The 54,136-nt window shown below is 72.0% G+C and carries 61 protein-coding genes, 1 tRNA gene and 1 pseudogene (2 of these 63 running past the window's edge); 27 read left to right on the top strand and 36 right to left on the bottom strand.

Annotation, left to right across the window (positions count from 1 at the left end; translation table 11 throughout):
• On the top strand, nt 1-336 hold the final stretch of the coding sequence (locus ACEN8D_RS08330) for a M23 family metallopeptidase (RefSeq protein WP_495601226.1). Its footprint begins 936 nt before the window's first position; the window shows 336 of its 1,272 coding nt (coding positions 937-1,272); its start codon lies off the left edge, out of view; the stop codon is at nt 334-336.
• 66 nt (nt 337-402) lie between these two features.
• Nucleotides 403-1,245 carry an NAD(P)-dependent oxidoreductase gene (locus ACEN8D_RS08325; RefSeq protein ID WP_413461349.1) on the top strand — a complete coding sequence of 281 codons (843 nt, stop codon included), beginning with the start codon at nt 403-405 and terminating at the stop codon, nt 1,243-1,245.
• Here ACEN8D_RS08325 and ACEN8D_RS08320 read toward each other — a convergent pair.
• A complete protein-coding gene (locus ACEN8D_RS08320) occupies nt 1,242-1,502 on the bottom strand; it encodes a hypothetical protein (protein ID WP_413400083.1) in 261 nt (86 codons plus the stop codon). The genes ACEN8D_RS08325 and ACEN8D_RS08320 overlap by 4 nt on opposite strands.
• Nucleotides 1,503-1,511: 9 nt before the next feature.
• A complete protein-coding gene (locus ACEN8D_RS08315) occupies nt 1,512-2,042 on the bottom strand; it encodes a MarR family winged helix-turn-helix transcriptional regulator (protein ID WP_413400084.1) in 531 nt (176 codons plus the stop codon).
• A 198-nt stretch (nt 2,043-2,240) separates the two neighbouring features.
• On the opposite strand from ACEN8D_RS08315, the gene ACEN8D_RS08310 reads away from it, so the two are divergent.
• Nucleotides 2,241-3,158, top strand: a complete 918-nt coding sequence (locus ACEN8D_RS08310; protein ID WP_413461350.1) for an alpha-E domain-containing protein — start codon at nt 2,241-2,243, stop codon at nt 3,156-3,158.
• An 82-nt stretch (nt 3,159-3,240) separates the two neighbouring features.
• On the opposite strand, the gene ACEN8D_RS08305 is transcribed toward ACEN8D_RS08310, so the two are convergent.
• A complete protein-coding gene (locus ACEN8D_RS08305; protein ID WP_396127752.1) occupies nt 3,241-4,578 on the bottom strand; it encodes an MFS transporter in 1,338 nt (445 codons plus the stop codon).
• 5 nt (nt 4,579-4,583) lie between these two features.
• Nucleotides 4,584-4,994, bottom strand: coding sequence for a MarR family winged helix-turn-helix transcriptional regulator (locus tag ACEN8D_RS08300; RefSeq protein ID WP_413399954.1), 411 nt, complete (start codon nt 4,992-4,994; stop codon nt 4,584-4,586).
• Nucleotides 4,995-5,088: 94 nt separating this feature from the next.
• Here ACEN8D_RS08300 and ACEN8D_RS08295 point away from each other — a divergent pair, with 94 nt between their 5' ends.
• The gene (locus ACEN8D_RS08295) at nt 5,089-5,841 is read left to right on the top strand and encodes an SDR family NAD(P)-dependent oxidoreductase (protein ID WP_413399953.1); all 753 of its coding nucleotides are present in this window, start codon (nt 5,089-5,091) and stop codon (nt 5,839-5,841) included.
• A 70-nt stretch (nt 5,842-5,911) separates the two neighbouring features.
• On the opposite strand, the gene ACEN8D_RS08290 is transcribed toward ACEN8D_RS08295, so the two are convergent.
• Genes ACEN8D_RS08290 through ACEN8D_RS08280 form a run of 3 tightly spaced genes read right to left on the bottom strand, consistent with a single transcriptional unit; the run spans nt 5,912 to nt 8,331 of the window.
• Entirely contained in the window at nt 5,912-6,865 is a 954-nt protein-coding gene (locus ACEN8D_RS08290; RefSeq protein WP_413399816.1) for an acetamidase/formamidase family protein, read from the bottom strand.
• Between the two features lie 42 nt (nt 6,866-6,907).
• On the bottom strand, nt 6,908-7,177 hold the full coding sequence (locus ACEN8D_RS08285) for a hypothetical protein (RefSeq protein ID WP_071303526.1): 270 nt from the start codon (nt 7,175-7,177) through the stop codon (nt 6,908-6,910).
• Nucleotides 7,178-7,188: 11 nt separating this feature from the next.
• Nucleotides 7,189-8,331, bottom strand: coding sequence for an inorganic phosphate transporter (locus ACEN8D_RS08280; protein ID WP_413399815.1), 1,143 nt, complete (start codon nt 8,329-8,331; stop codon nt 7,189-7,191).
• A 98-nt stretch (nt 8,332-8,429) separates the two neighbouring features.
• Here ACEN8D_RS08280 and ACEN8D_RS08275 point away from each other — a divergent pair, with 98 nt between their 5' ends.
• Together ACEN8D_RS08275 and lplAB are read left to right on the top strand one after the other, a co-directional pair.
• On the top strand, nt 8,430-9,305 hold the full coding sequence (locus tag ACEN8D_RS08275) for an alpha/beta hydrolase (protein WP_413399814.1): 876 nt from the start codon (nt 8,430-8,432) through the stop codon (nt 9,303-9,305).
• Nucleotides 9,306-9,384: 79 nt separating this feature from the next.
• Nucleotides 9,385-10,434, top strand: a complete 1,050-nt coding sequence (gene lplAB, locus ACEN8D_RS08270; RefSeq protein WP_495601225.1) for a lipoate-protein ligase LplAB — start codon at nt 9,385-9,387, stop codon at nt 10,432-10,434.
• Here lplAB and ACEN8D_RS08265 read toward each other — a convergent pair whose 3' ends face one another.
• Complete coding sequence (locus ACEN8D_RS08265; protein ID WP_413398531.1) at nt 10,435-11,991, bottom strand: AAA family ATPase; 1,557 nt, start codon at nt 11,989-11,991, stop codon at nt 10,435-10,437.
• Between the two features lie 233 nt (nt 11,992-12,224).
• Here ACEN8D_RS08265 and ACEN8D_RS08260 point away from each other — a divergent pair, with 233 nt between their 5' ends.
• Complete coding sequence (locus tag ACEN8D_RS08260; protein ID WP_139199469.1) at nt 12,225-12,554, top strand: hypothetical protein; 330 nt, start codon at nt 12,225-12,227, stop codon at nt 12,552-12,554.
• A gap of 39 nt (nt 12,555-12,593) precedes the next feature.
• On the opposite strand, the gene ACEN8D_RS08255 is transcribed toward ACEN8D_RS08260, so the two are convergent.
• On the bottom strand, nt 12,594-12,881 hold the full coding sequence (locus ACEN8D_RS08255; RefSeq protein WP_413398530.1) for a GNAT family N-acetyltransferase: 288 nt from the start codon (nt 12,879-12,881) through the stop codon (nt 12,594-12,596).
• 69 nt (nt 12,882-12,950) lie between these two features.
• Between ACEN8D_RS08255 and ACEN8D_RS08250 the strand changes: the two genes are divergently transcribed.
• Nucleotides 12,951-14,333, top strand: a complete 1,383-nt coding sequence (locus ACEN8D_RS08250; protein ID WP_413398529.1) for a hypothetical protein — start codon at nt 12,951-12,953, stop codon at nt 14,331-14,333.
• 45 nt (nt 14,334-14,378) lie between these two features.
• Nucleotides 14,379-15,296, top strand: coding sequence for a DNA-methyltransferase (locus ACEN8D_RS08245; RefSeq protein WP_413398527.1), 918 nt, complete (start codon nt 14,379-14,381; stop codon nt 15,294-15,296).
• A gap of 8 nt (nt 15,297-15,304) precedes the next feature.
• Here the strand turns inward: ACEN8D_RS08245 and ACEN8D_RS08240 are convergent, their stop codons facing one another.
• From ACEN8D_RS08240 to ACEN8D_RS08200, 9 genes are all read right to left on the bottom strand, one after another.
• The gene (locus tag ACEN8D_RS08240; protein WP_413398526.1) at nt 15,305-17,785 is read right to left on the bottom strand and encodes an MDR family MFS transporter; all 2,481 of its coding nucleotides are present in this window, start codon (nt 17,783-17,785) and stop codon (nt 15,305-15,307) included.
• Between the two features lie 187 nt (nt 17,786-17,972).
• Nucleotides 17,973-18,908 (bottom strand): hypothetical protein, encoded by a 936-nt coding sequence (locus tag ACEN8D_RS08235; RefSeq protein WP_413398525.1) that lies wholly within the window; start codon nt 18,906-18,908, stop codon nt 17,973-17,975.
• A 12-nt stretch (nt 18,909-18,920) separates the two neighbouring features.
• A complete protein-coding gene (gene pgm, locus ACEN8D_RS08230) occupies nt 18,921-20,540 on the bottom strand; it encodes a phosphoglucomutase (alpha-D-glucose-1,6-bisphosphate-dependent) (RefSeq protein ID WP_413398523.1) in 1,620 nt (539 codons plus the stop codon).
• Nucleotides 20,541-20,693: 153 nt separating this feature from the next.
• A complete protein-coding gene (locus ACEN8D_RS08225; RefSeq protein ID WP_413398522.1) occupies nt 20,694-20,939 on the bottom strand; it encodes a hypothetical protein in 246 nt (81 codons plus the stop codon).
• 118 nt (nt 20,940-21,057) lie between these two features.
• On the bottom strand, nt 21,058-21,720 hold the full coding sequence (locus tag ACEN8D_RS08220) for a methyltransferase domain-containing protein (RefSeq protein WP_309778497.1): 663 nt from the start codon (nt 21,718-21,720) through the stop codon (nt 21,058-21,060).
• Nucleotides 21,717-22,349, bottom strand: a complete 633-nt coding sequence (locus ACEN8D_RS08215; protein WP_413398519.1) for a TIGR04282 family arsenosugar biosynthesis glycosyltransferase — start codon at nt 22,347-22,349, stop codon at nt 21,717-21,719. The genes ACEN8D_RS08220 and ACEN8D_RS08215 overlap by 4 nt, the downstream gene beginning before the upstream one ends.
• Complete coding sequence (locus ACEN8D_RS08210) at nt 22,346-23,092, bottom strand: glycosyltransferase family 2 protein (protein WP_413398518.1); 747 nt, start codon at nt 23,090-23,092, stop codon at nt 22,346-22,348. The genes ACEN8D_RS08215 and ACEN8D_RS08210 overlap by 4 nt, the downstream gene beginning before the upstream one ends.
• Nucleotides 23,093-23,438: 346 nt before the next feature.
• Complete coding sequence (locus ACEN8D_RS08205; protein ID WP_495601224.1) at nt 23,439-24,509, bottom strand: NAD-dependent epimerase/dehydratase family protein; 1,071 nt, start codon at nt 24,507-24,509, stop codon at nt 23,439-23,441.
• On the bottom strand, nt 24,506-25,405 hold the full coding sequence (locus ACEN8D_RS08200; protein WP_413399213.1) for an MTAP family purine nucleoside phosphorylase: 900 nt from the start codon (nt 25,403-25,405) through the stop codon (nt 24,506-24,508). The genes ACEN8D_RS08205 and ACEN8D_RS08200 overlap by 4 nt, the downstream gene beginning before the upstream one ends.
• 119 nt (nt 25,406-25,524) lie before the next feature.
• On the opposite strand from ACEN8D_RS08200, the gene ACEN8D_RS08195 reads away from it, so the two are divergent.
• The 8 genes and pseudogenes from ACEN8D_RS08195 to ACEN8D_RS08160 all read left to right on the top strand — a co-directional run bounded on the left by ACEN8D_RS08195 (nt 25,525) and on the right by ACEN8D_RS08160 (nt 31,317).
• Nucleotides 25,525-26,754 carry a molybdopterin molybdotransferase MoeA gene (locus ACEN8D_RS08195; protein ID WP_413399212.1) on the top strand — a complete coding sequence of 410 codons (1,230 nt, stop codon included), beginning with the start codon at nt 25,525-25,527 and terminating at the stop codon, nt 26,752-26,754.
• Nucleotides 26,751-27,242 carry a cyclic pyranopterin monophosphate synthase MoaC gene (gene moaC / locus ACEN8D_RS08190; protein WP_413399210.1) on the top strand — a complete coding sequence of 164 codons (492 nt, stop codon included), beginning with the start codon at nt 26,751-26,753 and terminating at the stop codon, nt 27,240-27,242. Before ACEN8D_RS08195 ends, moaC begins: the two co-directional genes overlap by 4 nt.
• Nucleotides 27,239-27,748 (top strand): MogA/MoaB family molybdenum cofactor biosynthesis protein, encoded by a 510-nt coding sequence (locus ACEN8D_RS08185; protein ID WP_413399209.1) that lies wholly within the window; start codon nt 27,239-27,241, stop codon nt 27,746-27,748. The genes moaC and ACEN8D_RS08185 overlap by 4 nt, the downstream gene beginning before the upstream one ends.
• On the top strand, nt 27,745-28,188 hold the full coding sequence (locus tag ACEN8D_RS08180) for a molybdenum cofactor biosynthesis protein MoaE (protein ID WP_413399208.1): 444 nt from the start codon (nt 27,745-27,747) through the stop codon (nt 28,186-28,188). The genes ACEN8D_RS08185 and ACEN8D_RS08180 overlap by 4 nt, the downstream gene beginning before the upstream one ends.
• 34 nt (nt 28,189-28,222) lie before the next feature.
• Nucleotides 28,223-28,867 (top strand): hypothetical protein, encoded by a 645-nt coding sequence (locus tag ACEN8D_RS08175; protein WP_413399207.1) that lies wholly within the window; start codon nt 28,223-28,225, stop codon nt 28,865-28,867.
• A gap of 22 nt (nt 28,868-28,889) precedes the next feature.
• Entirely contained in the window at nt 28,890-29,288 is a 399-nt protein-coding gene (locus ACEN8D_RS08170) for a PLDc N-terminal domain-containing protein (RefSeq protein WP_070416948.1), read from the top strand.
• Between the two features lie 157 nt (nt 29,289-29,445).
• Nucleotides 29,446-29,914: pseudogene (locus ACEN8D_RS08165) on the top strand (ATP-binding cassette domain-containing protein); the annotation flags it as partial.
• Nucleotides 29,915-29,970: 56 nt separating this feature from the next.
• Nucleotides 29,971-31,317: an ABC-F family ATP-binding cassette domain-containing protein gene (locus ACEN8D_RS08160; protein ID WP_413461488.1), complete on the top strand. Its 1,347-nt coding sequence runs from the start codon at nt 29,971-29,973 to the stop codon at nt 31,315-31,317.
• Nucleotides 31,318-31,333: 16 nt separating this feature from the next.
• Here ACEN8D_RS08160 and ACEN8D_RS08155 read toward each other — a convergent pair whose 3' ends face one another.
• From ACEN8D_RS08155 to ACEN8D_RS08140, 4 genes are all read right to left on the bottom strand, one after another.
• Complete coding sequence (locus ACEN8D_RS08155) at nt 31,334-31,912, bottom strand: hypothetical protein (RefSeq protein WP_413398651.1); 579 nt, start codon at nt 31,910-31,912, stop codon at nt 31,334-31,336.
• Between the two features lie 109 nt (nt 31,913-32,021).
• Nucleotides 32,022-32,459: a VOC family protein gene (locus tag ACEN8D_RS08150; RefSeq protein WP_413398650.1), complete on the bottom strand. Its 438-nt coding sequence runs from the start codon at nt 32,457-32,459 to the stop codon at nt 32,022-32,024.
• Nucleotides 32,460-32,469: 10 nt separating this feature from the next.
• On the bottom strand, nt 32,470-33,795 hold the full coding sequence (gene dacB, locus ACEN8D_RS08145; RefSeq protein WP_413398649.1) for a D-alanyl-D-alanine carboxypeptidase/D-alanyl-D-alanine endopeptidase: 1,326 nt from the start codon (nt 33,793-33,795) through the stop codon (nt 32,470-32,472).
• Between the two features lie 102 nt (nt 33,796-33,897).
• Entirely contained in the window at nt 33,898-34,392 is a 495-nt protein-coding gene (locus ACEN8D_RS08140) for a MarR family winged helix-turn-helix transcriptional regulator (protein WP_070416944.1), read from the bottom strand.
• 80 nt (nt 34,393-34,472) lie between these two features.
• Between ACEN8D_RS08140 and ACEN8D_RS08135 the strand changes: the two genes are divergently transcribed.
• A tRNA-Gln gene (locus ACEN8D_RS08135) sits at nt 34,473-34,544 on the top strand.
• A 31-nt stretch (nt 34,545-34,575) separates the two neighbouring features.
• On the opposite strand, the gene ACEN8D_RS08130 is transcribed toward ACEN8D_RS08135, so the two are convergent.
• Nucleotides 34,576-36,807: a helix-turn-helix domain-containing protein gene (locus ACEN8D_RS08130; RefSeq protein ID WP_413398647.1), complete on the bottom strand. Its 2,232-nt coding sequence runs from the start codon at nt 36,805-36,807 to the stop codon at nt 34,576-34,578.
• A 146-nt stretch (nt 36,808-36,953) separates the two neighbouring features.
• On the opposite strand from ACEN8D_RS08130, the gene ACEN8D_RS08125 reads away from it, so the two are divergent.
• The 3 genes from ACEN8D_RS08125 to ACEN8D_RS08115 all read left to right on the top strand — a co-directional run bounded on the left by ACEN8D_RS08125 (nt 36,954) and on the right by ACEN8D_RS08115 (nt 39,111).
• Nucleotides 36,954-37,679: an alpha/beta hydrolase gene (locus ACEN8D_RS08125; RefSeq protein WP_309778712.1), complete on the top strand. Its 726-nt coding sequence runs from the start codon at nt 36,954-36,956 to the stop codon at nt 37,677-37,679.
• Nucleotides 37,680-37,729: 50 nt separating this feature from the next.
• Nucleotides 37,730-38,566, top strand: a complete 837-nt coding sequence (locus ACEN8D_RS08120; RefSeq protein ID WP_309778714.1) for an alpha/beta fold hydrolase — start codon at nt 37,730-37,732, stop codon at nt 38,564-38,566.
• Nucleotides 38,567-38,763: 197 nt separating this feature from the next.
• Entirely contained in the window at nt 38,764-39,111 is a 348-nt protein-coding gene (locus ACEN8D_RS08115) for a DUF4234 domain-containing protein (protein WP_413398646.1), read from the top strand.
• Between the two features lie 120 nt (nt 39,112-39,231).
• On the opposite strand, the gene ACEN8D_RS08110 is transcribed toward ACEN8D_RS08115, so the two are convergent.
• From ACEN8D_RS08110 to ppk2, 5 genes are all read right to left on the bottom strand, one after another.
• The gene (locus ACEN8D_RS08110; RefSeq protein ID WP_413398645.1) at nt 39,232-39,996 is read right to left on the bottom strand and encodes a carboxymuconolactone decarboxylase family protein; all 765 of its coding nucleotides are present in this window, start codon (nt 39,994-39,996) and stop codon (nt 39,232-39,234) included.
• Nucleotides 39,997-40,094: 98 nt separating this feature from the next.
• On the bottom strand, nt 40,095-40,718 hold the full coding sequence (locus tag ACEN8D_RS08105) for a DUF2238 domain-containing protein (RefSeq protein WP_413398644.1): 624 nt from the start codon (nt 40,716-40,718) through the stop codon (nt 40,095-40,097).
• Nucleotides 40,715-41,551, bottom strand: coding sequence for an endonuclease/exonuclease/phosphatase family protein (locus ACEN8D_RS08100; RefSeq protein WP_413398643.1), 837 nt, complete (start codon nt 41,549-41,551; stop codon nt 40,715-40,717). The genes ACEN8D_RS08105 and ACEN8D_RS08100 overlap by 4 nt, the downstream gene beginning before the upstream one ends.
• Nucleotides 41,548-42,363: a glycosyltransferase family 2 protein gene (locus ACEN8D_RS08095; protein WP_413398642.1), complete on the bottom strand. Its 816-nt coding sequence runs from the start codon at nt 42,361-42,363 to the stop codon at nt 41,548-41,550. Before ACEN8D_RS08095 ends, ACEN8D_RS08100 begins: the two co-directional genes overlap by 4 nt.
• 72 nt (nt 42,364-42,435) lie before the next feature.
• Nucleotides 42,436-43,344, bottom strand: coding sequence for a polyphosphate kinase 2 (ppk2, locus tag ACEN8D_RS08090; RefSeq protein WP_070416884.1), 909 nt, complete (start codon nt 43,342-43,344; stop codon nt 42,436-42,438).
• A gap of 141 nt (nt 43,345-43,485) precedes the next feature.
• Here ppk2 and ACEN8D_RS08085 point away from each other — a divergent pair, with 141 nt between their 5' ends.
• The 3 genes from ACEN8D_RS08085 to ACEN8D_RS08075 all read left to right on the top strand — a co-directional run bounded on the left by ACEN8D_RS08085 (nt 43,486) and on the right by ACEN8D_RS08075 (nt 47,264).
• On the top strand, nt 43,486-43,887 hold the full coding sequence (locus tag ACEN8D_RS08085) for a hypothetical protein (RefSeq protein ID WP_071295331.1): 402 nt from the start codon (nt 43,486-43,488) through the stop codon (nt 43,885-43,887).
• A 125-nt stretch (nt 43,888-44,012) separates the two neighbouring features.
• Nucleotides 44,013-44,900: a serine hydrolase domain-containing protein gene (locus ACEN8D_RS08080; protein ID WP_413398715.1), complete on the top strand. Its 888-nt coding sequence runs from the start codon at nt 44,013-44,015 to the stop codon at nt 44,898-44,900.
• 402 nt (nt 44,901-45,302) lie between these two features.
• Complete coding sequence (locus tag ACEN8D_RS08075) at nt 45,303-47,264, top strand: potassium transporter Kup (protein ID WP_413398716.1); 1,962 nt, start codon at nt 45,303-45,305, stop codon at nt 47,262-47,264.
• A 15-nt stretch (nt 47,265-47,279) separates the two neighbouring features.
• On the opposite strand, the gene ACEN8D_RS08070 is transcribed toward ACEN8D_RS08075, so the two are convergent.
• Nucleotides 47,280-47,963 (bottom strand): cation diffusion facilitator family transporter, encoded by a 684-nt coding sequence (locus tag ACEN8D_RS08070; RefSeq protein ID WP_413398717.1) that lies wholly within the window; start codon nt 47,961-47,963, stop codon nt 47,280-47,282.
• Nucleotides 47,960-48,313 (bottom strand): Cd(II)/Pb(II)-sensing metalloregulatory transcriptional regulator CmtR, encoded by a 354-nt coding sequence (gene cmtR, locus ACEN8D_RS08065; RefSeq protein WP_071295328.1) that lies wholly within the window; start codon nt 48,311-48,313, stop codon nt 47,960-47,962. The genes ACEN8D_RS08070 and cmtR overlap by 4 nt, the downstream gene beginning before the upstream one ends.
• 187 nt (nt 48,314-48,500) lie before the next feature.
• Here cmtR and ACEN8D_RS08060 point away from each other — a divergent pair, with 187 nt between their 5' ends.
• Nucleotides 48,501-49,340 (top strand): glycoside hydrolase family 16 protein, encoded by an 840-nt coding sequence (locus tag ACEN8D_RS08060; RefSeq protein WP_413398718.1) that lies wholly within the window; start codon nt 48,501-48,503, stop codon nt 49,338-49,340.
• A gap of 51 nt (nt 49,341-49,391) precedes the next feature.
• On the opposite strand, the gene ACEN8D_RS08055 is transcribed toward ACEN8D_RS08060, so the two are convergent.
• On the bottom strand, nt 49,392-50,267 hold the full coding sequence (locus ACEN8D_RS08055) for a DUF808 family protein (protein ID WP_071295327.1): 876 nt from the start codon (nt 50,265-50,267) through the stop codon (nt 49,392-49,394).
• Nucleotides 50,268-50,276: 9 nt separating this feature from the next.
• Entirely contained in the window at nt 50,277-51,245 is a 969-nt protein-coding gene (locus tag ACEN8D_RS08050; protein ID WP_413398719.1) for a helix-turn-helix transcriptional regulator, read from the bottom strand.
• A 166-nt stretch (nt 51,246-51,411) separates the two neighbouring features.
• On the opposite strand from ACEN8D_RS08050, the gene ACEN8D_RS08045 reads away from it, so the two are divergent.
• A complete protein-coding gene (locus tag ACEN8D_RS08045) occupies nt 51,412-52,365 on the top strand; it encodes a manganese catalase family protein (RefSeq protein ID WP_402717240.1) in 954 nt (317 codons plus the stop codon).
• 6 nt (nt 52,366-52,371) lie between these two features.
• Here ACEN8D_RS08045 and ACEN8D_RS08040 read toward each other — a convergent pair whose 3' ends face one another.
• Nucleotides 52,372-52,809: a VOC family protein gene (locus tag ACEN8D_RS08040; RefSeq protein WP_413398720.1), complete on the bottom strand. Its 438-nt coding sequence runs from the start codon at nt 52,807-52,809 to the stop codon at nt 52,372-52,374.
• A gap of 51 nt (nt 52,810-52,860) precedes the next feature.
• On the opposite strand from ACEN8D_RS08040, the gene ACEN8D_RS08035 reads away from it, so the two are divergent.
• Nucleotides 52,861-53,130 (top strand): hypothetical protein, encoded by a 270-nt coding sequence (locus ACEN8D_RS08035; RefSeq protein WP_413398721.1) that lies wholly within the window; start codon nt 52,861-52,863, stop codon nt 53,128-53,130.
• A 15-nt stretch (nt 53,131-53,145) separates the two neighbouring features.
• On the opposite strand, the gene ACEN8D_RS08030 is transcribed toward ACEN8D_RS08035, so the two are convergent.
• The 3 genes in view from ACEN8D_RS08030 to ACEN8D_RS08020 are tightly spaced (at most 17 nt apart) and all read right to left on the bottom strand, a layout consistent with a single transcriptional unit that may run on beyond the window.
• A complete protein-coding gene (locus ACEN8D_RS08030; RefSeq protein ID WP_413398722.1) occupies nt 53,146-53,541 on the bottom strand; it encodes an arsenate reductase ArsC in 396 nt (131 codons plus the stop codon).
• On the bottom strand, nt 53,538-53,954 hold the full coding sequence (locus ACEN8D_RS08025; protein ID WP_175495971.1) for a VOC family protein: 417 nt from the start codon (nt 53,952-53,954) through the stop codon (nt 53,538-53,540). Before ACEN8D_RS08025 ends, ACEN8D_RS08030 begins: the two co-directional genes overlap by 4 nt.
• A gap of 17 nt (nt 53,955-53,971) precedes the next feature.
• Nucleotides 53,972-54,136 carry the 3' end of an acyl-CoA-like ligand-binding transcription factor gene (locus ACEN8D_RS08020; RefSeq protein WP_229087305.1) on the bottom strand. It continues 435 nt past the right edge of the window, so 165 of the gene's 600 nt are visible here — the last part of the coding sequence; its start codon lies off the right edge, out of view; its stop codon occupies nt 53,972-53,974.

Below are 54,136 nucleotides of genomic sequence, written 5' to 3'. Positions count from 1 at the left end.
TGCGGCGCCTGTTCGACGAACCACCAGGGGCTCGACTTCGCCGCGCGCGAGGGGACGGCCGTCGTCGCGGCGATGTCCGGACGCGTGGTGTCCGCCGGGGTCGTCGGCGGGTACGGCAACCAGGTCCTGCTGCAGCACGCCGACGGCTCTCAGACCCGGTACGGGCACCTCTCCCAGATCGGTGTTCGGGTGGGGCAGACCGTGACGGCGGGGCAGCGCATCGGTGCCGTGGGGAACACCGGCGTCTCGACCGGGTCGCACCTGCACTTCGAGGTCCTCCACGGTGGGGTGGCGGTCGATCCGGCGGTGTGGCTCCGGGACCGCGGACTGCTCTGACCGACGGCGCGTACCGTCGAACGGGCGACCGCACGGTGCGGCGCAGGGACGGAGACGCGCGTGCGGGTGACGGTACTGGGGACCGGGGCGATGGGTGCCGGGGTGGCTGGGTCGCTGCTCCGCGAGGGCCACATGGTGACCGTGTGGAACCGGAGCGCCGACAAGGCCGCTCCGCTGGGTGAGCAGGGTGCGACCGTGGCGGACGACCCCGGTGCAGCGGTGGCCGATGCCGAGGTCGTGCTGCTCACGCTCTTCGACACGGACGCGGTGGTGGACGTCCTCGAGGCTTCCGCGGGCGACGCCCCGACCGACGCCGTGTGGGTGCAGTGCTCCACGATCGGCGTCGCCGGCACCGAGACCGTCGTGCAGCTCGCCGCGAAGTACGGGATCACCCTCGTCGAGGCGATGATGCTCGGCACCAAGGCACCCGCTGAACAGGGCACCCTGACGATGCTCGCCGCCGGACCCGCGGACGTGCTCGACCGCATCGACCCGGTGCTCGACGCGATCGGCGCGAAGACCGTGCGTGCGGGGGACCAGGTCGGTGCCGGGACCGCGCTCAAGCTGGCGGCGAACGCCTGGATCGCGTCGATCACGGCCGCGACCGGGCAGTCGCTCGCGGTCGCGAAGTCGCTCGGGCTGGACCCGGCGCTCTTCCTCGAGGCGATCGACGGCAGCGCCAGCGACTCGGCCTACGCGCACACCAAGGGCGGGTCGATCATCGAGGGGTCGTTCCCGGCGCAGTTCGCGCTCGACGGTCTCCGGAAGGACATCGGCCTCATCACCGACGCCGCGCGCAGCACGGGGGTGTCGACGGTCCTGCTCGACGCACTGGGCCGGGTCTACGCCGACGCCAGCGCTGCTGGACACGGCGGCGACGACATCGCTGCCGTCGGCACGGCGTTCTAGCGCAGGTCGTCACGCCGGGCCGTGCGGCGCCCGTCCCGTCCGAGGAACCGTCGGAGCGCGTTCGTCAGGCGCCCCACGGTCTCGTCGTTCATCGTGTTGGCGAGGTCGAACGCCTCGCGCGCGGGATCGGCACCGGCCTGGATCCGACGGAGTGCGGCGTCCGCACGGGCCCGGGCGTCGAGTTCCGCCAGGGGCATGTCGTCCTCGGGGTCGTGCGGCGCGGGCGTCGCGGTGCCTTCGGAGCCCGTGTCTGCCATGCCAGCAGGCTACGCGGACCGGCTGACGCGGTGCCCACGACCGGCGACGTCGACGCCGTCCACGACGCGGGCCATCTCGTCGAGGAACGACACGATGACGGCCATGTCGTCGGTCGACAGGTGCTCGGTCGCCTCGACCGCGCGGGAGTCGAGCTGGTCGATCACCTGGAGCACCTGGCGCATCGAGCCACCGGACGCGGTGAGGATGACGCCGCGACGGTCGTTCGGGTCCGTGTGGCGTTCGACGTGCCCGCTCCGGACGAGCCGGTCGACGAGTGCCGACGTCGACGCCGGGGTGATGTCGAGGTGCTCGGCGAGGTCCTTCGCGTTGACCGTGCGGCCGGCCTCTTCCGCGTCGAGGAGTGCGCGGAGCGCGAGCAGGGCGTTCTCGCCGATGCCCAGTGCCTCACGCGCGCGTCGCTGTGCCGCGCTCTCGGCGCTCCGGTACCTGCGGAGTGCGTTCAGCACGTCCACCGCGTCGACCCGGGAATCCTCGCCGTACCAGAACCCCGCGGCGCTCGTCGTCACCTCGGTACTCATGGTCACAATGCTAGACGCTCTAGTTAGATTGTCTAGCGAGCGCGGGGAGTGGACCGGGGACGCACGCCGCACGTCCAGGATCGGACCCGGCACACGGGCGCACCAGCGGGGTCCGCGCCGAGCCGCAACACCCGTGACGCGGCGACGAAACACCCTCGCAATCCCCGGTCAGTAGGTTCACGGCATGCAGGAGCCGACGTGCTGAGCCGACTCGCGGGGAGCGTGTTCCACGTCGGGAGCGCCGTGGAACGGGCCGAGGTCGTCGCGCGCATGCTCGACGTGTACGTCGCCCGCGGTGAGCCCGCAGGGGTCGAGCACGACCGGGCGGTCGCCGCCGAGCTCCGGGCGGTCGCCGCCGAGCTCCGGGCGGTCGTGGGGGCCGCGGGACCGGCGAACGACCCGGACCGGGCCTCGACGATCGACTCCCTCGCCCTCGACCGGCACGAACCGGCGTCCATCGCATCGGCCGTCGCGGTCGCGCGGGACAACGCCCGGCGTGCCCGCGAGGTCGTCTCCACCGAACTGTGGGACTGCCTCAACGTCACCCGGTCGCGGATGCCCCGCAAGGTCGCACCCGATCGTGCTCACGAGTTCCTGGCGTGGGTGCGGGAGCGCAGCGCCCTGGCGATCGGGGTCGTCGAGGCCGATGCGAGCCACGACGAGGTCTGGGAGTTCTTCACGCTCGGCCGTGCGCTGCAGCGGTGTTCCGTCACGGCGCGACTGCTCGCGTCGGGGCTGCTCGACCCGGAGTCGGGTGCATCGTGGACGACGGCGCTCCGGGCGTGCGGCGCCGGCGAGGCGTTCCAGCGCGGCCGCGACCACCACACGCCCGGGCCGGAGGACGCCGCGGCGTTCCTGCTCCTGGACGAGCACAGTCCGCGGTCGCTGCGGTTCCTCGCGCGGCGGGCGGAGGAGTGCCTCGCCGACGTGGCGCCGTCGTGCATCGCCGACGAGGTGCGTGCGTTCGCGGACACCCGGGCGGGCCTCGAGTCGGTGTCCGACGACGGCGCGGTGCTGGCAGCCCGCGCCGCGGGGGAGCGGCTCGCGGCGGCGGCGGACCTGGTGGTGCAGGCCCTCGACGAACGCGTCTTCGCCGCGCCCGAACCCGCGCGCTGAGCCGCGCCCTGGACCGACGTGACGACGGACGGGAGGCGCGGTGCGGGGCCGACCCGAGCCTCCCGTCCGTCAGGCGGTCACGTCAGACCGCGCTGGACCGGTCCGCGACCGCCTCGTCCCGCTCCAGGTCCTGCCGCAGCGCCGCGCGCGACGCGCGGGTCCCCACGACCGGCACCGCGTGCGTGATCGCCAGGTGCAGCCGGGTGTCCGCGTCGTACCGCACCCGGAAGCGCTCGTACCGGATGAGCCACACGAGCGCGATCGCCAGGGCCACGAACCCCGATGCCGCGCCGACCGCGATGGCCCAACGCGGACCCCACGCGTCGGCGACGGCGCCGACGATCGGGGCGCCGATGGGGGTGCCGCCCGCGAAGATCGCCATGTAGAGGGCCATCACCCGTCCGCGCATCGCGGGCTTCGTGGTGGTCTGGACGAGGGCGTTCGCGGTCGTCATGAACGTCAGCGACGCGAGCCCGACGAACACCAGGACGATCGCGAACGACCAGTACGTCGGGGCGACGGCGGCCGCGACGCAGGCCAGGCCGAACCCGGCGGAGGCGATCACGAGCGTGCGCATCCGCGGGCGGTCGCGGCGTGCGGAGAGCAGGGCGCCGGCGACCGAGCCGATCGCCATGACCGAGTTGAGCAGGCCGAACTCGCCTGCGCCCTTGTGGAACTCGACGCGGGCCATGGTCGAGGTGAAGATCGGGAAGTTCACGCCGAAGGTCCCGACGACGAAGATCATGCAGAGCACGACGATGATGTCCGGTCGGGTCCGCACGTACTGGAAGCCCGCGAGGATCTGCCCCTTGCCGCGCTTCGGCCGGATCCGTTCGGCGAGCTGCGCCGGATCGACGAAGCGGAGCGCGACGAGCACGGCCAGGAACGAGGCGGCGTTGATGACGAACACCCAGCCGGAGCCGATCGCCGCGATGAGCACGCCGGCGACCGCGGGGCCGATCAGCCGGGCGGCGTTGAAGGAGGCCGAGTTGAGCGCCACGGCGTTGGCGACGTTCTCGCCCTGCACGACGTCGGAGACGAAGGCCTGGCGGATCGGGGTGTCGAACGCGGCGACGATGCCGAGCGCGAGGGCGAACCCGTAGAGCGACCAGATCGTGGCGGTGTCGGTCAGCACCATGATGCCGAGCCCCAGGCCGAGGGCACCCATCAGCCCCTGCGTCAGCATGAGCATCTTGCGCCGGTCGAACCGGTCGGCGGCGAGCCCGGTCAGGGGCAGGAGGAGCAGCTGCGGACCGAACTGCAGGGCCATCGTGATGCCGACCGCGATGGCGTCGTTGTCGGACAGCTTCGTCAGGACGATCCAGTCCTGGGCGGTGCGCTGCATCCAGGTGCCGACGTTGGACACCAGGGCGCCAGCGAACCAGATGCGGTAGTTGCGGCCGGACAGGGAGCGGAACATGGCGGTCACTGCTGGGCCAGCCTCCTCATGATCTCGGTGGCGTCCGCGAGGGTCCGCCGTTCTGCGTCGCTGAGCTCCGCCAGACGCGGGGTGAGCCAGCCGTCCCGACGACGACGGGTCTCCTCGACGAACGCGGCACCGGCGCCGGTCGCCCCGAGCAGGACCTTGCGGCGGTCGTCGCCGTGGTCGCCCTTCGAGACGAGGCCGCGCTCGACGAGGACGGCGATCGTCTTCGTCATCGACGGTGGGGTGACGCCGTCCTGCCGGCTGAGTTCGGCGAGGGTCATCGGGCCGTCGCGGTGCAGTCGGGCGAGTGCGGAGAACTGGGCATCGCTGACGGCGGTGTCGGCCTTCTGCGCGCGGAGCGTGCGGGAGAGGCGGTTCACCGCGGTGCGGAGGTCGGTGGCGTCGGTCACGGGTCATTAGCCTAGCAAATTAGTTTAGCGAACGAACTGGTTTTCGGGTGTATCGTTCTGTTGAACAACAGGTGTTGTCCAGAGAGAAGGAATCATGTCCGAGTTCGAGGGCAAGGTCGCCATCGTCACCGGTGGCGGCAGCGGCATCGGCGAGGCCGTCGCGAAGGAGCTCGCCGCTGCGGGCGCGACGGTCGTCGTCACCGACATCAAACTCGACGCCGCACAGCGGGTCGTGACGTCGATCGAGGAAGCCGGCGGGACGGCGAGTGCGTTCGAGGCCAACTCGGCCGTCGCCGCCGACAACGAGCGCATGGTGCAGTTCGCCGTGGACACCTACGGTGCCCTGCACCTCGCCGTGAACAACGCCGGCATCGGCGCCGCACCGCAGCCCATCGGCGAGTACGACGTCACCGCGTGGGACCGCGTGCGTGCGGTGGACCTCGACGGGGTGTTCTACGGCCTCCGCTACGAGATCCCCGCGATGGTCGCCGCCGGCGGTGGTGCGATCGTGAACATGTCGTCGGTGCTCGGCTCGGTCGGCATCGCGCAGAACGCCGCCTACGTGGCGTCGAAGCACGCGCTCGTCGGCCTGACGAAGGTCGCCGCCCTCGAGTACACGGCGCAGGGCGTCCGGACGAACGCGGTCGGCCCGGGCTTCATCGACACGCCGCTCGTGCGCGCGTCGCTCTCGCCCGAGGCGCTCACCGCGCTCGAGGCCGAGCACGCGGCGCAGCGACTCGGCACCGATGCCGAGGTCGCTGCCCTGGTGCTGTTCCTGCTCAGCGACAAGGCGTCCTTCATCAGCGGCAGCTACCACCTGGTCGACGGCGGCTACAGCGCCCACTGACCCCGGTGGTCGGACGGGAGGCGCGGCGCGCGTGAGCGGGTCCGCTCACGCACACCGCGCCTCCCGTCCGTCAGCGCGGTGCGTCCGACGACACGATCGCGTCGTGCGGGAGGAGGGCATGCACGCCCCACGTGCGGTTCGCGACCTGCGTCACCCGCATGCTCACGACGACGCTCGCCATGGCGAGCGCCTCGCCGCGACCGATCCCGTGCAGCCCCACGATCCAGTCGACCATCCTGTCGAGGGCGGTCGTGGTCGCGGCGTTGAGGTCCGCGTCGAAGCCGAACGTGATCCGGCCGGCGGGGGTGTCGGCGTGCACACCCGCCACCGGCGCCCGGTCGAGCAGCGACAGCGTCATCGTCGTCGTCATGCCGCACTCGATCGCCGTCCCGGAGACCTCGCCGTCCCCCTGCGCCGCGTGCCCGTCCCCGACGAAGAGCAGGGCCTCGGGCACGGTGACCGGCAGGAAGAGGGTCGAACCCGCGACGAGCTCTCGGCAGTCGACGTTCCCGCCACCGGCTTCGCGCGGCGGGATCGTGGAGTGCTCTCCTGTGGCCTCCGGCGGGAGCCCGACGACGCCGAGGAACGGGGCGGTGCGCACGCCCAGTCCGAGTTGGTTCGCCGCGGTGCCCGACGCCCGGTCGATGTCCCAGAGCAACGGACCGCGTGACGCGGCATCGGTCAGCCCGAGCGCACGGTTGACCGGGGTGTCGACCCCGCCGGAGCCGGTGTACCCCCAGTCGTCGGGGACGAGTTCGTCGAAGCGGACGGCGAGGACCGCGCCCGGCCGCGCGCCGCGGACGGCGATCGGACCGACCAGGCAGTGGCCGCGGCGCGGATCGATGCGGGTCGGCGCCTCGAGCCCCGGGCCCGGCTGCCGTTCCGTGTAGCCCGCAGCGCTCAGCGTGCGGACGGTCACGGTGCCGCCGGGAGCGACGGTCAGCACGGGGCTGCGCTCGGCGGTGAGGACGTCGACGGCCGAGTCGACCGTGGTGTCGATGTGGTGGTGCGCGGTGGCGGTCACCGCCCGATCATCCCAGGCGAGCGCGGTCGGAGGGGGTGCTCGTCAGTGGAACTGCGGGATCGTCATCCAGATGCCGAAGAGCACGGCAGCGATGCAGACCGCGAAGCACAGCCCGGCACCCGCCAGCGCGAGCGGGGGCGTGTGGCCGGACCGCGGGGTCTCCTGCGCGTACTGGGTGTGCTCGCCCCCGGCGTCGACCGGTTGGCCGGTGCCGAGCAACCGCAGCCCGAGCGTGTAGAGGAGCACCACGCCCACGGCGGCCACGAAGCCGACCCCCGCGACGGTGCCGATGCTGGTGAAGTCGATGTCCATCGTCGTCCCCTTCAGTTCCGGGCCGCGACGGGCTCGCGCTCGGCCTCGTCCGCGGTGATGTCCTCGTGCGAGACCGGGCGCCGCTTGGCGAGGGCGTAGAACGTGAGGCCCGCGGCCAGGGCGAGCACCGCGACCAGGACGAGCCCGATGGTGGACGTCGAGGCGACCCAGGTGGCGAGGGCGCCGACGACCGCGGCCGCGGGCAGCGTGATCACCCACGCGACGATGATGCGACCGACGACCGACCAGTGCACGTCGGCGAGCTTCTTGCCGAGGCCGGAGCCGATCACCGAGCCGCTCGTGACGTGGGTGGTCGAGAGCGCGAAGCCGAGGTGCGAGGACACGAGGATCGTCGCCGCCGAGCTGGTCTCGGCCGCGAAGCCCTGCGGGGACTGCACGTCGGAGATCTTCTTGCCGACGGTCTGCATGATCCGCCAGCCGCCCATGTAGGTGCCGAGGCCGATCGCGAGGCCGCACGCCAGGATCACCCAGAGCGCCGGTCCGGTGCCGGCGGACTGGTAGTTCGCGGCGATGAGGGTGAGCGTGATGACGCCCATCGTCTTCTGCGCGTCGTTCGTCCCGTGGGCGAGCGACACGAGCGACGCCGAGATCGTCTGGCCGTGCCGGAAGCCCGTGGCCGCACCGTGGGTGGTGGCGTTCTTCGTCAGCGTGTAGGCGATGTACGTCGCGACGAGGGCGATGACGCCCGCGATGACCGGGGAGAGCAAGGCCGGCAGGACGACCTTCGAGACGACCGTCGCCCAGTCGACCGAGTTCAGGCCCGCGCCGATGATCGACGCGCCGATGAGTCCACCGAAGAGCGCGTGCGTCGAGGACGACGGGAGGCCGAAGTACCAGGTGGCGAGGTTCCAGAGGACGGCGCCGACGAGTCCCGCGAAGATCACGGTCGGCGAGATGTGGATGCCGTCCTGCCCCTCGCGGATGATGCCCTGCGAGACGGTCTTCGCGACCTCGGTGGACAGGAACGCGCCGACCACGTTGAGGACGGCGGAGATGAGCACGGCGGTGCGGGGCTTGAGGGCACCCGTGGCGACCGAGGTGGCCATGGCGTTCGCGGTGTCGTGGAAGCCGTTCGTGAAGTCGAACACGAGGGCCACCACGATCACCAGCACGACGGTGACGAGGACGTCCATGCGCGAGACGCTAGGCCTGCTCCGAACCCGCTGCGTGAACGCCGGGTGAACACCGGCGGCCACCTGGCTGCGTCCGACCCGTCTGCGAGGATGCTCACGTGCCCACCTTCTCCGCAGCGCGAGGCGACGCCTCGTTCACCGACGCGCACGGCGTCGAGATCGTCTACTCGACCTGGCGTGCGGCGCGTCCGAAGGGCATCGTGCAGATCGCGCACGGGGTCGGCGAGCACGGACTCCGGTACGAGCCGCTCGCGCAGGACCTCGTCCGCGCGGGCTGGACCGTGCACGCGAACGACCACCGCGGGCACGGTCGGACCGGCCTCGCGCAGTGGGACGGCGACCACGCCAAGCTCGGACGGCTCGGCCCCGGGGGCCTGCGGGCCGCGATCGCGGCCGTCGAGCAGATGAGCGCCGTCGCGCGCGAGGACACCCCCGGCGTCCCGCTCGTGCTGCTCGGCCACTCGTGGGGCTCGCTCATGGCCCAGCGGATCGTGAACACGTCGTCCGGCTCCTACGACGGGGTGGTCCTCTCCGCGAGCGCGTACCGGTTGCCGGGGTGGATGAACAGCGGTGACCTGAACGCCCGGCACGCGGGCTCGGGGCCGACGAAGTTCGAGTGGCTCACCCGGGACCGGGCGGTCATCGAGGCCGTCGCGGCCGATCCGCTCGCGGTCGAGGCGGACGTCATCGGCCTCTTCGGGCTGCGGGACGCCCTCCGGCTGCTCGGGGTCCCGCGTCGGGGCATCGCGCACGACCTGCCGATGCTGCTGCAGGTCGGCTCCGAGGACTCGCTCGGCGGCCCGCGGTCGGTCGAGCGCCTCGCGCAGGCGTACCGGCGGCGCGGGGGCCTCTCCGAAGTCACCGTGCGGGTGTACGAGGGGGCGCGGCACGAGGTCTACAACGAGACCAACCGCGACGAGGTCGTCGCGGACCTGGTCGCGTGGCTGGACCGGGCGGTCGCGCACACGTCCTGAGACGGTACCGGCTGACGGCCAGGAGGCGCGGGGCGGCGCCGCCCCGCGCCTCCCGTCCGACGCGGCGTAGGCTCGTGGTGTGCACGGTGAGTACAAGGTCCCGGGAGGCAAGCTGGTCGTCGTCGACCTCGAGGTCGACGACGGGGTGATCGACCAGTTCCGGCTCGCCGGGGACTTCTTCCTCGAACCGGACGACGCGCTGCCGCTCATCGACGCCGCCGTGAACGGGCTGCCGGCCACGACCGACGCCGCGGGCATCGCCGCCGCCGTCCGTGCCGCCCTGCCGGAGGACGCCGTCCTGCTCGGCTTCACACCCGAATCCGTCGGGGTCGCCGTCCGCCGTGCCCTGTCGCGCGCGTCGACCTGGCGTGAGTACGACTGGGAGATCATCCACGAGGGGCCGATCAGCCCGAACGAGCACCTCGCGCTCGACCAGGTCCTCACGGAAGAGGTCGGGGCCGGTCGCCGCGGCCCGACCCTCCGCATCTGGGAGTGGGACCAGCCGGCCGTCGTCATCGGGTCGTTCCAGTCCCTCAAGAACGAGGTCGACCCCGAGGGCGCCGCGAAGTACGGCGTCGAGGTCGTCCGTCGGATCTCCGGCGGCGGCGCGATGTTCATGGACGCCGGCGCGATCATCTCGTACTCGCTGTACGTGCCGACCGACCTCGTGCAGGGCATGACCTTCGCCGACTCGTACGCGTACCTCGACGAGTGGGTGATCGAGGCGCTGAAGTCCCTCGGCATCGAGGCCTACTACCAGCCGCTCAACGACATCTCGTCGACCAAGGGCAAGATCGGCGGGGCGGCACAGAAGCGGCTCGGCACCGGATCGCTGCTGCACCACGCCACCATGAGCTACGACATGGACGGCGAGAAGATGGTGCAGGTGCTCCGCATCGGTCGCGAGAAGATGAGCGACAAGGGGACGACCTCGGCTGCGAAGCGCGTCGATCCGCTGCGCTCGCAGACCGGCCTCACCCGTGCGGAGATCATCGACCGGCTCATCGCGACCTTCACGAAGCTGTACGGGGCGCACGAGGGGCACGTGACCGCGGACGAGCGGCGGCGTGCGCAGGAGCTCGTGGCGTCGAAGTTCGCGACGCGGGAGTGGCTCGAGCGCGTCCCCTGATCAGCGCTCCGCGGACAGGTCGTCGTCGTGGTCGTCTCCTGCTCCGTCGTCGTACTGGATGCCGGTCGCGATCGTCCGACCCACGCCGTCCGGGCTGAACGTGGTTCGCGCGAGCGGGGCGAAGGCCACCCACTCGCCTGCAGCTGCGTCGTCGTCGTCCTCCTCGTCGTCGGGCTCGTCGGTGTCGTCGGCGGAGCGGGTTCCGAGCAGCTTCCGGGTCAGGGCGCTCCGCTCGGTGAGCAGCGAGTCGAGCGCTGCACGCAGGTCGACGTCGGCGGGCTCGTCACCGCGCAGGGCCGCACCGAGGACGCTCCGACGCATGAGCTCCTTGGCGAAGGAGCCCGTCGTGCCCTCGGCACGCTCGGCCGCCTCGGCGAGGGCGGCCTCGGAGAAGGGCAGCGAACCGGCGTACCGGCGGAAGAGCCGGACGCGCTCGGGCAGGGCGGGGAGCGGGATCTCCACGGCGAGGTCGACCCGGCCGGGACGGTCCGCGAGGGCGCGTTCGAGCACGGACACCCGGTTCGTGGTCATCACGAAGGCGACGTCCGCGTCGCCGTCGAGCCCGTCGAGGGCGTCGAGCACCTCGAACAGCAGCGGCTGCGGGGAGCTGTGGCGTTCCATCGCGACGAGGTCGATGTCCTCCATCACGACGAGTGACGGCTGGAAGGTCCGGGCGATCTCGGCCGCGGCTCCGATCGCCGCGATGCTCGAGCCGGTGAGCAGGATCGCGGTGACCCCGGTCGTCCGGGTGAGGAGGTGCCGGATCGTGAGCGTCTTGCCCGTCCCGGGAGGGCCGTAGAGGAGCACACCGCGCTTGAGGTGCTGTCCGGCCGCGAGGAGCGCCGCACGCTGCTCGCCGATCCCCACGACGTGGTCGACCACCTCGTCGAGCACGCCCGCGCCGAGGACGACGTCGTCGGCGTCGACCTCGGGCCGGCGGAGGAACGTCGCCCCGGCATCGGACCCGTACTCGGACTGCACGAACGAGAGGACCTGCCCGCGCAGGACGCTCCGCTCGATCATCAGGGCACGGAGGCGGAGCAGGAACGCGGTGGCGGCGTCCTGGTCGGGGGAGAGGATCTCGAGGCTGGCGCGGCCACGGCCGTACTCCGGCTTGGCGGACCGCTGGACGACCGCGACGGGAGCGCCGTCGAAGGTGAGGAACCGGAGGCCGAACGACACGACCCGACGGGTGGTGTCGGCACCGGTGGCCCGGGTGGCGTAGCTCACGGGGCCAGGCGCCCATCGCATGTGGGGGTTCGCGATGAACTCGCTCACGGAGCTGTGGAACCGGCTGTCGTCGCCCGCGATACCGACGAGGGCGTCGGGGTCGGTGCCGGCGAGCTCCTCGAGGGCGATGTCGGCGTCGACGAGTCGGTGGTCGGGGAACTCCTCGGTGACCACCGGGACGGACTGCGGGTCGACGCCGAGGTGGGCGCCGATCCGTTCGCCGATCGGTGTGGTCACCGCCTGCTGTTCGGCGGCGGCGAGTTCGTTCGCCTTCTCGATGTAGCGGGCGAACGCCCGCATGAGGTCCCGGTCTGCGTCGTCGAGCACGTCGCCATCCTGGCACGCAGCGCTGGAACGCGTGCGGCCGCACGTGGTCGGCCGCCCGGGCGGTCGGGGGCACTGTGGGGTTCCGGGCCGCGCGTGGTCGGCCGCCCGGAGAGGGGGTTCCGGGCGGCCGCAGGACCAGTGTGGGTGTCGTCCTGAAGAACGAGCCATGTGGATCGTGAGAATCCTCCGCGCGGCGGATGTCCCCGTCCGATCGCCGACGTAGCGTCGTGTGCGTGAACTGGTTGATCCTCCTGGGGGCGGTGGCCGCCGCGGCCGTCGTGATGTGGATCGCCGATCGCGTGGGGTGGATCGACCTGTCGAACAAGGCCACGCGCAGCGGCGGATCCGGCGGTGTGGTCTCGATGATGGACGAGGTGTTCGCGCCGACCCGTCACGAGACGCAAGCGGAGTACGAACGGCAGTCGCGCCTCCCGAGGGAGGCACCGACGCCGGCGGACGACGACCACGACCTGCTCAGCGGGAGCGTGCTCATCAAGGTGCCGGCGGTGCGCAGCGCCGGACGGCACGCGGTGCGGGCCGGGACGCACGACCGGTCGTACTGACGACTCGTCCTGGCGGGAGCCGACAACGCGCGAGCCGCGTCAGCGGGTCATGAGCTCCTGGTAGTCCGGGTGCCGCTCGATCCAGGCCGCGACGTAGCTGCACTGCGGGACGACCCGGCGCGAGGACCCCGAGCGGACGTCGTCCAGCGCGTGCTCGACGAGGATCGAGGCGTGACCACCGCCGCGGTGCGCGGGGTCCACCTCGGTGTGGACGAAGCGGATCTCGTCGCCGTCGACCTCGTACGCCGCGAAGCCGATCACCTCACCGTCCTCGACGAGGGAGTACTGCTGCTTGTCGGTGTCGTTCCGGACCTCGGGTGTCGCCATGGAGCAGACGCTACGCCCCTCCCGAAGAAGGGCCTGTGTGCGCGCTGGACGCCGGGCTAGGGTCTGATCGTGCAGCACGAGACGCCCCCGCCGTTCCGCTTCCGGACGCCTCCCGGGTGGCCGACACCCTCCGCCGAGTGGGTGGAACTGCACCAGGCCGCCGAGCCCGCACCGGGGTGGTCGCCCGCACCGGGGATCCCGCCCGCACCCGAGGGCTGGCGCTTCTGGGCCCCGGTACCGCGGTCGTTCCGGGGCTTCGTGCCGGCCGCAGCCCGCCGCGTCCGCGTCGCGCAGTGGATCGGCCTCGTGGTGGCGATCCTCGCGCTCGCCGCGGTCATCGTCGTCGCGGCGCTCGGTGGTCTGGCCGTGGTCGGACTCCTGCCGCTCGTGGCCGGGATCGCGGTACTGGTGGTGTGCTCCGCGCGGGAGGGCGAGCTCGCTGACCGGACCGCGGCCTCGATCCGGGACGATGCAGCGGTGTGGCGGCGGACGGAGGTCCCGGCGCGGGCACGGGCGGCGTTCCCGGAGCTCGACCAGGACGCAGCCGTGGCTGCCTGGGAGGCGGCGGCGTGGGGGCTGCCCACCGTGCGGCCGTTCGCCGTGGCGGACACAGCACCGAAGCGTTCGCCGTTGCGCCACCGCACCCGCACGGTCGTCGCCGTGACGGCCGGTGCCGCCGCGCTCCTGCTCGTCGTCGGCGCGACGACGGCCGTCGACCCGGTCGTCCGTGCGCTGCAGAGCGACGGGCAGACGCTCGCGTACGGGCTCCAGGACACCGCACCCGACGGCAGCGTCCCGGACGACAGCGGCCCGGACGACGACGCACCGGACCAGGACGCACCGGACCCGGAGGACCAGGCGCCGTGGACCTCGGACGACGGCACGGTCACCGCGTCGTTCATCGGCGACGACGAGACGTGGCAGGCGACCTGCGGAGCGATCGACTTCGCGGACGGCTGCTGGTCGTGGCAGATCGACAGCGAGTGCGACGGGCCGGCCCAGGTCACGGTCGGGTTCTCCACCACCGAGGGCGGTGACGACGTGCGCACCGACACCCGCACGGTCGTGCTGACCTCGGGGCGACCGCTCGTCCTCACCGAGCAGGGGCCGGAGGAGTGGGGCGGCATCCGCGACGTCATCTGCTCCACCGCACCGGAGCACGCCGTGGCGCTGACCCGGAGCCCGCTCGACTCCGACGCCGAGGACGCCGACGGCTCCTGGCCGGACGGCTGCGTCGACTACGGCTGCGCCGGGTGGGAGGTCACACCCGAGGCATCCTGCGACTCGGCGACCGTGCAGTTCTCCGTCGACGAGGAGGTCGCGACGCTTGCCGGTCCGCACGACCTCGTGGTGGCGACGGCACTGCGCGCGGGCGAACCGGTGGACGTCTGGGCCGGCGGCGCGTGGCTGCCGGACGACGATGCGACGATCTCCCAGGTGACCTGCGGCTGAGCCGGACTGCGGGCTCCGCGGGGACCGGACGCCGCGTGGACCAGAATGGTGCACGTGCACAGCGGCGACGATCGAGGACCGGACCGGGTGGTCCTCGGCGACAACCTCGACGTCCTGCCGACCCTGGCGGACGGCTCGTTCACGCTCGTGTACCTCGACCCGCCGTTCAACACCGGCCGCTACCAGCGTCGGCACGCGAGCGCCGCGGTCCGCGAGCCGACGGTCGGCGACGAGGCCACAGCTGCCGATCGCCGACGCGAGCGGGTGACGGGCTTCCGGGGGAGCTCCTACGAGCGCGTCCGCGGCGACCTCATGCGCTTCGACGACCGGTTCGAGGACTACTGGTCGTTCCTCGAACCGCGGCTGCTCGAGGCGTGGCGGCTCCTCGCCGAGGACGGCACCCTCTACCTCCACCTCGACTACCGCGAGTCGCACTACGCCAAGGTCCTGCTCGACGCACTGTTCGGCCGGGAGTCCTTCCTCAACGAGATCGTCTGGGCGTACGACTTCGGTGCGAAGTCCCGGTCGCGGTGGCCGACGAAGCACGACACGATCCTCGTCTACGTCAAGGACCCGTCGCGGTACTGGTTCGACTCCGAGGCTGTCGATCGTGAGCCCTACATGGCGCCGGGACTCGTCACGCCCGAGAAGCGCGAGCGCGGCAAGCTCCCGACGGACGTGTGGTGGCACACGATCGTGTCGCCGACCGGCAAGGAGAAGACCGGCTACCCGACGCAGAAGCCCGAGGGGGTGCTGCGCCGCATCGTGCAAGCGTCATCGCGCGAGGGCGACTGGGTCCTCGACTTCTTCGCCGGCAGCGGGACGACGGGCGCGGTGGCCCGGGCACTCGGCCGGCGGTTCGTGCTCGTGGACGACAACCCGGTCGCCGTCGACGTGATGCGCCGACGGCTGCCGGGGGCCTCGTTCGACGTGGTCAGCCCGTCGGACGCGTCGGCGGGCTGACCACGTCGCTACTCGGCTGAGTGACGCCCGTGCGCGTGCTCGTCGGGCCTGGAGGCGCGGCTCGCCTCCGCAGCGTCGCCGCCGGTGGTGTCCGTGGTCGCATCCGTTGCGGCGTGCGCGGCTCGGGTGCGGATCGCGCCCGTGGTGGTGGGCGGCTCGTCGACCGGCGCGGCGGCGGAGTGTGCGCCGTGCGTGGTCGCGTCGGGCAGTGGTGCGCGGGTGCCGTCGAGGGAGACGGTGGAGGCACCGCCGGCTGCTCCGGCCGACCGGGTCGTCGACTGCCCGACACCGACACCGACCGCGGAACCGGCCGAGCGCGGCTGCGAGACCACGTCCGGCGAGGTGGGGACGACCGCCATCGAGCCGGTGTCCGGCGAGACCAGCGATCCCGTCCGGGCGGCTGCGTGCTGGGCGTCCACGGTCAGGCGGTCCGCGTCGGCGGTCGCCCGCTCGTTGTCCGCCCGCTCGGTGTTCGCCTGCTCCTGCAGTGCCGAGACCTTGCGGAGCGGCGGCACGCGGAAGAACCAGGTGAGCACGAAGGCGAGCAGGATCACGGCGAGGCCGACGTAGTAGACGACCACGGCGGAGTCGCTGAACCCGACGAGGAACGGCCGGGTGAGGCGCTTGTCCGCGCCGTTGAGGAACGACGTGTCGCTCGTCGACGAGCTGGTCGAGGAACTCGCGCTCGAGTCGCCACTCTTGAGCTGCTTGACGAGCGTCGGAGCGACCTCGTCGACGACGTTCCGGCGCTGGTCGGCGTTCGAGTAGTCCACCTGCAGCGTGCCGTCCACGACCTCGGCGTTCGCTTTCGACGCGGCGGTCTCGAGTGCCTGCTGCTCGGCGGCGGGCTTCTCGGCGGCGACCTGCTGGGCGATGACCGTGTCCGCCGAGGCCTCGGGGACCGTGCCCGCCGCGACCTGCTGCTGGACGGCCGCGGTGACCTGCTTCGTGACGGCGGCGTCCGCGGCCTCCTTGGCCTGGGCGGCGCCCTTGTCGAGACCGTCCTGGACGTTCTGCTGCACCGGGTCGACGATCTTGTTCCAGATCTGGTCCATCACGCCCTTGTTGTCCGACGCGTTCGCGACCGACGGGGTGAGTGCGGCGTTCAGGGCGCTCTTCAGGTCGCCCTCGTTCTGCATCGCCGTCGTGATGTTCGTCGGCATGAGCGTGAACAGGACGGACAGCAGCACAGCGGTGCCCATGGTGCCGCCGATCTGGCGGAAGAACGTGGCGGCGCTCGTCGCGACGCCGATGTCCCGCGGGCTGACGGAGTTCTGCGCCGCCAGGGTCAGGGTCTGCATGAGCTGCCCGAGCCCGAGGCCGATGCCGAACATGCCGAGCATCAGGAACCAGAGCGGGCGGTCGGCGGTGAGGAACGTCAGGACGGTGAACCCGATGGCCGTGAACGCCGTGCCGGTGATCGGGAAGACCTGGTAGTTGCCGGTCCGCGAGATGATCTGGCCCGAGGCGATCGACGAGATCATCAGACCGAGCACCATCGGGAGCATCGCGAACCCGGACTCGGTCGGGGTGACGCCCTTCACGATCTGCAGGTACAGCGGGATGGTGAGCATCGCGCCGAACATGCCGAAGCCGACGAGGACCGACAGGATCGCCGACATCGAGAACACCCGCGAGCCGAACAGCTTCAGCGGCAGGATCGCGTCGTCGCCCATCGCCCGTTCGACGAGGATGAACGCGATGAGCCCGAGCGCACCGATCGCGTAGCAGGCGAAGGCGCCGGGGGAGTCCCAGCCCCACTCGCGGCCCTGCTCGGCGATGAGGAGCAGCGGCACCAGGGTCACGATGACGAGCGTCGCGCCCCACCAGTCGATCCGGGGCTTGCCGCGGTCGCCGAACTTCGGCAGGTGCAGGAAGGTCAGCACCATGAAGAGCGCGATGATGCCGATCGGCACGTTGATCAGGAACACCCAGCGCCACCCGGCGATGAACAGCAGCTGGTCCGCCCCGGCGAAGACACCGCCGACGAGCGGGCCGATGACGCTCGAGATGCCGAAGACCGCCAGGAAGTAGCCCTGGTACTTGGCGCGCTCGCGCGGGGCGAGCATGTCGCCCATGATGGCGAGCGGCAGGGACATCAGACCGCCGGCACCGAGGCCCTGCAGCGCGCGGAAGCCGGCGAGCATGAGCATCGAGGTCGAGAACGACGCGGCGAACGATCCGACGATGAAGATGCCGATCGCGGTGAGGAACAGCGGACGCCGGCCGAAGATGTCGGACAGCTTGCCGTAGATCGGCGTCGTGATCGTCGACGCGATGAGGTAACCGGTCGTCACCCAGGCCTGCTGGTCGAGGCCGTGCAGGTCATCGCCGATCGTGCGGATCGCGGTGCCGACGATCGTCTGGTCGAGGGCGCCGAGGAACATCCCCGCCATCAGGCCGTAGATGACCAGCAGGATCTGCCGGTGGTTCATCACGGCGTTGGACGAGGTGGTGGGTGCCGCGGGTGCGGTCGCGGTCTGGGTCATGTGCAGGGTCTCCCGGAAACTTTGCGCTGGCTGCAAAGTTACATCTGCCGCAAGGTGAAGGGTCGCGCCGGAGTGGGTTCCTGAGTGGATCGGCAGCACCGGCACCGGTTTCGGTGGCGTCTGTCGGGAGGTCCTCGTGAGCGCTCCCGACGCCGTCACAGTACGCCCGAGCGTGACGTGCGGTGCGTCAGGACGCTGCGGCGGCCTGTTCGAGCGCTTCTTGGAACCGCTCGTTCACCTCGATGCGCATCGCGCCCGTCTCGTCGTCGAAGCCGGACACCGCGCTGACCCGGCCGTGGCGCGAGAAGTACAGCAGGGGGCTCAGCACCCCGCCGGGCAGGCCGTGCTCGCCGTCCGTGAGCACCTGCACGACCAGGCCGGCGAGCATCTGCACCGAGGTGATGCTCGACGCGTCACGGATCGGGGCGGCGAGCAGGAGGTGCCGGTGCGGGACCGCGAACACCGTGCCGAACCCGGCGGCACCGAAGAGCGCCGGGAGGTTGACCGCCTTCGACGCGACGAACAGGGACTCGCCCTCGACGATGAACACCCCGGGGGCGATCTCGGCGTGCTCGTCCACCGGTTCGTCGTCGGTGCCCAGCTGCCCGAAGGCGAAGAGCTCGTCGATGCCGAGGGCGAGCCGCGGCAGGGTCGGACCCGACAGCGTGCTCACCATCGTCGGGTAGTCGACGCACAGCCCGAGCACCAGCCCGGGAGCGAACGGTCGGGCGTAGTCGAGGTCGGTCGGATCGGACGTCCCGGCGCCGAGGCCCGTGCCGCCGTCCGCGCTGGGGTCCGGCAGGATGCGCAGTCGGATGCGCTGCCGCAGCTCGTCGGCGCCGAGCTCCTCGGGTGCCGGCTCGCTGTACGCCTGGATCATCCGGTCAAAGTGCTCGGCGACCATGTCGGCCTGCACGTCCGGGGTCTCGCCGTGCACCTGCGCCGCGAGGTTCTCGAGCAGGAAGACCCGGCCGTCGGTGCCGACCAGACGAGCCTGCTCACCGGCCGGCACCTCGACCGTGGTCTCCATGCCGCGCTCGGCGAGGGCCCGTTGGGCGAGCACCACGAGCGTCGGGGCTGGCTCGTCGTGCCGATCGTCCTGCTTCCGGCCGAACCACCCCATCCGCGCGGGACCTCAGGCCCCGAGTGCGGCGTCGACGATCTCCTTGGCTTCGCGCTGCACCTGTTCGAGCTGCTCCTGCCCGACGAAGCTCTCGGCGTAGATCTTGTAGACGTCCTCGGTGCCGGACGGGCGGGCCGCGAACCACGCCTTGTCGGTGACGACCTTCACGCCGCCGACGGCCGCGTCGTTGCCCGGAGCCTTCGACAGCTTCGCCGTGATCGGGTCGCCCGCGAGGGTCTCGGCGGTGATGGCGTCACCGTCGAGCTTCGACAGGCGGGCCTTCTGCTCCTTGCTCGCGGCGGCGTCGACACGCTGGTAGACCGGGGCGCCGAAGCGTTCGGTCAGCTCGTCGTAGAGCTGTGACGGGGTCTTGCCGGTGACCGCGATGATCTCCGACGCCAGGAGCGCCAGGATGATGCCGTCCTTGTCGGTGGTCCACGCGGTGCCGTCCTTGCGGAGGAACGACGCGCCCGCCGACTCCTCGCCGCCGAAGGCCACGGAGCCGTCGATCAGGCCCGGGACGAACCACTTGAAGCCGACCGGGACCTCCCACAGGCGGCGACCGAGGGACTCGGCCACGCGGTCGATGATGCTCGACGACACGAGGGTCTTGCCGATCGCGGCGTCGTCGCGCCAGGCCGGACGGTGCGCGTAGAGGTACTCGATCGCCACGGCGAGGTAGTGGTTCGGGTTCATCAGGCCGCCGTCGGGCGTGACGATGCCGTGCCGGTCGGAGTCGGCGTCGTTGCCGGTGAGGACGTCGTAGTCGTCCTTGCGCGCGACGACCGAGGCCATCGCGCTCGGGCTCGATGGGTCCATCCGGATCTTGCCGTCCCAGTCGAGCGTCATGAACGACCAAGTGGGGTCGACGTCGGGGTTGACCACCGTGAGGTCGAGCCCGTAGTGGTCGCGGATGCGGTTCCAGTAGGGGAGCGACGCACCACCGAGCGGGTCGGCGCCGATCTTCACGCCGGCGCGTTTGATCGCGTCGATGTCGATGATGTTCTCGAGGTCGGCGACGTAGGCGCCGAGGAAGTCGTAGCGGTCGGGCGAGGCGTGCTCGGTGCGCTGAACCTCGGCGTTGCCGCCGGCGATGATCGCGTTCGCGCGCTCGGCGATCCAGCTCGTCGCATCGCTGTCCGCCGGGCCACCGTGCGGCGGGTTGTACTTGAAGCCGCCGTCGCGGGGCGGGTTGTGGCTGGGCGTGATGACGATGCCGTCCGCCGTGTCCGCGTTGCCGGCACGGTTGTACGCGATGATCGCGTGGCTGAGCGCCGGGGTGGGGACGTAGCCGTTCTCGCTGTCGGCGAGGACGTGCACGCCGTTGGCGGCGAGGACCTCGAGCGCGGTGCGTTCGGCGGGGCCGGACAGCGCGTGCGTGTCACGGCCGATGAAGAGCGGGCCGTCGGTGCCCTGCGACGTGCGGTACTCGACGATCGCCTGCGTGATCGCGGCGATGTGGGTGTCGTTGAACGCGGAGTCCAGCGAGGAGCCGCGGTGGCCCGAGGTGCCGAAGACGACCTTCTGCTCGGGGACGGAGACGTCCGGGACGCGCTCGTGGTACGCGGCGATGAGGGCGTCGAGGTCGACGAGGTCGTCTGCAGTGGCAGGGGTGCCGGCGCGGTCGTTCATGCGTCCATCCTGGCATCGCACAGGTCGGCACGCCCAGGAACGTCGCGCCTGTGGACGACGAGCGCGCCTGTGGACGAGGAGCGAGCGGCCGTCCGCACCGGGGAGAAAGGGGGACACCCCGGGTGAACGACCGCTCGCGGTACGGGGACGGCGTCAGGCCGTGCGGAACGAGCCCGTCGCGGTCCGCAGCGAACCGGTGGCCGTGCGCGTCGAGGACGTCGCGGTACCAGGCCGAGGGGACTGCGTGTCGACGAAGCGGCCGAGCGCGCGACCGATCCCGGTTCCGGTGTAGGTGCCGATCGGTCGCCAGGCGGCGTCCACCGCGTAGGCGCCGAGCTCGTCACGGTTCTCGAGGCCGGTCACGTACGCGCCGCCCAGGGGGTTCTGACGGTTCTGCATGGATGCTCCTCGTCGTCGTGCCGAGGGTCGTCGGTCACCGGGCCGGCGACCGCGACGCCGTCGGCTTGATGACCACCACACTACCTCCTTCTTTTGCATGACACAAAAGAAGGATTGCTCAGGCGAGCAGCTCGCAGAAGGTCCGGCCCTCGGCGGTCCAGCTCTGCTTCGCCACCAGGCCGACCGTCTCGGCGTGGTCGAGCAGGGCGTCGACGCCCACCTCGGCCCACGGGAAGCCCGCGCTCTGGTGGCCGTCGGCGTCCACCACGCGGGCGGTGTACACCCGGTCGGCGGTGCGGTCGACGTGGGTCTCGACGACCACGCGGCCGCCGACGCGCACGATCTCGCGGCACCGGGCGAGCAGGGCCGCCGGGTCGCCGCCGATGCCGATGTTCCCGTCGATCACGAGCGCCGTGTCCCAGTGCCCCTCGTCGGGGACGGTGTCGAAGACCGAGCCCTGGATCGCCGTCCCGCCGGAGCGTCGGGCGATCGCCACGGCGTCGGCGGAGACGTCCACGCCGAGCGACGGGATGCCGAGGGTGCGCGCGGCGACGAGCATCCGCCCCGGCCCGCAGCCGATGTCGATCACCGGCCCGTCCGCACCGTCGAGGAGCGACCGGTCGATGCGGTCCGCCGCGGCGCTCCAGCGGCCGACGTCGAGCGTGACCGCCCGGTCCGGTCGGGAGGTGTCCGTCAGCCGGATGCGACCGTCGGTGCGGAGTGCACGCGCGTACGGTTCGCCACCGCCGGCCCCGAAGGAGACGGGTGCTTCCATGGTCATCGGAGTGCCCCCGTGGTCTCGGTCTGCAGTGCGGCGGCGAACGCGGAGCCTGGCACGAGATCGGCGACGCGCTCGGCATCCGGCACGGTGTCGACGTCGAGCAGGACCCCGAGGGTGCCCGCGTCGAGGCCGGCGTCGGTCAGACGTGCGAACTGGACCGCACCGGTGTCGTCCTGCGACATCGGCACGCCGCGGAGCAGGTCGCCGTCCGGGTCGCGCAGGTAGAGGGACCAGAAGCCGCCGTCCTCGGCCGGGCCGAACCAGGCGTCGCGCTGCGGCTCGTCGAACACCGGTGCGACGTCGGCCGGCCCGAACTGCGGCGTGTCCATGCCGACGAGCAGCGTCGGGCCGTCGACGGCGTCGAACAGTGCACCGAGCCGCTCGTCGAGGCCGCCCGTGGTCTGGTGGATGACGTCGAAGCCCTCGGCGCCGGTCGGCAGCACCGTGCCGTCGTAGAACAGCACCCGTCGGGCGGCGGGCAGCGCACGGACGGTCGCCAGCGTGTCCGCGAGGCTCGCGGCGGCGACCCGTGCGGCACCCTCGGGGCTGAGCGCCGGTGTCAGGCGGGTCTTGACCCGGCCGGGCAGGCACTCCTTCGCGACCACCGCGACGGTGATGTCGGTCGTCATGAGTGGACCTCCTCGGAGTGGGTGGGACCGGCCACGTGGCGGACCGGAGCGGGTGCGACGACGGTGGGTCGCGCCTCCCGTCGGTACTCGCGCAGCAGACGCGACATGTCCTTGACGGCGTTGACGGTGCCGCGGAGCGTGCCGGTGACCTTGCTGTCACCGATGCGCTGCGCGTACCCGATGTCGGACTCGTCGACGCGCCACCCGGCGGCGTGCGCCGCGAGGACCATCTCGAGCGGGTAGCCGCTGCGGCGGTCCCGCAGGTCGAGGGAGACCAGGTCCGCGCGGCGCATCACGCGCATCGGGCCGAGGTCGCGCAGCCGGTACCCGGTCGCGCGACGCATGAGGACCGCGAGCACGCGGTTGGCGAACCGGGCGTGCGGTGCCCAGGCGCCGGGCGTGGTCGGCACGCGGCGTCCGAGGGCGAGGTCGGCGTGTCCCGTGGCCACGCGGGCGACGAGCGGGACGAGCTCGGCCGGGTCCATCGAGGCGTCGGCGTCGCAGAAGGCGACGTACTCGGCCGTGGCGGCGGCGACCCCGGCGGCGCAGGCTGAGCCGAAGCCCTTCACCGGTTCGGTCACGACGAGGGCGCCGTGGGCCCGGGCGACGTCGGCGGAGCCGTCGGTCGAGCCGTTGTCGACGACGATCGCGCGGTAGCCGCGCGGGAGTCGGCCCAGGACCTCGGGGAGGGCATCGGCCTCGTCGAGACAGGGGAGGATGACGTCGACGTTCATGTCGCCCATTCGGTGCGGAGCGTCGGAACGACTGGTGTCGGCTCCCGCCGCGCGCGTCGGCGGGGCGGGGCGGTCGGTCTCGTGGGCCGGCTGTCGTTCCATGCCTACGACACAACACGTGATGAGCGGTCGGGGTACAGGATCGGCGTCCCCCGATGGACGTTCCGCGCACTCGCGGTGGCGGGTCACCCCTGATCGGGGGACACGCAGGTGGGGCGTCCGGCGGACGCGCTACGCGGTGGAGGTGCCGGCCTGGAGGCGCGGTGCCGGTCTTGCGGACCGGCACCGCGCCTCCAGGCGGTCGCGCTCCTGCCCGCTGGCCCGCGTGCCTGCCCGCGGCCGCGCCCGGTGCGGCCTACTGCACCGCGGCGCGCAGCGGCGCCGTCGCGAACTCCCGCATGCCGCGCTCGAATTCGACCTCGGCACGCCACCCGAGCTCGGCGGCGATCCGGTCCGACGACGCCGTCACGTGCCGGACGTCCCCGAGGCGGTACTCGCCCGTGACGACCGGTCGCGGCCCCTCGGGACCGGCGATCGCGGCCGCCATCTCGCCGATGGTGTGCACGACGCCGGAGCCGACGTTGTACGCACGGAAGGTCTCCGCCGGGAGCTCCGCCGTCGCGGCGATCGACGCCGCGTTCGCGCCGGCGACGTCGTCGACGTGCACGAAGTCGCGACGCTGGCGGCCGTCCTCGAAGACGCGGGGGGCCTCGCCGCGGGCGAGCGCCGAGCGGAACAGCGAGGCGACCCCGGCGTACGGCGTGTTCGCGGGCATGCCCGGCCCGTAGACGTTGTGGTACCGCAGGGCGATCGCGCGGCCTCCGGTGGCGCGCGCCCACGACGACGCGAGGTGCTCCTGCGCGACCTTCGTCTGCGCGTACACGTTGCGGGGGTCGAGCGCGGCGGACTCGTCGATCAGGCCGGGCAGGAGCGGCGTGCCGTCCGGCCCGATCGGGTCGAACTCACCGGCGTCGAGGTCGGCGCGGCGACGGGCGGGCGGGCGCACGGGCTCGCCGGCGGCGGTGGTGTACGCCCCCTCGCCGTAGACGACCATCGAGCTCGCGACCACGAGCCGGCCGATGCCGTGGCGGTCCATGCCGGCGAGGACGTGGGCCGTGCCCGCGTCGTTCGTCGAGACGTAGTCCGGGGCGTCCTGGAAGTCGACGCCGAGGCCGACCTTGGCGGCCTGGTGGCACACCACGTCCACGCCGTCGAGGGCTGCGTCGAGGGCGACCCGGTCGCGGACGTCGCCGTGCACGAACTCGATGCCCTGCTGCTGGTGGGCGGTGACGACCTCGGCGGGGTCGCCGTGCACGTCGTCGCGGAGGGAGTCGAGCACGCGCACCTCGTGGCCCTCGGCCCGGGCGCGGCGGACGATGGCGGAGCCGATGAAGCCGGCGCCGCCGGTGACGAGCAGGCGGGTCACGCGGTGGCTCCCGTGGTCGCTGCTGCGGGCCGTGCACTCGTCATGGCGCTCGCGCTCGCCTCGGCCGGGACGAGCTCGCGCGGGGTGTAGTCGTCCGGGATCGCCGCCACGATCGAGCCGATCGCGCGGACGATCACCTCGTTCGCGCGGGCCAGACGCTCCATCACCATGCCGTGCGTGACCGGGGCCTCGCCGGTTCCGGCGGCTGCCTGCGCTGCCGCCTCGGCCTCGGACGGGGCCAGGCCGGCGTCGGCGTCGGTCACGAACGAGAGGTTCACCGTCCCGATGCCGAGCTCGGCCGCGAGGGGCACCTCCGGCGTCATCGTCATGTTGATCGTGTGGCCGCCGGCCTCGCGCATCCAGATGGACTCCGCACGCGTCGAGAACCGCGGCCCCTGGATCACCACGCACGTGCCCGTCGGGCGGAACGGCACGTCGAGGCGCTCGATCGCACCGATCGCGACGCGTCGGAGCACCGGGTCGAACGGGTCCGCGAAGGAGAGGTGCTGCACGGCGTCCTCGAAGAACGTGTCCGCGCGGCCCCACGTGCGGTCGATGAGCTGGTCGGTCACGACGAAGGTCCCCGGGGCGTAGTCGGGGTGCAGCCCGCCGACGGCGCTCGACGACACCACGGCGCGGACCCCGAGCGACCGCAGCGCCCACAGGTTCGCGCGGTGGTTGATGCGGTGCGGGGCGACGGAGTGCGCGCGGCCGTGCCGGGTGAGGAACGCGACGCGCTTGCCGGCCATCGTGCCGATGCTGATCGGGCTCGACGTGGCGCCGAACGGGGTGTCGACGTCGACCTCGTCCGCGGTGCCGGGTTCGAACAGCTCGTAGAGGCCCGAACCGCCGATCACCCCGATGCGCGTCTCGTCCACAGCCCCGGTCGTGGTCACGTCGTTCTCCACAGGTCCTCCGAATGGTCCTCGGCGCGTTCTGCGCGCTCGTTACGCTACTGGGACCGCCCCCGGCCGGACCGGGAGCGGGCACACTTCTCACCTGTTCGGAGGCGCACGTGCGAACGATCGGTCAGCACCGCGACGAGATCGCGGCCCTGGTCGCGCCGGTCCTGTCCGCCAGGCGCTCCGCGGTCCCGGAGGCACGGGACATCGACGACCTCGCCACCGGTGCCGGCGGCGGACGGGGGCACCGCGTGCTCGCACGTGCCGTCGTCGCACCCGTGCCGCTCCCGCCGTTCGACAACAGCCAGATGGACGGCTTCGCCGTCCGTGCCGCCGACGCCGGTCGCGTGCTGCGGGTGGTCGCCCCGATCCCGGCGGGGACGATGCCACCGGCGCTGGACCCCGGGACCGCTGCGCCGATCATGACGGGGGCGCGCATCCCGTTCGGCGCCGACGCGGTGTTCCCGGTCGAGGCCACCGATCCCGGGGCGTTCCCCGCGGCGCTGGCCCTCTCCGAGATCAGGGTGCCGGACGACCTCGCCCCCGGGACCTTCGTCCGGGCGACGGGCACCGACCTGCCGAGCGGGGGCGAGCTGGCTCCTGCCGGTGCTGCCGTGACCCCCGCGGTGCTCGGGACGCTCACCGCGGCCGGGGTCTCGACGGTCGACGTCGTCCGGCAGCTCCGGGTCCTCGTCGTGTCCACCGGCTCCGAACTCCAGGGCGCCGGTGACGCCACGATCGGCGACGCCAACGGGATCGCACTGCGGGCGGCGCTCGCCGAGGTCGGGGTGGTCTCGCGGTCGGTGCGGGTGCCGGACGACGAGACGACGTTCGTCGCGGCCCTCGACGATGCGGTGGGGGACTGGGCCGACCTCGTGCTCACCACGGGTGGCATCAGCGCCGGGGCGTACGAGGTCGTGCGGCAGGCCCTCGAGCCGCGGGGTCTCGCCGTCACCCCCGTCGCGATGCAGCCCGGTGGCCCGCAGGCGTTCGGCACCGTCGAACTCGCCGGGCGTCCGGTCCCCGTGGTGTCCTTCCCCGGCAACCCCGTGTCGGCGCTCGTCTCGTTCGAGGTCTTCCTCCGCCCGCTCCTGGCGGCGGACGCCGGGATCCCCGACGACCGCGTCGCCGTGGTGCTGCCCGCTGCGGACACCGCGACCTCGCCGGAGGGCAAGCACCAGGTCCGGCGCGGCCGGGTCGAGGACGGCCGCGTGCACTTCGTCGGGGGCCCCAGCTCGCACCTGCTCGCGCACTACGCCACCGCCACGCACCTCGTCCACGTCCCGATCGGCACCGCCACGGTGGCGCCCGGTGACCCGCTGACCGTCTGGAGTCTCCGTTGACCGAACCAGTACCCGCCGCCGACGAACTCTCGCACGTCCGCGCCGACGGCACCGCCCACATGGTCGACGTCTCCGAGAAGGACGTCACCGCGCGGTCCGCCACCGCGACCGCGACCCTCGTCACCCGCCCCGACGTCGTCGCCCGCATCCTCGACGGCTCGCTGCCGAAGGGCGAGGTGATCGGCACCGCCCGCATCGCCGCGATCATGGCGGTGAAGAAGACCTCCGACCTCATCCCGCTCTGCCACCCGCTCCCGATCGCCGGGGTCGAGGTCGACATCACCGGCGACGACGACCGCGTCCTCGTCGAGGTGTCCGTGCGGACGACCTCACGGACCGGCGTCGAGATGGAAGCGCTGACCGGCGCGAGCGTCGCGGCCCTGACCGTGTACGACATGGTGAAGGCCGTCGACCGCACGGCCACGATCACGGACGTCCGGGTGCTCGAGAAGCACGGCGGACGCTCGGGGGACTGGAGCAACCGATGACCTCGCAGCCGACGAAGGGCCGGGCGGCCGTCGTGGTGGTGTCGACCCAGGCGTCCGTCGACCCCGCGCTCGACCGGACCGGTCCCGTCATCGCGGGCTGGCTCCGAGAGCGAGCCTTCACCGTGGCCGAGCCGGTCATCGTGCCCGACGGCGGCCCGATCGCCGAGACGGTCTCCGCCGAACTCCTGTCGGACGCCCGGGTCGTGATCACCACGGGCGGGACCGGCGTCACCCCGACCGACCGCACGCCCGAGGCGATCGCACCGCTCATCGACCTCGAGCTCCCCGGCATCACGGAGGAGATCCGGCGCCGCGGACTCGCCGGAGCAGGACCGACCGCGCTGCTCAGTCGTGGCATCGCGGGGATCGCCGGCGGCACCCTGATCGTCACGCTCCCCGGGTCCCGCGGTGGTGTCGCCGACGGACTCGCGGTCCTCGACGGCCTGCTCGACCATGTCCTCGCCCAGGTCTCGGGCGAGGGCCACGCCCAGCGGAGCGCCTCGTGACGGACGCTGCGACGGCCAGCGACCGGGTCGTGGTGGCCGACGTCGTGGACCGCTCGATCACCGTCGACGAGGTCTCGGCCGTCGTCGCCACCGACCAGGACGGCGCCGTCGTCACCTTCGCCGGGGTCGTCCGCGACCACGACGGCGGCAAGGGCGTGACCGCGCTCGAGTACGAACGGCACCCGAGCGCCGGCGAGGTCATCGCCGAGGTGGCCCGGACCATCGCCGACGCCCACCCCGAGGTCCGCATCGCCGTGCTGCACCGCGTGGGCGCGCTCGGCATCGGGGATATGGCGCTTGCCGCAGCCGTGTCGTCCCCGCACCGGGCCGAGGCGTTCGCTGCCTGCGGTGCGCTCGTCGACCTCGTGAAGGAGCGGGTGCCGATCTGGAAGCACCAGCGCTTCACCGACGGCTCCGACGAGTGGGTCGCCGCCCTCTGACACATCCTCAGTCGATCTGGTTGCATCGGGGGCGATGACCGACACCGCAGCACGGGCCGCGTCCCGGTGGGCGCTGGCCGAGGAACGCGCACGGCTCGTGCTCGATGCGCAGCCGCCGCGCCGCCTGCCCATCGCCACGCTGACCGTCGCGTTCGCAGCAGCGGTCCTCGCGCTGGTCGCCGCTGCACTCGTGTTCACACCGGACTCAGACGGACGCTGGGTGGCGGCGACCATCGGGGTCGGCGTCGGCTTCGCGGTCGTCATCCTCGACTCGAGCCGGACGTTCCGATCGAGCCGACACCCCGAGCGACTCCCCGTGACCCGGTCGTTGTCCGGCCGTGAGCGGCACGCCGTCGACCGGGCGATCCGGGGACGTGTGGACGCTCCCGACGAACGGCGGGACGTGGTGCGCGCGACCGCGGTGCAGTCGAGCAGCGGCCGCGCCCTGCTGTCCACCGGCGGCGGGCTCGTCCTCCTGACCTCGCTCGCGGTCTCGAACATTCTCTTCTGGCCGCTCTACCTCGCCGCCGCGATCGCCGCCGCCGTCGCGGTCGGGTTCGGGTTCCGCGACGTCGTCGTCGCGCGTCGGTACCTCGCCGGCGACCCTGTGGATCCCCGCAGCGGACCGTTGCCGGATCGCAACCGCGCCACGCGTTCGGGGCGTAGCGCCGGTTCCTAGCCGATCCATAGAATCCGAGACCATGAGCGTGCTGTTGTACGGGGCCGGCGTGGTCCTGCTGGTCTTCGCCCTGATCGACATCCTGACGAAGACCGACGACCAGATCCGTGGGCTCCCGAAGTTCGCCTGGGTGCTCCTCGTGGTCCTCGTCCCCGTCGTCGGCAGCATCGTCTGGTTCGCCGTCGGACACGACTGGGCGCCGGGCGAGCGGAACCACGGCCGGTACCTCGAGCCGGCTCGCCACGAAGACCGGTACGCCACGCTCGGCGATGCCCGCAACGCCCACGGCGACAAGCGGGTGAGCGGCACGGAGCAGGAGCTCGCCGAGCTCGAGCGCGAGATCGAGTACTGGGAGGCGCAGGCGCGCCTCAAGCGAGCGAAGGAAGCCGCAGGCGAGGGCGAGCCGACCACCGGGACCTGACCCGCGCCTCCCGACCCGCGCCGCACCCCTGACGTACGCCCCATGCGAGGTCCCGCCCGCCGTGCGACCCGCAGCCCGTCCCACGGAGCCAGGAACCTCGCACCTTGCGGAACGCCCCCCGCACCGACCACCCGGCCACGCCGCCTACCCTTGACGGGTGGCTCATCTCCTCGGCGCCGAGAACCTGCATCTCGAGTTCCCCACCAAGGTCGTCTTCGACAACGTCACCCTCGGCATCGACGAGGGCGACCGCATCGGCGTCGTCGGCCGGAACGGCGACGGCAAGTCGACCCTCCTCGCCCTGCTGTCCCAGCGCCTCGAACCGGACGGCGGCCGCGTCACGCACCGCCGCGGCCTGACCGTCGGGTACCTCGACCAGCGCGACATCCTGCCCGCGGGAGAGACGGTCGGCACCGTCGTCGTGGGCGACCTCGCCGAGCACGAGTGGGCCGGCGACCCGAAGATCCGCGACATCATCGGCGGCCTCGTGTCGGACATCCCGTGGGACGTGTCGGTGGACGAGCTGAGCGGTGGCCAGCGCCGCCGTGTCGCCCTCGCGCGCCTGCTCGTCGGCGACTGGGACGTCCTCTTCCTCGACGAGCCCACGAACCACCTCGACGTCGAGGGCATCCAGTGGCTCGCCGAGCACATCAACCGCCGGTGGTCCGCGAACCAGGGCGGAATGGTGGTCGTGACGCACGACCGGTGGTTCCTCGACGCGGTGTCGACCGACACGTGGGAGGTCCACGACGGCGTCGTCGACCCGTTCGAGGGCGGCTACGCGGCGTACATCCTCCAGCGCGTCGAGCGTGACCGGCAGGCCGCCGCGAGCGAGCAGCGTCGGCAGAACCTGGCCCGCAAGGAGCTCGCATGGCTCCGGCGCGGCGCCCCGGCCCGCACGAGCAAGCCGAAGTTCCGGATCGACGCGGCGAACGCCCTCATCGACGACGTGCCGCCGATCCGCGACACGGTCGCCCTCGCGAAGACCGCGACCGCGCGCCTCGGCAAGGACGTCGTCGACCTGCTCGACGTCAGCGTCTCGTTCGACGGCACCGAGATCCTCGACCGCATCGAGTGGCGGATCGCGCCGGGGGAACGCACCGGCATCCTCGGCCCGAACGGCGCCGGCAAGTCGACCCTGCTCAGCCTCGTGTCCGGGCGCCTGCAGCCCACGAGCGGCCGCGTCAAGACCGGCAAGACCGTGCAGGTCGCCGTCCTCGACCAGCAGCTCGCCGACCTCGCGCAGTTCGCCGACGACCGCGTCCGCGAGGTCGTCGCCCGCAAGAAGACGAGCTACGTCGCCGACGGCAAGGAGATGACGCCGTCCCAGCTGCTCGAGCGGCTGGGCTTCACCTCGGCGCAGCTCTCCACGCCGGTGAAGGACCTCAGCGGTGGCCAGAAGCGCCGCCTGCAGCTCATGCTCATCCTGCTCGACGAGCCGAACGTGCTGATCCTCGACGAGCCCACGAACGACCTCGACACCGACATGCTCGCCGCCATGGAGGACCTGCTCGACACCTGGCCCGGCACCCTCCTCGTCGTGAGCCACGACCGGTACCTGCTCGAGCGCGTGACCGACCAGCAGTACGCCGTGCTCGGCGGGCACCTGCGGCACCTGCCGGGCGGCGTCGACGAGTACATGCGGCTCCGTGCGGCCGGCACCGGTGGCGGGACCGCGTCAGCGGCTGCCGCCGCGTCTGCCGGGAGGCCCGACACGGCTGGCGGGACCGGCTCGGCCGGCGCCGTGGCCGGGTCCAGTGCACCGGCCGGTCCCGGCGCGTCGGCTGCGGCCGCCTCGGGCTTGTCGGGCGCGGAGCGTCGGACGGCCGAGAAGGAGATGTCGGCGCTCGACCGCAAGATCGCGAAGGTCGGTGCCGACCGGAAGCAGCTGCTCGACCAGTTCGCGACGCACGACCAGTCGGACTACGCGGGTCTCGGGGAGCTGCAGTCTCGCCTGGCCGCTCTGGAATCCGAGGTCGAGCAGCTCGAAGAGCGCTGGCTCGAGGTCGCGGAGCAGCTCGGGGTGTAGCGGGGTTCGGCCTGGGTCAGGTGTCGTCGCCGAACCGGGGCCCGCAGCCGATCGCCGCTCCGGCGTTCTCGTCGCCGACACCGATGGTGAACGACTGGTCGAGCGTGCGGGTGCTCGTCGTCCAGAGTGGGCCGGTCGTGGTGGCCGTGAACCTTCGGACGTGCCCGGCGCTCGCTCCGTCCCGCACGACCATGCGCCCGCCGAAGTCGAGAGTCCCGTGTGGCGGCACCGTGACACCGTCGCCGAGAGGGACCGTCTGGCCCCACTCGCGCGGCACCTCGGGATCGTCCGTGACGAAGAGTCCACTGCTGGCCGTACCGGGGTGCGGCACGACCGCGAGGTGCGACACTTTGGTGTCCTCGACGTCCGAGATCGTGACGTCACGGACACGGATGCTCCGGCCCGATTCGTTCGAGAACTCCACCATGAACCAGGCGGCGGCCGTCGGTGCGCCGTCGGGGTAGGACCCGCACGCGGCACCCCACCCGGGCTCGGACCGCAGGGTGTTCCCGGGTGCCGTGGCCACACCGAGCCCGACCGCGAGGACCACCGCCCCGATCGCACTCGCCCCGATGACCGCTCGCCCGATGTCCATGTCCTCACCGTAGGGGAGGTGGCGGTCCGGACGCGGCCCCCGTTCGTGGTAGGCGGTGCTGCGTTCGCACAGCAGAAGCCGTGCCGGACCGCGCCCGCTCGGAGCGCGATCACGCCGGTGTGGCGTCCTGAGGCGCGATGCCGCCGGGGTTCGCGACGACCTCCCACAGGTGCCCGTCGGGGTCCTGGAAGAAGCCGGACCACATGCCCCACGGCCGCGTGTACGGCGGCGCGAGCATCGTCGCACCGGCGGCCCGCGCGCGGTCGAGGAACGCCTCGGCGTCGGCCTGGCTGTCCACGAAGTGCCCGATCGTGCTGCTCGGCGCGGTGGCCAGGACGGTCCCGGAGTCCTCGGCCATGTCGTCGCGGCCGTACACGCTGACGATGAGTCCGTCGTCGAGCGTGAACATCGCCGTGGTGCCGCCCGCCTCGGTGTCGGTCGCGGGGTACTCGGTTCCGATCACCCCGCTGCCGTCGATCCCGAGCAGGGCGCGGTAGAACTCCGCCGAGCGTGCGACGTCGGCGACGGCCAGGGTGATCGCGTGCATGGGCCGGAGGCTACCCTCGCAGTGCCGGAGCGTATCCGCCGCACCGCCACAACGCCGCTGCCAGGGCGTCGATCTCCTTCCGGGCAACGGGGTCGCTCGTGCCCTCGGCGAAGACCGTGAACACGACGCGGTCCCCGCCGACCTCGTCGGTCACCCCGGTCAGGCCGTACATGTCGTCGAGCGTCCCGGTCTTGCCCCGGACGTGCCCGCGGGCGTCCACTGCGGCACCGGTGAAGCGGCCGTCGTCGCCGAGCGTTCCCGTCCGTCCCGCGACCGCGAGCCCGGCGTCGACCGGACCGAGGCCGTCCTGCTTCGAAGCGACGGCGCGCATCAGCGTGGTGAGCGCCGAAGCGGGTACCCGGTTGTCGGGGCTGAGGCCCGAGCCGTCGACGAGGCGCAGGCCTCCGGTCGGCACCCCGTAGCGCACCAGGGCCTTCGTGCTCCCGGCCTGCACGGCGTCGAAGGAGCGGCCGGCGCCCTCGGCGATGGCGACGTGGCGGGCGAGCACCTCGGCGAGGGTGTCGTCGGAGTCCGTGAGCAGCATCCCGACCAGTTCCGACACCGTCGCCGACTGCACGGTCCCGAGCACCTGCGCGCCGGACGGCGCCGGCACCGAGGTCGTGTCCACCCGGACGTCCGGCCCGAGGAGTGCCGCGAACGCCGTCGCAGCGCGCGCGACCGCCCCGGCGCTCCGCAGCGAGTACGACTCGGTCGGGTCGTCGCGGTCTCCGTCGACCATGAGCGACGTGATGTTCGAGACGCTGCCGCTGGTCCGGGCGCTCTCCGACCAGCTCGGGTGCCACGCCGGCCCGTCGAACAGGCTGGTGTCGGCCTGCACCGAGGTCACCGGCCGCCCTGCACGAGCCTCGAGCACCTGCCGCGCCAGGTCGTCGAGGTGCGGTGCGTGCGGGTAGACGCTGTCCTGACCGGACGGCAGTCGGCTCAGGGTCGGGTCACCGCCGCCGACCAGCACGACCGCGCCCGGATCGGTGCCCGCGACGACCCGGGTCGTGAACCGGTGGTCGGGTCCCAGCGCGGACACCGCCGCGGCTGCCGTGACGACCTTCATCGTGCTGCCGGTCTGCGTCGGCTCGTCACCCCGGTGCGTCAGGACCGTCTTCCCCGTCCGGGCAGATCGCGCGTCGAGGAACAGCGTACCGTGGTGCCAGCGGGCGGCGAGGTCGTCCGCGGTGCAGAGCTCGCCCGCCGCCTTCGCCTGGCGCTGCGCACCGATGGCCGAGGTCGTGGCCGTGATGCCCGCCGCCAGCAGCAGGAGCACCAGCACGAAGAGCAGGGTGGAGCGGCGGCGACGGATGAGGGCGCGGAGTCTGGGCACGTCGATCATCGTGGCCGGAGCCGGCTTCGTCGCACATCGACCCGACGACCGAAGCCCGGCCCGTGGACTCGGCCGAACGGATGAAGCCGCTCGGCGGTCGGATCAGTCGCCGAGCCCGAGGATGAGTCGTCGGAGCAACCCCGACAGCTGGTCCTGCTCGGTGTCGGACACCCCGGCGAGGATGGCCCGCTCGGCGGCCAGCAGGTCCGCGATCGCGGCGTCGACCGCTGCGCGCCCGTCGGCGGTCAACGACACGAGGATGCCCCGGCCGTCCTTCGGGTCGGTGCGACGCGCGACGAGCCCTCGGGCAGCCAGCCGGTCCACCCGGTTCGTCATCGTGCCGCTCGACACCAGCGTCTGCTGGAGGAGCGTCTTCGGGCTCAGCTCGTACGGCTCACCCGCCCGCCGCAGTGCCGACAGGACGTCGAACTCCCACGGCTCGACATCGCTCGCGTCGAACGCCGCCCGTCGTGCACGGTCGAGGTGTCGGGCGAGCCGGTCGACGCGGGACAGGACCTCGAGCGGGCCGAAGTCCAGGTCGGCGCGCTCGCGACCCCACGCCGCGACGATGCGGTCGACCTCGTCCTCCTGCGGCATCCCACCATCTTGGCGGAAGCAGGGGCTGCACGGCCAGCCGCCGCGGTCGTGGGAGGATGGACGGGCGCCTCCGTGCGCGTTCCGCCTTGGTGTAATGGCAGCACGACGGCCTTTGGTGCCGTTAGGTCCGGGTTCGAATCCTGGAGGCGGAGCCCGGCCGGCCTCGGTACGAGGCCGCGTTCCTCACGGCGACCCAGGGATCCCCAAGCCGGACCGGAGCTTCTCGATCTCCGCGAACAGCGCGAGCAGGCGGTGCTCGGTCGCGATCTCGTCGGCGACCGCGAGGTGGTGCCGGGCGTCGTCGAGCTCACCGGTCAGGTGCAGCGCGTTGGCGAGTTCGAGGTGTGCCCGGGAGACGCCGTCGGCGAACTGCGCCGCCGTCGCCTCCGCGATCACGCCGGGCATGACCTCCAGTGCGTACGCCGGCTGCCCGTCGCGGTTCAGGACCTTCGCGAGGAGGGTCCTCGTGTGCACGCCGGTCACGAGGACGAGGTTCGGCGGGAGCGAGCCGCTCCGGCGTTCGAGGAGGCTGAGGACCTGCTCGTAGTGCTCCGCCGCGCCGGCGAGGTCGCCGGCGTGCATCAGGAAGTTCGCCACCATCGCGAGGACCTGGGTGATGCCCTCCTGGTCGCCGGCGAGGGTGAGGTGCTCCATGGCGCGGCTCGCCTCGCGTAGCGCGGCGTCGTGGTCGAGGAGGCGTCCCAGCGTCCAGGCCAGGTAGAACGACGCCCATCCCCGTTCCCTGTCGTCCTGGGTCCGTTCGGCAGCGGCGACGGCGCTCCGAGCAGACCGCAGCGCGGTGTCGAACTCCCCCTGGGTGAGGTGGAGCCAGGTCGCGTAGCCGTGGTGCACCGCGATGTCCCGGTCCGTGCCGGAGCGTGTAGCAGCGTCGGCCGACGTGAGGAACAGGATCCGCCACAGGTCCCACGCGGGCCAGGTGTCGGAGAACCAGTGCAGGGCCTCGGCGACGTCGAGGACGAGCTGGTCCTCGCCGAGCGCGTACGCCTGCGTCACGGCGCTCGCCCACTGCGGACCCTCGATGCGCAGCCAAGCCCGTGCATCGTCGGCGGAGGCGAAGTGGCGTCCGGGAGCCTCGGGGTCCGGGGCCCGGTCCGGTTCGAACCAGAGCCCGGCGTTCTGCGCGGTGGTGAGCACCCAGTGGCGGAGCGCTCGTCGCTGCCGCTCGCTGGAGGACTCGTCGCGTCGCGAGAGTGCCGCGGCGAACAGTCGGACCAGGTCGTGCAGGTGGTAGCGGTTCCCGCCACGTGCCTCGACGAGCCCGAGGTCGGTGAGTTCGTCGAGGCGCTCGGCGGTCTCGTCGACGTCGGCACCCGCGGCGGCCGCGGCGAGGTGCGCGTCGAAGGTGGCGCCGTCGATGAGCGCGAGGCTGCGGAACAGCTGCTGTGAAGCGGCGTCGGTGTGGCCGTAGGAGAGGGTCAGGGCCGGTTCGACGGCGAGGTCCCCGGCGACGAGGGCACGGAGGGGATCCCGTCGGGCGGCCATCGTGTCCAAGAAGTCCCGCACGGTCGACCGGGGCTGCGCGGCGATGCGGTTGGCGGCGATCCGTAATGCCAGCGGGAGGTCGCCGCACGCGACCGCCAGGGCGTCGGCGTCGGCGTCGGTGCGTTGCGACGCGGGCACGATCCGCCCGATCAGCTGCACGCTCTCCGCCCGTTCGAGTGGTTCGAGCGTGATGCGTCGCACGTTGACGAGACCGGCGAGGCTCCTGCGGGAGGTGACGATGACCACGATGTTCGTCGCGGCGAGCACAGGGCGGACCTGGTCCTCGTTCGCGGCGTTGTCGAGGACGACGGCGACCCGCCGGCCGCCGGTGATCCGTCGCCACTCGGCGATCGCTTCGTCGAGGGTCGAGATGTCGCGGATCTCGGAGGTCTGGGCGATGAGCGACTGGAGCACGCCGAGCGGTGACAGCGGCAGGGAGTTCATGCCGTTCAGGTCGACGAAGGCGCGTGTGCCGTCGTCCCACTCGTGCCGGCTCAGGGCTTCGAGGGCGAGGGTCGTCTTGCCGACACCGGCGGGCCCGCAGATCACGAGGATGGGCGCAGCGAGGTCGGTGTCGGTGCGATCGAGGAACGCGGCGACGTCCCGCAGCACGTCGGGTCGGCCGGTGAAGTCCGTCACCAGGGCCGGCGCGAGCATCGCGGAGCGGGGCGAGCCCTCGGTCGCGATGCGGGGCAGGCGCGCCAGACGCAGCATCGCCTGCTGCTCGTGGTCGGGGAGGCCGAGGGCGTCGAGGAGCGCCGTCAGGGTCCGTCGTTGCGGTGCGACGCTGATGCCGCGCTCGATGTTGCTGATGGTCCGGTCGCTGATGCCGGACGCGTTCGCGAGCCCTTCCAACGTGAGGTCCGCCATGAGCCGGTGGCGGCGCAGCTGCACACCGAGCGGGTCACTCATCGAGCAGCTCGTTCCACACGTGGTTTCTTCATGCTTTCTTCCTGGTGTCGGGGCACCCGGTGGCCCTTGTATGAGGGGGAACTTCATGGTGCCTGACCGTCCGATCAGAAGCGATAGGACCGCACCATCGGGAAGGGGAGCAACGCATGCCAACGCCCACCATCATCCTCGTGCACGGCGCATTCGCCGACTCGGCCAGCTGGGCCCCGGTCACCCGGGAGCTCCTCGACCGCGGCCACACCGTGCTCGTCCCGCCGGTGTACAACCGCAGCCTCGCGGAGGACGCTGCGTCCGTCCGCGCCGTCGCCGAGGCGGTCGACGGCCCCGTCGTCCTCGCCGGGCACTCCTACGGCGGAGCGGTCGTCACCGTCGCCGGAGCCGCCGAGAACGTCGTCGGACTCGTCTTCGTCTCCGGCTACGTCCTCGAGGAAGGGGAGAGCCTCGGGCAGTTGCAGGGCGGCTTCCCGGACTCCGACCTCGCCGCGAACCTCGTGTACACGCCGTACCCGATCGCCGGCGCGGAGGACGGCACCGACGTGTCCGTCAAGATCGACGCGTTCCCCTCCGTCTTCGCGGAAGGGGTCGACCCGAAGACGGCAGCGGTCCTCGCCGTGTCGCAGCGTCCGCTGACCGGCGCCGCGTTCGGGGAACCGGCATCGGTGGCGTCGTGGAAGACCACGCCTGGCTGGGGCATCGTCTCGGCGGAGGACCACACCATCAACCCCGACGTCGAACGCTTCGGCTACGAGCGCGCGGGGCTGCGGGGCGTCGTCGAGCTGCCCGCTCCGCACCTGGTGATGCACACCCACCCGGGAGACGTCGCCGACGTCATCGAGACCGCCGTCCGCGAGACCGGCAGCGACCGCGACTGACCACCGACCGCAGACCACCACCACACCAGAACGACCACAGGGAGACCACCATGGGATACGTGACCACCGACGACGGTGCAGAGATCTACTTCAAGGACTGGGGGAGCCGCGACGCGCAGCCGATCGTGTTCCACCACGGCTGGCCGCTGTCCTCGGACGACTGGGACGCGCAGATGCTGTACTTCCTGGCCGAGGGCTACCGCGTCATCGCCAGCGACCGCCGCGGCCACGGACGCTCGTCGCAGATCGGCACCGGCCACGACATGGACCACTACGCGAGCGACGTCTCCGCCGTGGTCGAACACCTCGACCTGCACGACGCGATCCACATCGGCCACTCGACCGGCGGCGGCCAGGTCGCCCGGTACGTCGCGCAGTACGGCCAGCCGCAGGGCCGGGTCGCCAAGGCCGTCCTCGTCGCGGCGGTGCCGCCGCTCATGGTCAAGACCGAGGCGAACCCCGACGGCACCGACATCTCGGTCTTCGACGGGTTCCGCGAGGCGCTCGCCGCCAACCGTGCCGAGTTCTTCCAGGCCGTCGCCTCCGGCCCGTTCTACGGCTTCAACCGTGACGGTGCGACGCCGTCGGAGCCGGTCATCGCGAACTGGTGGCGTCAGGGCATGACGGGCAGCGCGCTCGCGCACTACGAGGGCATCAAGGCGTTCTCGGAGACCGACCAGACGGAGGACCTCAAGGCCATCACCGTCCCCGTCCTCGTCCTGCAGGGCGACGACGACCAGGTCGTGCCGTACCGGGACGCGTCGCTGAAGCAGGCGGAGCTCCTCAGCGACGCCACGCTCAAGATCTACGAGGGGTACCCGCACGGCATGCTGACGACCCACGCCGACGTCGTCAACCCGGACATCCTCGCGTTCCTCCGGAGCTGAGAGCACCGACGCTGCGGACGCAGCGTCCCGGACTGGAGGCGCGGTGCGGGTGAGCTGATCGGCTCACCCGCACCGCGCCTCCAGTCCGTGGCGGCTCCCGAGACACCGACACATGCACGAACTGCGAGCGCTCGCGAGGCGACGACCCATGAACTGGGGCAAGAGCGCTGGCGAAGTCAGCCCCTACGTTGTCGAACATGACTCACGATCCTGTTCTGAAGCGCCGCTCCGCACTGGCCGTCTTCTTCCTGCCGATCATCACCTTCGGCATCTACTCCATCGTCTGGTGTGCCAAGACCCGCGGGGAGGTCAACCAGGCCGGCGCCCGCGCGATGACGACCTGGTGGATCCTCTGCCCGTTCGGGGTGTTCTGGTACTACTGGTCGCTCGCGAAGGGCATCTCGCACGTCACGGGCCTCGGCACGGGCGGCAACTACGCGCTCCTGTTGCTGCTCGGCAACCTCGGCTCGGCCATCGTGCAGGCTCGCGTCAACGGGCAGGCGCGACAGGTGTTCGCTGCCCCGGCGGCAGCGGCTGTGGCCTGAATCCGTCTCGTTCGCATGAGCAGGAGCTGGGCCGCGGCGGCGGGTTGAGGCGCGCGGCTGACGGACTCACTGGAGGCGCGGTGCAAGCCAGCACCGCGCCTCCAGTCCGTCACCGGTCCGTCACCGGTCCGTCGCGGGGGCCGCGTCGTCGACGACCGCGAGGCCGTTCAGGGTGCGGGGGTACCCGATGAACGGCACCAGGACGGTGAGCACGTCGAGCAGGTCCCGGCGGTGGTTGTCGACGGCGAGGTTGCCGGCGACGTGCCCGCGGACCTGCGCGTCGGCGCCACCGAGCGCGACGAGCATCGCGAAGGTGACGAGCTCGCGGGTCCGGAGGTCCAGCCCGCCGCGGGCCACCGTGTCGCCGAAGCAGTTGCCGGAGAGGAACCGCTGGAAGTGCACCGTGTCGGGCGACGCGGCGTCGTACATGTGGTCGACCCGGTCGGTGCCGACGATCCGTCCCTGCACCTCGCGCCCGCGGGCCAGTCGCGTCTCGGGGTCGGTCGTGCGCTGATCAGGAAGGGGGAGCGCGACGCCGCGGGCGACGAGTGCGTCGTCGGTGATCGTGAGGAAGTCGACGGTGCGGGCGAAGCCGACGTAGGCGACGGCCTGGTACACGACCTCCTTCGCCTCGACGGGGGTGACCTCGTTCGCGAGCGCGGCTCCGAGGAGGACCGCGAACTCGGTGTGCGCACCGACGGCGATCGACGCGCCGAGCTGGACGAGGAGCCGGTCGTGCCGGGTGATCGCGACGTCGCGCAGGCTCTCGTCGAAGGCGAAGTCGGCGAAGGACGCCGCGAACCCCGGGTCCGTCTCGGCGAGGGTCGAGGTGTGGTCCGGGAAGAGCTGGGCGTGCTCGCGCTGGGCTGCTGGGTTCGCTGGCATTCCCTCGACGCTAGGTCGACGGCGGCCGCTGTGGGAGGGGACGCTGGGACACCCTCCGGCAGGGCACCCCTCCGCGCGCGCGAGCGGTCCGGATGGGCTCAGGACGACGGTCCGGCGACGACCCGGCGGTCCCGCACGGCCCAGGGCAGCAGGAGCCCGGCGAGCACCCCGCCCCCGAGGTCGGCGGCCAGGTCCCCGATGGTGTCCTCGTACCCGACGTAGATGGTCGGGTCGAGGAAGGTGTGCCCGAGGAACTCGAACACCTCCCAGACGGATCCGATCGCGAGCGACAGCACGCCGGCGACGACGACCGCCTGGACCCGACCGACGCGGTCGCCCGTGCGCAGCACCCCGGTGTCGCTCGCGATCACCCAGAGCACCGCGGTCAACGCGGCGAGCAGCACGAAGTGCACGACCTTGTCCCACAGGAACACCGAGGTGTACCAGCCGAGGACGCTGCTCCACCCGGCGACGAGTGCCAGTGCGCACACGGCGGTGTCGACGGCGGGTCGGAGTCCGAGCACGCGGGGGACGACGACCCCGAGCAGCGCGAGCAGGAGGACGGCGAACGCGATCCAGCCCCACCCGATCGTGGCGACCGGGAGACTCACCAGCGTCGCCGCGCGGACGGCATCGACGACGACCTCCGCGCCGCGGGGACGGCGGAGGAACGTCGCACCGAGCCGGTCGATCACGCGGTGGTCCGCGGTGGTCGTGGTCACGCTGCCTCCCACCGGAGCACGGCCTGCACGGCGGCGTGGTCGGACGGCCAGACCCCGCTCGGTCGGCGCGTCGACACGGCCGCCGCCGACACGGAGGCACGCACCCCGTCGGCACCGCGGGCCAGGATCCAGTCGATCCGGCGTCCGCCCCGCCGGGGAGTGCGGTACCCGAGGTGCGTGCCCCACTGCTCGGACGCGTGCGAGGCCGCCGCCGTCCAGGTGTCCGCGAACCCCGAGCCGGTGAGGACCCGGTGCGGAGCACTGTCGGCGGGGGCGTTCGCGTCGCCGAGCACGACGACCGGGAGCCCGGCCTCGTCCGCCCACCGGACGAGGAGCTCCGCCGACCGCCGGCGAGCCAGGGGCGATGCGACGTCGAGGTGCACGGACACGGCGAGGAAGCGCGTGCCGGCGACGCGGTCCTCGAGCTGGAGGCCGACGGCGATCCGGGGGAACAGGGTGCCCCACGACCGGCTCCCGATCCGCTCCGGCCGGCGGGACAGCGCCCGGACGTGCTCGCCGGTGATCCGCAGACGGTCGGTGTCGACCAGCATCCCGACGCGCTCCCCGTCGCCACGGCGCCCGCGACCCCGGAGCACCGCGGTCCACCGGGGCTGCAACCGATCCGTGAGCCAGCGCTCCTGGTCGGGCAGGACCTCCTGCAGGGCGGCGAGGTGCGGGGACTCGGACCCGAGCAGCTCGAGCACGGCACCGCGGCGGTGCGTCCAGGCGTCGGGGTGGTCGGTCCGACGGTGCGGGACGCGTCGGCGGACGTTGAGGGTCAGGACGTGCAGGTCCGGGGCGGACTGCGGCCCGACGAGCGGGGAGTCGCTCACGACGCCGGCACCTCCTCGAGTGGCTCCACGACGTCCGGCCCGAGGGCGCGCTCGACCACGGGACCGGGCACGGCACGGGGCGTCGCCCAGCAGCGCCGCACGGCCCGGACGACCGGCAGGATCCGGAACCCGCCGAGCGCCAGTGTCCGGAGCGCCTTCCGCGTGCGCACGACGAGGCCCGGCAGGTCGCGGACGGGCTCGCCCGACACGGACATCACGAGCGAACGGTCGAGCACCACCGGCCACGCGGGATCGAGCTGCACGGACAGGTCGACGTCGTCGTGGACGTCGGCGTCGTACCGGTGCACGCGGGACCGGACGGCCTCCCAGGCGCGGCGTCGGATGACCAGGTTCGAACCGAACAACGGCGGCCGCCACAGCGCCGCCGTCATCAGGGCGAAGTAGGCGCGCATGTACGCGACGTGCCAGAACGCCCGCTCCAGACGACCGAGCCCGCGGAACTCGCCCGGCCCGGTCACCGCCACGACGCGGTCGTCGTCGAAGTGCCGGAGCGCCCGCTCGAGCCAGTCCGGACCCGGGCAGGAGTCCGAGTCCAGCCGGGCGATCAGGGTGCCCGTCGCCGCGTCGTAGCCCCGGGACGCCGCCGCGGCGATCGCCCGGACGGGTTCGTGCAGCACGCGGGCACCGGCCTGGGAGGCGACGGCCGCGCTGTCGTCCGAACTGCCGTTGTCGACGACGACCACCTCGTCGGGCAGCCGCGTCTGGCGAGCCAACGCCGCGAGGCACCGGCGGAGCTGGTCCGCGTCGTCGAGGACCGGCACGACGACGGTGACGGTGTCGGGGCGGCGCATGCGACCACCCAACCAGGCCGTGCTCCGACCGCGCCCAGCGCTGCGGGCAGGCACCGCGCCTCCTGGCCGCCCCTACTCCACGTCGACGTCCCGCTTCCCGCGCCGGACGATGAGCGGATCGGGCCGGCCGATCACGTCCACCGCCTTGTCCGGGTAGTCGAACTGCGTCAGGAAGTACCGCATCGCGTTGAGGCGGGCGCGCTTCTTGTCGTTCGACCGGACGATCGTCCACGGTGCGTACCGCTTGCTCGTCCGCGCGAACATGGCGGTCTTCGCCTCGGTGTACTCGTCCCACCGGTCGAGCGAGAGCAGGTCGATGTCGGACAGCTTCCACCGCCGCACGGGGTCGAGCTGCCGGATCGCGAACCGGGTGCGCTGCTCGCGGCGGGTGACGGAGAACCAGAACTTCGTGAGGTGGATGCCGGAGTCGACGAGCATCCGCTCGAACTGTGGTACCTGCGTCATGAAGGACTCGTACTCGTCGTCGGAGCAGAACCCCATCACCCGCTCGACACCGGCGCGGTTGTACCAGGAGCGGTCGAACAGGACCATCTCGCCCGCAGACGGCAGGTACTGCACGTAGCGCTGGAAGTACCACTCGCCGCGCTCGCGTTCGCTCGGCTTGCTCAGCGCGACGACGCGGGAGGTCCGGGGGTTGAGGTGCTCCGTGAACCGCTTGATGGTGCCGCCCTTGCCCGCGGCGTCGCGACCCTCGAAGAGGACGACGGCCTTCTGCCCGGTGTCCTCGAGCCAGTACTGGCACTTCAGCAGCTCGATCTGCAGGTGGTACTTCTGGTACTCGTACTCCTCGCGGCCGAGGCGTTCGTCGTAGGGGTAGTCGTCGCGCCAGGTCAGGACCGGGTTGCCGTACGGGTCGATGAGGTCCGGGTCGGCGGTGTGCCCGTCGGCGACGCTGTAGCCCTCGGTCCGGAGCTGCTCGATGTACTCCCGGATGGGCTGCGAGTACTGGGCCTTGTCCACGGGTCCTCCTCGTCGGTGTGCTGCACCCCCATCCTGGCGTGCGTTTCCCGGCTGCGTCCGCAGGGACACCGGACAAACTTCCGTCAGGGCTGTACGTTCACGGTGAGGTCGCTGGACGCGATCGCGGCAGAAGGAGCAAGCATGTCAGGAACAACCCGGTCGGGACGTCCGACCACCGTCACCGTCTCGTTCGTGATCTGGCTGGTGGTCGTCCTCGCGAACATCATCCAGGGCATCATCGGTCTCGTCTCCGGCGGCGGCGCCTCGGCTGCGCAGGGCGTCGGCACGGCTCCGCTCATCGGCGGTGCGATCTTCGCCTTCATCCTCGCGATCATCGAGCTGATCATCGTCTTCAAGATGCGCGACGGCCGCAACTGGGCGCGCATCGTCCTGCTCGTGCTCGCGATCCTGCAGGTCATCGGCGTCGGCGTGGGTGCCGCCTCCGGTGGCAACGCCTTCGGCTGGATCGGTGGCATCGCGGTCATCGTCGCGACCATCCTCATGTTCGTCGGTGGCGCGAACGGCTACTTCCGCCGTCGCTGACGACCGGAGTGCGGGTCGCGACGCGACCCGATGACGGACGGGAGGCGCGGTGCCGGCTGGCACCGCGCCTCCCGTCCGTCTGCGGTCCCGTCCGTCTGCTGTCTCGTCCGCGAGAGGATTGCCGGGTGCGCACCGCGACCGACCTCCTCGACGCCCTCGTCCGTCACGTCGACGCCACCGGCTTCGCCGCCCACGGCCTCCACGTCCTCGTCGGGGACGACGCCGCCGAGCACCACTGGACGCCCGACGTCCGCCGCGAGGTCCACTCCGTCGCCAAGGGGATCGCGGTCCTCGCCACCGGGATCGCCGCCGACGACGGACTCGTCGACGTGGACGTCCCGGTGTCGGCCCTCCTGCCCGCCGTCCGCTTCGGGGCGGGCACGGACACGGTCACGCTCCGGCACCTGCTCACCATGACGAGCGGTGTCGACATGCCGTGGTCCGAGACGGAGCTCACCGACTGGCCGGACCTCGCGGCCGAGTTCCTCGGGCGCCCCTCGCGCGGCCGGGTGTTCCAGTACGCGAACGCGAGCACGTACACGGCGATGCGGGTCCTCGAGACCCGGGTCGGCGACGTCGGCGCGTTCGTCGCCCGGCGGTTGTTCGACCCGCTCGGCATCGAGGACGTGCCGTGGGCACGCTGCCCGAACGGGTACGTCGCCGGCGGCGAGGGCCTGGCGCTGCGCACCGGCGAACTCGCACGGATCGGCCGACTGGTGCGCGACCGCGGGGAGTCCGCGGGGCGACGCATCGTCAGCGCACGCTGGTGCGACGCGATGCACACCGACTGGATCGAGCGCGACGGCACGGGCCCCGGCTACGAGCGGTACGCGATGGCGGGGTGGGACGGCCCCGGCCGACTCTGGCGGCTGCACGGCGCGTACGGGCAGATGCTGCTCTTCGACGGCGACACGGTCGTCACCGTGGCGGCCGACGACCACTTCGGAGCGGACGCCTTCGCGGCGGTCGTCGCGACGGAGCTGGAGTCGGAGGAGCGAGCCGACCGGGCCTGAACGCCGCGGGTTGAGGGCCGGGGGTCGCGGGCCGAGGGCCGAGGGCCGGGCGTCAGTGGCGCCGTCGGCTCGAGATCAGTCCGCCGAAGACCAGCACCACCGCCACGCAGAAGACGATCAGTCCCGCGGGGTCGAAGCCGTCGAAGTTCATGGTTCCTCCTGGAGTCCTGCCCCGACGGTACGACCGCGTTCCTCGACGTGCGCGGTGTCCGGGGCACCCGGGCATTCCGGCCCGCACAGGTTCCCCCGCCGCAGGCGGGTTCGTCCGGGGAACGCACCCGATCCCTCAGGAGTGGGCATGTGCGCCCGCTGCGAGCGCTCCGGCCGAACGGGTGCGATGATGATCCGCGGCCGTCGCCCGGACGGCGAAGACGCCGTCGGACGGACGGCGAAGAGACGGAAGTGACGAGCGTGACCGAGACCCGCTCTCAGACCCCGACGGCCGAGACCTCCGACGACGCCGGCACCCACGGCCCCGCGAAGGGCATCGCCGCCCTCGCCCTGGCCGCCCTCGGCGTCGTCTTCGGCGACATCGGCACGAGCCCGCTGTACGCGCTGCGCACCGTGTTCACGATCGACGGCGGCATCGTGCAGGCCAACCAGGAGGACGTCTACGGCGTGATCTCGATGATGTTCTGGAGCATCACGATCATCGTCTCGATCAAGTACGTCCTCGTGCTCATGCGCGCCGACAACAACGGCGAGGGCGGGGTGATGGCGCTCGCCGCACTGGCCCGACGCCTCTACGCGAAGCGCCGCGGGGGAGCGACGATCTTCCTGGTCATCGGGATCGTCGGTGTCTCGCTGTTCTACGGCGACTCGGTCATCACCCCGGCGGTGTCCGTGCTCTCGGCCGTCGAGGGGCTGCAGACCGCCGCCCCGAGCGTCGGCCACCTCATCGTGCCGATCGCGGCGGTCATCCTCGTGGTGCTGTTCGCGGTGCAGCGGGTCGGCACGGGCAAGGTCGGCAACCTGTTCGGCCCCGTGATGCTGCTCTGGTTCGTCGTCATCGCCGCCGCCGGGGTGCCGCACATCCTGGCGCACCCGGGCGTCCTGCAGGGGCTCTCGCCCACGTGGGCCATCGCGTTCCTCATCGCGCACCCGTACATCACGTTCGTTGCGATGGGCGCGGTCGTGCTGGTCATCACCGGCGCCGAGGCGCTCTACGCCGACATGGGCCACTTCGGGCGGACGCCGATCCTCCGCGCCTGGTTCTTCGTCGTCTTCCCGGCCCTCGTGCTGAACTACCTCGGCCAGGCGTCGCTGGTGCTCAACCAGCCCGGGGCGGCGAAGGACCCCTTCTTCCTGCTCTTCCCGAGTGCGTTGCAGATCCCGGTCGTGATCCTCGCGACGATGGCCACCGTCATCGCGAGCCAGGCGGTCATCTCCGGGGCGTTCTCGCTGAGCCGCCAGGCCGTGCAGCTCGGCCTGCTCCCGCCGCTCACCATCCGGCAGACCTCCCGGCAGGAGGGCGGCCAGATCTACTTGCCGGCCGTCAACCTCCTGCTGTTCATCGGCGTGATGGCCGTCATGCTCGCGTTCCGTTCCTCGGCGAGCCTCGCCACCGCGTACGGGGTCTCCGTCACCGGTGCCCTCGTCGTCGACACGCTCCTGCTGCTGCTCGTGGTGAAGCCGCTGTGGCACTGGAAGACGTGGAAGCTCGTCGTCGCCGCGGTGGCGTTCGGCGGGCTCGAGTTGACGTTCCTCGCCGGCAACCTGTCGAAGATTCTGCACGGCGGATGGGTCCCGCTGATCATCGCGCTCGCGGTGATCACGCTCATGACGACGTGGCGTCGTGGCCGGCAGCTCGTGCAGGAGGAACGCAAGGAGCGCGAGGGGTCCCTCGCCGACTTCATCGAGAAGATCAACACGAAGGGCATCCCGCGCGTGCAGGGTGTCGCGATCTTCCCGCACCCCAACAAGGAGACGACGCCGCTGGCGCTCCGGGCGAACGTCGAGCACAACCACGTGGTGCACCGGACGGTCGTGATCGTGTCCGTCATCACCGCGAACGTGCCCCACGTGCCGCACGCCAAGGCCTTCTTCCGTGACGACCTCGGTTACGAGGACGACGGCATCGACCACATCACGATCAAGTTCGGCTTCTCGGACGACCAGGACCTGCCGAAGGCCCTGCACGCGGCCTGCCTGGCCGACGTGCTCGACGTCGACCCCGAGGAGATGGCGAACGCGTCGTACTTCATCTCGCGCGGCGCACTCCGTCCGGTGGCGGGGAACCGGGGCATGGTCGGCTGGCGCAAGAAGCTCTTCGTCGGGCTGGCGCACAACGCCGCCGACCCGGCCGCCCGCTTCGGGTTGCCGGCGCACCGCACCGTGACGATGGGCAGCGACGTCGAGATCTGACGGCCGTCGCCCGCGTCAGCAGCAGTCGCAGGCCTCGACCTCGCGCTCGCCGGTGAGCGCGGCGACGGGCTGCTTGCACGCGTCGCCCCGCCAGGCCTCGAGCCCTTCCCGGACCGCGAACACCACGACGACGAGCCCGGCCACCGGGTCCGCCCAGGTCCAGCCGAACAGGGTGTTCAGCAGCAGGCCGACCAGGACGGCGGCGGAGAGGTAGCTGCACACCAGGGTCTGCTTCGAGTCCGCGACGGCCGACGCCGAACCGAGCTCGCGGCCCGTGCGCCGTTCGAGCAGGCTGAGGAACGGCATCACGGCCAGGCTGACCGCGGCGAGCACGATGCCCACCGTGCTGTGCTCCGGCTCGCGCAGTCCGGTCAGCGTCAGCACCGCGTCGACCGAGACGTACAGCGCGAGCCCGAAGAACGAGACGGCGATCACGCGGAGCGCCGTCCGTTCGCGCCGCTCGGGGTCGGGCGCCGCGAACTGCCACGCGACCGCGGCCGCGGAGAGCACCTCGACGATCGAGTCCAGGCCGAAGCCGATCAGGGCGGTGGACGACGCGACCGAACCGGCGCTGATCGCGACGACGGCCTCGACGACGTTGTACGTGATGGTGGCGGCGACGATCCATCGGATCCGGCGGCGCAGCACCGCGCTCCGGACGGCCGTCGCACCGGGCCCGAGGGGCAGCGCGGCGCTCATGCGCCCGGCCCGCAGCAGAGCGGCACGGCACAGGCGTCGTCGGTGCACGGCGCGCCGTCGTCGACCGCCAGCACGACGTCGACGAGCGACTCGAGTGCACGGGCGAGGTGCGCGTCCGCGATCTCGTAGCGGGTCCGACGGCCTTCCGGGACGGCCACGACGATCCCGCACCCGCGGAGGCACGCCAGGTGGTTCGACACGTTCGCCCGGGTGGTCCCGAGGTCGTCGGCGAGCACGGCGGGGTAGCGGGGGGACTCGAGCAGGCGGAGGAGGATCCGCGCGCGGGTTGGATCGGCGAGGGCGCGGCCGAGGCGGTTCATCACCTCGAGGCGCGGAGCGACGAGCAGCATGCACCCACAGTACAGCGAGGGCTGTACCGATCGGGGGTAGACGGGTACGTCGGGTACAGCGAACCTGAACGCGGGGGGATCCAGGCCGGGAATCGACTAACCGACGAGCAGCGACGCCCGATACTCCATCGCACAAGCACCACGGCCATCGCAACACACGCACACCCCCACGCAGGAGGCAGTCAGCATGCGGTCCCCGTCCGTCCTCGTCGCCGCGCTCTCGATCGCACTCGTCGCCGCGACCAGCCTCGCTGCCGGCGCGCCCGCCGGAGCAGCGGCCCTCCCCGCCTCGTCGAAGGCGACCTCGACCGTGCCGGACGGCCGGACGATGCCGAAGACGAACGTCACGACGAACGGCCGGACCTGGAAGCAGACGTTCCGCGCCGGGTTCGACAGTGCCGCGCCGGTCGGCAAGTTCGCGGCGACGTACCCGCGGATCGGTCTCTACGACGGCTTCACGGACACGACCGGCAAGGGGAAGTACGCGCCCTCGAAGGTCCTGAGCGTGAAGGGCGGCGTGCTCGACTTCGCGCTGCACACCGAGAAGGGCCAGCCCCTCGTCGCGGCGATCATGCCCGACGGGTACGCCCCGCACAAGACGGGTCGGGTGTCGATCCGGTACAAGACGACGAAGACCCAGGGCTACAAGTTCTCGACGATCCTCTGGCCGTCGAGCGACGACTGGAACGAGGGCGAGATCGACTGGCCCGAGGCCGACCTCGGTGCCCGCCCCCGCCCGGCCTCGGCGGTCCCGGGCAGCTGGACGCCGCTCGGCATGCGGTTCGAACCGGGCAAGGAGACCTTCGCGCCCTCGGACAGCACCGGCTGGCACGTCGCGACGACCGAGTGGGACAAGGGCATCGTCCGGTTCTACTGGGACGGCAAGCTCGTCTCGTCGACCACAAAGGCGGTGCCGACGACGGCCTTCCGCGTGACCATGCAGGCAGAGACCACCACGAACGGCGGGGCGATCCCGGCGAGCGCGGTCGGGCACGTCAGCGTCGACTGGATCGCGATCTGGAACTGACCGGGCGCCGGCCCCGCTGACCGACGCGGGAGCCGGGGCGGCCGGGCCCGCTCAGTGGGTGCGGCCGCGCAACCGTCCGATGCCCAGCACGACGGCGACGACCACCAGGCCGAGCAGGAGCCCGACCACCGCCGACACCGCGGTGTCCACGATCCACGTGACGACCGGCCCGGTCGCCTCGATGCCGTGCTCGATCGCGTGCAGCAGGTCGTACGGGCCGTGCCAGAACGTCTCCGCCAGGTTCGCGATCACGAGGTGTCCGCCGACCCAGAGCATGGCGACCGTGCCGACGATGCCGATCACACGGAACACGGTCGGCATGGCGCGGACGATCCGCGCGCCCGTCCGCCTCGTGCGACGGACGCTGTTCTTCATCATCTGCAGCCCGATGTCGTCGATCTTCACGAGCAGGGCCACGGCGCCGTAGACCGCCCCGGTCATGACGAGCCCGATGACGATGAGAGCGCCGAGCGTCGGCCAGAGCCCGAGGTCGGGGTCGAGTCCGGCGAGGGCGATGAGCATGATCTCGGTGCTGAGGATGAGGTCCGTGCGGATCGCCCCGAACACGAGCTTCGGCTCGGCGACGGTCTCCTCGGACTCGCTGACGTGGTGCGCGCCGAACCACTCGGTGACCTTCTCGGCCCCCTCGAAGCACAGGTAGGTGCCGCCGAGCAGCAGCAGCCAGGGGAGCACCCACGGCGCGAACGCCGTGAGCAGCAGCGCGAGCGGGATGATGATGACGAACTTGTTGAAGAGGCTGCCGAGCGCGATCCGCCCCACGACCGGCAGCTCGCGCGCGGGCGAGAGCCCCTGCACGTACTGCGGGGTCACCGCGGCGTCGTCGATCACGACGCCAGCGGTCTTGGCGCTGGCCTTGAGGGCCGCGGAGAGCACGTCGTCGACGATGGCGAGCAGACCGACTGACATGCGCTCAGACTAGGGCCTCGGCGCGTCCCGTCGGCGCAGGGTCTGCGAGGGGGACTCCCCGTACACCTCGGCGTAGTACCCGGAGAACCGCCCGAGGTGGTTGAACCCCCACGACAGCGCGACCTCGGCGACCGTCACGCGCTTGGGGTCGCCCGCGAGCAGTTCGGCGCGGACCCCGTGCAGCCGGGCCTCGCGCAGGAACTGCATCGGCCGGACGCCGACGTTCCGCTGGAAGGCGGCCTGCAGCCCCCGCGCGCTCACCCCGGCCGCAGCGCTCACCTGGGCGACCGTGAGCGGCCGGCGGGCGTTCGCGACCATCCACTCCTTGGCGAACCGGATCGTCGACGACCCGACCGCCACCGTGGGCGCAGACGACGGCGTCGCGTCGAACGCCGCCGCCACGGCGTCCGCGATCGACTGGTTCCAGCGTGCGCGGACCGTCTCCGGCGCCGTCGGGTCCAGGAGGCGCGGTGCGGCCTCGCCGATCCGGCTGCGGAGCAGCCGCAGCGCGTCCACCCCCAGCGTGCGGCGGAACGCGAGCTGCCGCGGCTCGTCGTCGCCGCGGCGCGCAGCGGCGATCGACTCGAGGAACGCGCCAGCGAACCGGACCGAGTGCTGTCCGGAGGGGAGCCCCTCGAACGTGAAGTCGCGACCGACCGGGTACATCACCGGGATGCCGGGCAGCAGCTGCACCGGGTCGCGGGTCCCGGTGTCGATCGTCATGCCGGGGCCGGTCGCCCACGCCAGGACGTAGTCGTGACCGGGGACGATCGTGCCCCACCGTCGTGCCGCCACGTCCGAGGTGCCCACCACCACGTCCTGGTCGCCGACGGCCCGGAAGCGGAAGGCGAACCCGTCGCGGGCAGCATCGCCGATGTGGATGTCCCGGCTGTCGTACACCCGCTCGTACAGCGCCACGGCGTCGTCGAGGGAGGACCCCCGGCGATCGACGTGGATCGGCGCGACATCGTGGACCATGTCCGACCAGTGTCGCGCATGTCGTCGCCGATCGGTCACATCGCGACGCAGTTCGCGCACCCGACCACGGACGCGACTGCGTTCGGCGGCTGTTCCGTACGGGCTGCCAGACGCCGCCGAGGACGGTGAGGACAGCGGCGGATCCGTCGCTCGGACGGAGGACCACATGTACTTCCACGCACAGACCTGGATCAACGAGATCGCCGACGGCGAACCGGACCCCGCGGCCGCCAACGCCCTGCAGGAGGGACTCGGTGGGCAGTTCGGCGAGATGCGCACGATGATGCAGTACCTGTTCCAGGCGATGAACTTCCGGGGTCCGGCCGCGAAGCCGTTCCGCGACCTCATCCAGGGCGTCGGGACCGAGGAGATCAGCCACGTCGAGCTCATCGGCACGACGATCTCGCGGCTGCTCGACGGTGCTCCCGAGTACTCCGGCAAGCTCACCGACCCGCTCGACACCCCCGGGGCGAAGGGGGCGACCCCTCTGAACATCGCGCTCGACACGGGCAACATCCACCACTACCTCGTCGGTGCCCAAGGAGCCCTGCCGGTCGACGCCGCCGGGAACCCGTGGAGCGGCAGCTACGTGTACAACTCCGGCAACCTGCCGCTCGACCTGCTGTACAACCTCATGCTCGAGTCGACCGGCCGCCTGCAGAAGTGCCGGATCTACGAGATGACCGACAACCCCACCGCTCGCAGCACCATCGCGTACCTGATCGTGCGCGACCAGGCGCACGAGAACGCCTACGCGAAGGCGCTCGAGGCCCTCGGTGTGGACTGGGGGAAGCTCCTGCCGATCCCGAAGACCAACGCCGAGGCGTTCCCCGAGGTCAAGGCGCTCGTCGACCTGGGGCTGCAGAGCAAGCAGTACAGCTTCGACCTCGACGGTGCGTCCGAGGCCGCGAAGATCTTCCGCGGCGCCTCCCCGTCGAACGACGGCACCGATCTCGACGCGTCCGAGCAGGCACCCGCCGGGGTGCCGTCGTTCATCGCGCCGGAGCGGCTCGAGGAGTTCGCGCCGGGGCTCGACGCCGATCTGCTCGCACTCATCCAGCAGACGGCGGAGCTCGAGCTCGACCAGGCCGAGACGCCGGTGTACGGCCCCGTGGCCTGACCGGTCTCAGTCGAGGCAGAACTCGTTGCCCTCGACGTCCTGCATGACGATGCACGACTCGTTGACCGCGTCGGCGAGCATGCGGCGGAACTGCGTGGCGCCGAGGGCGACGAGCCGGTCGCTCTCGGCGTCGAGGGCGGCGAGCCGTTCGGCGCCGACGAGCCCGCTGCCGACCCGGACGTCGAGGTGCACGCGGTTCTTCACGACCTTGCCCTCCGGCACGCGCTGGAAGAACAACCGTGGGCCGACTCCGGTCGGGTCCACGCAGGCGAACGCCGAACCGCGGTGCTCCGGCGGCAGCGCTCGGTCGAAGGCGTCCCACGAGTCGAACCCCTCCGGTGGCGGCGGCACCACGTAGCCGAGGACCTCGCACCAGAAGCGCGCCACCCGCTCGGGGTCCGCGCAGTCGAACGTCACCTGCACCTGCCGCACCGTCGCCGTCATGGCGCCACCCTAGGCTGAACGCCGTCGTCGTGACGTCCGTATGCTCGCCGCATGGCTGACTTCACCGCTGAGCAGGCCGCCGTCGTGCGGATCGAACGTGCCGAGGAAGGGCGCTGGGACCTCACGGTGATCAGCGACTCGGGCGTCCGGATGGGACACGGCGAGTACCTCTTCGACGAGGCGGACGACGACGCGGCGGGGGAACGGGCAGCGGCCCTCGACTTCGTCCGCGGCTACGGCTTCCGCTTCGAACCGGACGCCGTGGTCGCCGACGGACCCGATGCGTACTGGGCACCGCTGCTGGCGCTCGACGAGCGGTAGCGTCGGGGTCCCTGCTCAGAGGGTAGCGATCAGCTGCTCGACCCGCGCGCGGACGGCGTCCCGGACGGGGCGGACGCGGTCGATCGGCTGCCCGGCCGGGTCGTCGAGCTCCCAGTCCTCGTAGCGCTTCCCGGGGAACACCGGGCACGCGTCGCCGCAGCCCATCGTGATGACGACGTCGGACTCCCGCACGGTGTCGGTGTCGAGCACGGCGGGGACGGAAGTCGCGATGTCGATGCCCTCCTCCGCCATTGCCTCGACCGCGACGGCGTTGACGCGGTCGGCCGGTTCGCTGCCGGCCGAGAACACCCGGACGCGGTCGCCCGCGAGGTGCTGCAGGTAGCCGGCGGCCATCTGGGACCGGCCGGCGTTGTGCACGCACACGAAGAGCACGGTGGGACGGCCGGTCACGCGAGTGCCGCCGCCTCGAAGCCGATCAGCCACGTGACGCCGAAGACGTCCCGCACGGTGCCGTCCCAGTCGCCCCACGGGCGTTCCTGCAGCGGGTCCACGACGGTGCCGTCCGAGGCGAGGTCGTCGAACCAGCCGCGGAGCACGTCGGGTTCGGCGGCGCCGAGCAGCGAGAAGAGCAGCCCGGTCGCCGAGAACGAGGTCTCGCCGGTCGGGGCGTCGGCGGCGAACAGCGTGATGCCGCCCCCGGTGAGCTGCCCGTGCGCGACCGCGTCGGCAGGGCCGTCGGTGCGCGAGAAGTCCGCGAAGGTGGCGATGCTGAGCTCGCCGCCGAAGACGTCCTGCCAGCGCCCGAGTGCCTGGAGCGCGGTGCCGTCGAACTGGAAGTAGGGCGAGGGCCCATTCACGTTCATGCCCCGGACCCTACCGCTCAGACCGCCGCGGCGAGTGTGTCGAACGTCCGGCGCAGCAGGGCCGGAGCGTCCTCGTCGGTGACGGACCAGGTGGCGATCGCGACGTCGAAGCACCCGAGCGCGGCCTGCACGAGGACAGCCGCACCGAGCTCGGCGCCGTCGGGGTCCCCGGCGCGCAGCCG

It is taken from the genome of Curtobacterium sp. Curtsp22 (assembly GCF_059492135.1).
This window is presented reverse-complemented; position numbering and strand designations above follow the sequence as displayed.

Coding starts and splice junctions, on each gene's coding strand:
- ACEN8D_RS08295 (WP_413399953.1), top strand. CDS start 5,089: ATGTCCGAGTTCGAGGGCAAGGTCGCCATCGTCACCGGTGGCGGCAGC.
- ACEN8D_RS08040 (WP_413398720.1), bottom strand. CDS start 52,809: ATGACGGCGACGGTGCGGCAGGTGCAGGTGACGTTCGACTGCGCGGAC.
- ACEN8D_RS08060 (WP_413398718.1), top strand. CDS start 48,501: ATGCGGTCCCCGTCCGTCCTCGTCGCCGCGCTCTCGATCGCACTCGTC.
- ACEN8D_RS08285 (WP_071303526.1), bottom strand. CDS start 7,177: ATGGACATCGACTTCACCAGCATCGGCACCGTCGCGGGGGTCGGCTTC.
- ACEN8D_RS08095 (WP_413398642.1), bottom strand. CDS start 42,363: ATGCGCCGCCCCGACACCGTCACCGTCGTCGTGCCGGTCCTCGACGAC.
- ACEN8D_RS08225 (WP_413398522.1), bottom strand. CDS start 20,939: ATGCAGAACCGTCAGAACCCCCTGGGCGGCGCGTACGTGACCGGCCTC.
- ACEN8D_RS08245 (WP_413398527.1), top strand. CDS start 14,379: ATGGTGCACGTGCACAGCGGCGACGATCGAGGACCGGACCGGGTGGTC.
- ACEN8D_RS08315 (WP_413400084.1), bottom strand. CDS start 2,042: ATGAGTACCGAGGTGACGACGAGCGCCGCGGGGTTCTGGTACGGCGAG.
- ACEN8D_RS08025 (WP_175495971.1), bottom strand. CDS start 53,954: ATGAACGTGAATGGGCCCTCGCCCTACTTCCAGTTCGACGGCACCGCG.
- ACEN8D_RS08125 (WP_309778712.1), top strand. CDS start 36,954: ATGCCAACGCCCACCATCATCCTCGTGCACGGCGCATTCGCCGACTCG.
- ACEN8D_RS08150 (WP_413398650.1), bottom strand. CDS start 32,459: ATGCACGCGATCACCCTGGCCGTCGCCGACGTCGCACGCTCGGCGGAG.
- ACEN8D_RS08220 (WP_309778497.1), bottom strand. CDS start 21,720: ATGACCATGGAAGCACCCGTCTCCTTCGGGGCCGGCGGTGGCGAACCG.
- ACEN8D_RS08055 (WP_071295327.1), bottom strand. CDS start 50,267: ATGTCAGTCGGTCTGCTCGCCATCGTCGACGACGTGCTCTCCGCGGCC.
- ACEN8D_RS08240 (WP_413398526.1), bottom strand. CDS start 17,785: ATGACCCAGACCGCGACCGCACCCGCGGCACCCACCACCTCGTCCAAC.
- pgm (WP_413398523.1), bottom strand. CDS start 20,540: ATGAACGACCGCGCCGGCACCCCTGCCACTGCAGACGACCTCGTCGAC.
- ACEN8D_RS08035 (WP_413398721.1), top strand. CDS start 52,861: ATGGCTGACTTCACCGCTGAGCAGGCCGCCGTCGTGCGGATCGAACGT.
- ACEN8D_RS08085 (WP_071295331.1), top strand. CDS start 43,486: ATGTCAGGAACAACCCGGTCGGGACGTCCGACCACCGTCACCGTCTCG.
- ACEN8D_RS08215 (WP_413398519.1), bottom strand. CDS start 22,349: ATGACGACCGACATCACCGTCGCGGTGGTCGCGAAGGAGTGCCTGCCC.
- ACEN8D_RS08115 (WP_413398646.1), top strand. CDS start 38,764: ATGACTCACGATCCTGTTCTGAAGCGCCGCTCCGCACTGGCCGTCTTC.
- ACEN8D_RS08210 (WP_413398518.1), bottom strand. CDS start 23,092: ATGGGCGACATGAACGTCGACGTCATCCTCCCCTGTCTCGACGAGGCC.
- ACEN8D_RS08130 (WP_413398647.1), bottom strand. CDS start 36,807: ATGAGTGACCCGCTCGGTGTGCAGCTGCGCCGCCACCGGCTCATGGCG.
- ACEN8D_RS08235 (WP_413398525.1), bottom strand. CDS start 18,908: ATGGGGTGGTTCGGCCGGAAGCAGGACGATCGGCACGACGAGCCAGCC.
- ACEN8D_RS08185 (WP_413399209.1), top strand. CDS start 27,239: ATGACCTCGCAGCCGACGAAGGGCCGGGCGGCCGTCGTGGTGGTGTCG.
- ACEN8D_RS08280 (WP_413399815.1), bottom strand. CDS start 8,331: ATGGACGTCCTCGTCACCGTCGTGCTGGTGATCGTGGTGGCCCTCGTG.
- ACEN8D_RS08160 (WP_413461488.1), top strand. CDS start 29,971: ATGGTGGTCGTGACGCACGACCGGTGGTTCCTCGACGCGGTGTCGACC.
- ACEN8D_RS08155 (WP_413398651.1), bottom strand. CDS start 31,912: ATGGACATCGGGCGAGCGGTCATCGGGGCGAGTGCGATCGGGGCGGTG.
- ACEN8D_RS08050 (WP_413398719.1), bottom strand. CDS start 51,245: ATGGTCCACGATGTCGCGCCGATCCACGTCGATCGCCGGGGGTCCTCC.
- ACEN8D_RS08305 (WP_396127752.1), bottom strand. CDS start 4,578: ATGTTCCGCTCCCTGTCCGGCCGCAACTACCGCATCTGGTTCGCTGGC.
- cmtR (WP_071295328.1), bottom strand. CDS start 48,313: ATGCTGCTCGTCGCTCCGCGCCTCGAGGTGATGAACCGCCTCGGCCGC.
- ACEN8D_RS08255 (WP_413398530.1), bottom strand. CDS start 12,881: ATGGCGACACCCGAGGTCCGGAACGACACCGACAAGCAGCAGTACTCC.
- ACEN8D_RS08120 (WP_309778714.1), top strand. CDS start 37,730: ATGGGATACGTGACCACCGACGACGGTGCAGAGATCTACTTCAAGGAC.
- ACEN8D_RS08175 (WP_413399207.1), top strand. CDS start 28,223: ATGACCGACACCGCAGCACGGGCCGCGTCCCGGTGGGCGCTGGCCGAG.
- ACEN8D_RS08110 (WP_413398645.1), bottom strand. CDS start 39,996: ATGCCAGCGAACCCAGCAGCCCAGCGCGAGCACGCCCAGCTCTTCCCG.
- ACEN8D_RS08070 (WP_413398717.1), bottom strand. CDS start 47,963: ATGAGCGCCGCGCTGCCCCTCGGGCCCGGTGCGACGGCCGTCCGGAGC.
- ACEN8D_RS08140 (WP_070416944.1), bottom strand. CDS start 34,392: ATGCCGCAGGAGGACGAGGTCGACCGCATCGTCGCGGCGTGGGGTCGC.
- ACEN8D_RS08045 (WP_402717240.1), top strand. CDS start 51,412: ATGTACTTCCACGCACAGACCTGGATCAACGAGATCGCCGACGGCGAA.
- ACEN8D_RS08170 (WP_070416948.1), top strand. CDS start 28,890: ATGAGCGTGCTGTTGTACGGGGCCGGCGTGGTCCTGCTGGTCTTCGCC.
- ACEN8D_RS08320 (WP_413400083.1), bottom strand. CDS start 1,502: ATGGCAGACACGGGCTCCGAAGGCACCGCGACGCCCGCGCCGCACGAC.